Source organism: Pseudarcicella hirudinis, assembly GCF_900115665.1.
In the GTDB taxonomy this organism is placed as follows: Bacteria; Bacteroidota; Bacteroidia; order Cytophagales; family Spirosomataceae; genus Pseudarcicella; species Pseudarcicella hirudinis.
Genome location: NZ_FOXH01000022.1, coordinates 1 through 57,671 on the forward strand (window position 1 = coordinate 1; position 57,671 = coordinate 57,671).

Consider the following 57,671-nt stretch of genomic DNA (forward strand, 5'->3'; position numbering starts at 1 on the left):
ACTTATCAAAAGTGAATTTCTGTTTAAAAATTAAAATACCAAAATCTACGATTCACTTTATTGAGTTTTTCATGATAAAATGAGAGATTTTTTGATTTATGGTAAGAAAATACAGAGATGCTGATAATTGAAGAATAAAAGGGATTACTGCACAATCGCTTGTGCAGTAATCTTAGGTGGGTTCCCTCTGTAGTGTTAAGTGAGTCAGATTGTCCCCTTATCAGGCTAATCCAATTATATGCCTGATATCTATAACTCCGCAAGTTTTTGCGTTGATCTTCGAAAAGGCCTTTTTTTCGACTTAATTTCTTACATCCAATCCCCAGTTTAATTTACTTCGTAAGGTAGAAAGGAAGTTCGTTTCCGGCATTTTGACAAGATGAGCTTTGAAAAGAGCCTGTTTCATTGTGATTTTAACAGTACTATCCACAACCTTAGAGCGGGAATCCAGAGAAATCAGATAGTTTTTACTCCGGCTTTCCACTTCAAAAGTAAGTACCGCATCACTTGATACCACAAGCGGGCGTACATTCAGATTATGCGGGCTCATTGGTGCTATCACAAAAATATCAGAAGTCGGCATTACCAAAGGCCCGCCGACAGACATACAATATCCTGTTGAGCCGGTTGGAGTGGAGATAATCAGACCATCAGCCCAGTAAGCATTCAGGTAATCTCCGTTCAGATAGGCTTTCACTACAATCATGGAAGAAGAATCTGTTTTCATAATCCCAAGCTCATTCAATCCGAAATTGGTTCTTCCAAAAATATCCGTTTCAGACTCAATACTAACCAGTTTCCGCTTCTCAATTTCATAGTTTCCGGTCAGTAATTCCTGAATATTTTCCCGGATTTTATCCGGTGGAATCGTGGCTAAAAAGCCCAGTCTTCCGGTATTAATCCCAACAATTGGTGTTTCATTTTTACCCACATGCGTAACTGCTTCCAGCAAAGTACCGTCTCCGCCAAGGCTGAGCATAAAATCAGCTTCAACAAAACCATCTGTGGGGTCATAAAAAGAAGCATTGGAATAATTGATACCTGATTCGGAGAGAAAATTCTGGTAGGATTCAGAAATCAGCAGATTGACTGATCTTTCGGCCAGTTCGTCAAACATTGATTGTACAAAAGGTTTGGCTGACTCATTAAAAATTCGCCCGTGAATGGCTATTGGCATCATATTCTGGCACGATTTATAAAACCGTGGAAAGTTCTGTTTAATTCTTAGGGCAAAAGAAAAAAGAAGATTGAGAAATATCAAATTTTGGATACTCTTTCTTTCTATTTCTTTTGTAAGAGGTAGCTTCTTTGGATTTTTCCGACACTAATCAGGATTTTACAGACATTAAAAAAGACCACCTTTCGGGTGGTCTCTCTATTTAAATATCAAGATATTTCATTAATAAATCATATCGCTCTTTATCAGGGCTATCTACGGGAGAATGGGCAAAGGCTGATTTCACATCATATCCAAATCTCTCCAGTGTTGCAACAACCCTTGTAATATCTTTACGATTTAGTTTAAGCGTTAATATATTCCTGAAATCATTATCTTCTGAACCTCCTGAATAATAGCTGCTGATTACTTTTGTATCATTTGATTCGATCAGACGGCTGATTTCAGATAAGGAATAACTTCTGTCATCCACTTCAACTTCCAGGATTGCTCCTGCTTCTGAAGTACCAAGGCTTTTGGCAAAAGTATTAAGTACGTCCTTATTTAAGATGGTACCAATAAAGCCATTGTTTTCATCCAATACAGCAATTACATCCAGTTCGTATTGTTGAAGCAATGGTAATACTTCTAATAAATGTTGATGCGGATACGTAAAAACTTCTTCAAACATAGGCTGTAATGCCAGCAACGGAAGTTCCTCATTATTATCCAGCAGCACATCATGACTAATTAACCCCCTATATTCCAAACCATTAGTCAACACTAAGTGATTTACGCGATACTCATCCATCCAGTCTAAAGCTTGTCCGATTGTATCTGTGGGCTTTAGAACAGGTAACATTGGGTTTAATAATTCCTCAGCAATCATATAAGTGGTTTTTAGTTTAACTACCGGAAGCCTCGAAAAAGCGCAGCCCGATTGTTTTTAGCGATTAAGGCTGAATATACAATAATCAGCAAATTTCATTCCTACAACGCTTAAACATTAAACTAAATTACTCTTTTTCAGACAACTTCCAAATAAATCGGATTTTTTTCAAGCCATTCACCTAAAATCTCATTGAACCTTTCCGGACGTTCCATCATAGGAGCGTGTGAACATTTATCAATAAAAAATAATTCTGAATTACTGATTAACCGATTAAACTCGTAACCAACCTGTGGCGGAGTAATGGTATCATTTAATCCCCAGACCAACAAAGTCGGAACTTTAATGTTAACAATATCTTTGGCCATATTGTTCCGCTGAGCCGATTTGGCAATAGCCACAATTCTCATGGCTTTCGGAATGCTGTTTGTTATTTCGAATACCTCATCAATCAATTCCTTGGTTGCAGTCTCCGGTCTGTAAAAAGTATATTCTACCCTTTCCTTAATATACGCATAATTACCTCTCTTTGGATAAGAACCTCCCATGCTGTTCTCAAATAAACCTGAACTTCCGGTAAGAACAAGACGCTTTATCAATTCGGGATGACGAAGGGTAAAAATCAAACCGACATGGCCTCCCAGAGAGTTGCCTAAGACGGTCAGATCATTTAATCCTTTCCACGTTACAAAACCTTCAATAAACTCCGTCAGACCTTCACAACCAGCTTCCCGAATAGGCATTTCATAAATTGGCATCATAGGAATAACAATCCTGTAATGTGATTTGAAATGTTCAATAACAGCTTCCCAGTTGCTCAAAGCCCCGAAAAGTCCGTGCAGCAGTAACAAAGTATCTCCTTGTCCTTCGTCAATGTACTTGTAGCCGTTTCCTTCCCGTATTTGATAGTTCATATTTTTAAGAATTGTTGTTCGATATGCAAAATAATAAAAAAACTATGAATAATATGCTAATTTTTGGGTATGAGTTTTTACAAAAAAACTTTTTTTTAATATTAAAATGACCTTTAAATTACACAAATAACTATAAATCAATAAATTACAACAAAACAATTATTCTCTAACATTGACATTCTTTACAAATTCTTAACAAGCAATTTGATTTACATCATGAAAGTACCACAGATAACGATTCTAAAAATAGTACAATTTTCCTCCATTTCTTCATACTTACTTTTACTTTAAAGGTTTCTCTGAAAATCTGTAATTCAGTAAGTCTTCAGCATATTAAATTCCCGATTACTGTATAACCCGGAAGAATAATTGTAACCTGTAATATCGATTCTGTAATTATTTTACGGTTTATTTATAAAAAAACAAGAAAAAACCAATGATAAAAGTGCTAAATTTGAGCAGTGAATTCTGTAATTTTACGCTTGGATCGAATAACTAACCAAATGAAAAAAAGCCTCATTAATTTTATTTTACTTTCAGTTTCTGTTATTTCTGTAATAAGTTGCAAAAAGAGTAATCCTAACTTTCAGCAGGAAGCTGCTAATCCTGAGTTTTTGAGAAAAACACAGCTTCAGGTTACAGAATCAATCATTCATGATATTTTCGCCCCCCCTGTTTCAAGCAGAATATATGTTTATGCAAGTCTTGCCGCTTACGAAGCAGCTGTTCCGGGTTATCCTAAATACCGTTCAATGGTAGGTCAGCTCAAAGGTTTTTCAAAAGTAGCCACACCTGAAGCCGGAAAAGAATATTGTTATCCGTTGGCATCAACAAGGGCTTTCTTAAAAGTTGGTCAGAAACTTACATTTGCACAGGAATTGTATGAAGACTTTGAAAAGAAATTATGGGAAGAATATAAGACAATAGGAGTGCCTGACGATGTGTATAAACGCTCTATCGCTTTCGGAGATTCGGTAGCAGCTTCAATCATTAAATATTCAGGAAAAGATAATTATAAGCAAACCAGAGGATTCCGTTATACTGTTACAAACAAAGAGGGTACCTGGGTTCCGACGCCTCCGGCTTATTTCGATGCCGCTGAGCCAAACTGGTTTAAAATCAGACCGTTAACCTTAGATACCGCTTCTCAGTTTGCTCCTCCGGCTCCTCATCCTTATGATATGACCAAAGGCTCTCCTTATTATAATCAGGTAATGGAGATTTATAATACGGTTAAAAACCTGACACAGGAACAAAGAAATATTGCCAATTTCTGGGATTGTAATCCTTTTAAAATGAATATTACAGGCCACGCCATGTTTGCTACCAAGAAACTGTCTCCGGGTGGTCATTGGATGGGAATTACCTCGCAGATCAGCCGTCAGGCCAAATCTGATTATATGCAGACTGCTGAAGCTTATTTATTGACTTCTATGTCTGTTTTCGATGGATTTATTTCATGCTGGGATGAAAAATACCGTTCACAGAAAGTTCGTCCTGAGACCGTTATCAATGCTAAAGTTGACAAAGACTGGCTGCCTGTATTACAAACTCCTCCGTTTCCGGAATATACTTCTGGACACTCTGTAATTTCTAATGCTGCCGCCGAAGCATTGACTTCAATGTTTGGTGATAATGTGGCTTTCAGCGATTCTACTGAAATTCCGTATGGCCTGCCTGTGAGAAAATATACTTCTTTCAGACAAGCAGCCCGTGAGGCATCAATCAGCCGCCTTTATGGAGGAATCCACTTTAGACAGGCATTGGATGTTGGTAACGAACAGGGAGAAAACGTTGGAAAATGGATTGTTTCCAGGATAAAAACTAAAAAATAGTTATTCCGTCTCAGAAAATAACAGAACAGCAATAATCTCAAATTCATGGAGTTATTGCTGTTTTTTTATGGATTAATTCTTAACTTACTCTTATACTTCCAACCAAACTACTCTGTAATGCCTGATTTATCAAAAAGACAATTTCTTAAGGTTTTAAGCGGAATCACCGCGTTTTCACAAATCAAAAAAAATCCGTTTGAATCCTTCAAATCAAGTATTTCTCCCTTAAAATTAGCCGAAGCAGAAGACTTCTGGTTACAAATCAGAAAGGGTTATCCGGTTACAAATGATTTTATCCAGCTTGAAAACGGTTATTATTCCCTGACTTCAACCGAGGTACTGGAAAAATATAAGCAGCATCTTGAAAAGATTAATTCCATTTCGTCTTACTATATGCGAACGCAGCAGGTAAACGATAAACTGGAATCCAGAAAACAACTGGCAGAATTGCTCGGATGTTCCTATGAAAATCTGATTATTACCCGAAATACCACAGAATCGCTCGATACTATCATTGCAGGAATAGAATGGCAGAAAGGAGATGAAGCTGTGATGGCAGAACAGGATTATGGTGCAATGCTTGATATGTTCAGCCTTCAGGCAAAAAGACACGGAATGGTTAATAAAATCGTCTCAATTCCAAATCATCCGCAGTCAGATGAAGAAATTGTGGAAATTTATGAAAAAGCCATTACACCTAAAACCAGGTTGCTGATGGTCTGCCATATGATTAATGTTACCGGTCACATTCTGCCAGTAAAGAAAATCGTGGAAATGGCTCATAAACATAATGTGGAAGTCATGGTGGATGGAGCTCATGCATTTGCACAAATTGATTTTAAACTGGCCGATCTTGGAAACTGTGATTACTATGGAAGCAGTTTGCATAAATGGCTGGGAACGCCTCTCGGTGCCGGAATTCTGTATGTCAGAAAAGATAAAATTCAGAAATTATGGCAAATATATGGAGATTTCGGGTTTGAAGACTCAGATATAAGGAAACTCAACCATACAGGCACTCATCCTGTCGCAACGGACCTCGCTATTCGTGATGCGATACAATACTATCGGAAAATCGGCGCTTCTCAAAAAGAAGCCCGATTAAGATATCTTCAGAATTACTGGACCGAAAAAGTCAGAAAAAACCCTAAAATCATTGTCAACACACCTCTGGATCCAAAACGCCATTGCGCCATTGCCAATGTAGGTGTGGAAGGAAAAAGCCCTAAAGACCTGGCTAAGATTTTATTCGACCAGTATAGAATCTTTACCGTTGCCATTGACTTTTCGAATGTTCACGGAGTGAGGGTAACACCTCATATTTTCACTACCACCGCCGAACTTGACCTGTTTGTAAAAGCATTACATGAAATTGCAGGATAACTTTTCAGACATTTTTGCAGAAATATCACAAAAATGGGCCTCCCAGCAGGATGCCCATTTTATAACCACAATCTAACATGACTTAGCAAAATAATGCCAACAAATTATTCCAATATTCAATAAAATCTGCTTCGGCTTTCAGGATTGTCCTTAAACTCAGGAATATTACGACAGAGCCTACTAATATCATTAATGGACGGCGCGGAACTTTATTAATTAAAATTGCGCCAAAAGGTGCCGCAATGATTCCTCCCAATACCAATCCCAGAATAATCTGCCAGCTGTTCACACCTCCAAACCACAAAAACGTGATCCCACTTGAAAGGGTAATTAAAAACTCCGCAGCATTCACCGAACCAATTGTGTATCTCGGATTTCTCCCCTGCCCCAACAAGGTTGAAGTAACGATCGGGCCCCAGCCTCCCCCTCCGATGGCATCCATAAATCCCCCGAAAATTGCCAAAAGACCAACCTTCTTCGTTTTTCTCTTAGGAACATTTTTCTGAATAGCTTTGCGGAGAATCACCAGGCCCAATACAAACATATATATAGAAATAAACGGTTTAATAACATCTCCGTCCAATACTTCTGACAGTAAATAAGCTCCGCTCATTGCCCCTATTACACCGGGAATTAACAAGGTTTTAAACAATTTCTTATTGATATTTTTGAATTTATAATGAGAAACTGCAGAAGCTCCGGTTGTAAACATCTCCGAAACGTGAACACTTGTACTGCTTAACGCCGGAGGTACTCCGATACCCAGTAAAAAGGAAGTAGAGGTTATTCCATAAGCCATTCCTAAAGTGCCGTCAACCAGTTGGGCTGCCAGACCAACTGCGAGATAGGAATAGAAATCTTTGCCCAGCCAGTTTGATGTTTCATGCGCCAGATTAATCAGTCTCTGCTCTCCAAAAAACAGCACTGCAATAACCGAGTAAATTACAATCGCAATGAACCACATTAATTTATCTTCAAAAACATTGATTCTGGCAATGGCTGTTGTGGTTAAACTTTTGTCTATTTGTTGTTCGTTTTCCATATTGGTTATATTTTAATTAATCTGACGGTAGAAAAGAGATTTATTACAGCTGTTTCAGGAATTAAAAACTCCTTTGCCGAAGTCCATAGATATATCGTAAATACTGACGGTTGAGCGTTTGGAAATATAGAACCGTTATTCCGAGAAGACTGGAAATAAAGATTAAATTGATGTAATAAGGGAAAAATACAAACCCGATCAGCATCACTAAAAACCAGCGGATATATTCCAGATAAAAAATCCAGCGTCTTTGTTCCAGAATAGCTCCGCAGTTGACCAGGGTGATCAGAATAACAAGTGAAATCAGCACCTGTGTAATCAACTCAAAGTAATGCTCAAACAAAATGAAGGTAAACAAAAGGATCAGTACAGAAATCATCTGAATGATTACATAATTTCTGAAACGCCTGCTTGAGGAAGATTTTTTCCTTTTAATAATGACAAACTTTTCCTCCAGTTCCCGGCGAAAATCCGGGTTGATGATTTCAGGCTTTCCAAATAACACTTTCAATTTATCACTGAAACTTTCTGCACTTCTGAAAGCATAAATCATTTCAAGCATAAAGTGAAAATGCTGCCACAGAAAACTGTTACTGTGAAGTGGTTTGGTCAGCCCGTAAACCGGTTCTTCCGTTTCCTCCGCAAAAGTTCCGAAAAGCTTGTCCCAGAAAATGAACATATCTCCGTAATTCTTGTCAAGATACTTTTCGTTATTGGCATGGTGAACTCTGTGGTGGGAAGGAGTTACCATGATATATTCCAGAATCCCCAGCTTTCCTACTGTACGGGTGTGAATGAAAAAGGGATACAGTCCGTGAATCAGTAATATGGTAGTTATCATTTCAGCATTGAAACCGATAATAGGTAATGCCGACCAGAAAAATGTACGGGCAACTGCCTGAAACAAAGTAATCCTTGCTGAAACGGTAAAATTAAATTCCTCACTCTGATGATGCACTACGTGAACGCTCCATAACAGATTTACTTCATGCCCAAGCCGATGATACCAGTACCAGAGAAAATCAGTAATCAATAATAAACCTACCCACGACAATATACTGGGTTGTATATGAAAAACAGCAAAATGCTGATAAAGATAATCGTACACAAAATAGAATACTCCTAATGTCAGGGCATCAAGCAAACGCTCGGCAATGCCCACATTTAAATTGGCAATTGTATCATTGAAACTGTAAAATTTTTTGCCCTGTTTTCTGGAAATCAAAAATTCGATTCCTATCAGAATCAGAAAAACCGGAATGGCAAAGGCTATATAATTAATATTCATAGCTTTAATATTTATGGATTCTTCTTTATTTGGAATGTTTTGAAGTATGTAAAATTGATAGTCGTTTCCTATCGGTCCGGCAAAACTAAATGATAAACTATATAAAACCTATAAACTTTATAGGATATTTGAAAATATTTTTCATATTCTGCCATTACAGCCTCTCAGAGCTATCTTTTTGTAATACAGTGTATAATAATTAAGAAATAAGCCTTCTCAAAACTTCTCGGAAGCAATCGAAAATATCTTTTTTGAGAAATTATTTGGATTATTAAAATCCTATAAACAACTTTGCCTATCGAATTAATAGAATTATCAAACTCATCATCGAATCTGTTAACCACTGGCATGATCCGATTTTAAAGAATTTTAGTTTTAAAGTCCAGAAACAAAAACTATGATTTATACAGAATACACCGGTCAATATACTGCGATCGGGGTGGTAAAATATGGTCTTTTCTGTCCTGACCGATGTTGTTCTGAAATTGCAGTCCTTTGAAAAACAAGGATAATAACTTCAGTATCCGGAAAATCAGATCTTATCTCTCCCGACGGTATTTACTCAAATAAAATTCTAACGGTAACGTGTAGTCTCCTGCGACAGCTTTGTCAAATCTCTAAGGAAAGTCGGTGGTTGGCAATTCTTAAAATTTGACGGGCTGTCGCAGAGACTTCTATTACCAGAACCTTTCTTTTCTCATCAGATAATAATCCCGGAAGGGTTAAAATCTCCAATTAAATATCATAAATTTAAAATATTGAATCATTTACTTTTTTGAATATGAAATTAAAATTCATGCCATTGCTGCTTATTCTTGTTTCAGGTTTTGCTTCGCATGCTCAAAAGAAAAAGAAAGATGTCCCGCCTAACATCATCCTGATTATGGTGGATGATATGGGTTATTCTGACCTTGGCTCCTATGGTTCTGAGATTCACACACCGAACCTCGACAAACTGGCTTACGAAGGGATTAGGTTCAGGGAGTTTTATAATAACTCCATCTGTGCTCCTACCAGAGCTTCACTGATTACAGGACAATATCCGCATAAAGCCGGCGTCGGTTATTTTGATATAAATCTTGGCTTACCTCCTTATCAGGGTTATCTGAACAAAGAATCCCTGACTTTCGGGGAAGTTCTCAAACAAGCGGGTTACAGTACATTCCTGTCTGGAAAATGGCATGTTGGAAACGACAAATCCGGCTGGCCGAACCAAAGAGGTTTTGATCAGTTTTATGGCATTATCGGTGGTGCTTCCAATTACTTCAACACCGACTCTATTCCTTTGGGAAGACAATATCCGGTAAATCTTATCGAAAATAATGAAAAACTGCATCCTAAACCGGATTCTTATTATCTCACAGATGAAATAACCAATCATGCCGTAAAGTTCATTGATGATCAGAACAACACCGGCAAACCTTTTTTCCTTTATCTGGCCTATACAGCGCCTCACTGGCCTTTACAGGCTTTACCGGAAGACATAGCAAAATACAAAGGGTTGTATGACAAAGGCTGGGATGAAATCAGAGCCAAACGCCTTGCCCGTCAAAAGGAGTCAGGTCTTTTGGATGCCAGACAATCAGTTGCCGAAAGGGATGCTGATGTTCCGGCCTGGAAACACCTGACTTACGGAGAACAGCAGCTCTGGAAAAGCAAAATGGAAGTATATGCTGCCATGCTAGATCGGGTAGATCAGGGAGTCGGAAAATTACTTGAAACACTGAAAAGACTCAAAAAAGATGAAAATACTTTAATCGTTTTTATTTCAGACAATGGGGCTCCGGCTGAAGATGTAGAGCATTGGGGTGGAAAAGCGGGAATAAATACCGGACCTGTAGGAACTTCAGGATCCTTTGAATCACAAGGGAAAAACTGGTCTTTCGTTTCCAACGCTCCTTTTCGTTCATTCAAGTCATTCGCTTATGAAGGTGGAATCAGTTCTCCTTTTATTGCCTGGTTTCCTAAGAAAATCAAAGCTGGTGGTTTGGTGAAAGGAACGGCCCATCTGATAGACCTTGCTCCTACCTTTTATGAATTAGCTGACACAAAATATCCGGCTGTTTACAATGGTATTCAAACCAATCCATTACCGGGTAAAAGCCTTACAGGTTTACTTTTTGAAGGCAAAGAACTTGAAAGAGAACAGCCAATATTCTGGGAAAGAGCAGGAAACAGGGCCGTAAGAAAAGGTAAATGGAAGTTGGTTTCAATCTTCCCCTCTTATCAATGGCAGTTGTATGACTTAGAAACGGATAGAGGAGAAACCCAAAACCTGGCGACCAGATTTCCATCAGTAGTGGACGATCTTGCTGCACTTTATTTCAAATGGGCCAATGAAAACGGTGTGGTTGACTATGACAAAATAAAACCCGCCACCCCGCTTTTACCAACCAATAAAAAGAATTGATCAGGACATTTGAAGAGAAAAGAGTTTCTTTCCGCAATTACAATGTACTTTTATCTTTTCAGTAACAACTCAGAGAAATAAATCGGGATATCACTTGAAGTTTTTCAACCTTATTCTCAATTTTACTTCTTATTTATCAACTGCCATTATAACAAATTGAAATGAAGTCCGGAAAATTAATTGGGTTATTTGCCAAAACATATCTTTTTTCACAGTTTTTAGCCTGCACTCCCCAGCAAAAAAGCGGAGAGAACACCGCTGTTTCAGAAAATAAAGGCGATAAAAAGGTGAATTGTACTACTTGCAAAGCCCCTTCTTCAAGAAAAGCATTGTTACAATCGGCAGAGGTAATACAGACAACAACAGGTTCCAATGAAGAAATGGTGTGGATTGCCGGAGGAACTTTTCAGATGGGCTCAAATGATTTTCCGGATTCCAGACCAATTCATGCGGTTTCGGTAAATGGATTCTGGATGGATGAGCATGAGGTAACCAATGCCCAGTTTGCAAAGTTTGTCAAAGCTACGGGATTCAAAACAGTTGCAGAACGACCGTTAAGTCCGGCAGATTATCCTGATGTTCCGATAGAAAAATTAGTCTCAGGTTCAGCGGTATTTTCTCCTCCCCGGCAAAAGGTTCCCCTGAATAATCCTCTCCGATGGTGGAAATATGTGGCTGGTGCCAATTGGAGACAGCCCAAAGGCCCCGGAAGTTCGATTAAAGGTAAAGAAAATGAACCCGTTGTACAGGTATGCTATGAAGATGCTGCAGCTTACGCAAAGTGGGCAGGAAAGCGCCTTCCGACTGAAGCAGAATGGGAATTTGCGGCAAGAAACGGAAGCAATACTAAGTATTACTGGGGAAATGAATTAAAACCCAAAGGCAAATGGGTTGCAAACATTTTTCAGGGAAATTTTCCTGATGCAAATGCCGCAGAAGATGGTTTCAGAGAATTGGCCCCGGTAAAGTCCTTTCCCAAAAATGCAAGAGGACTCTATGATATGGATGGAAACGTCTGGGAATGGTGCAGTGATTTATACAGACCCGACTATTATCAAAAAAGTGCTTCTTCTAATCCAAAAGGCCCTGCCGATAGCTACGATCCGGAAGAACCCGGAGCTGTTAAACATGTACAGAGAGGCGGGTCTTTCCTTTGCAGTGACCAATACTGCATTCGTTATAAAGCCGGAAGTCGTGGAAAAGGAGAAGTAAGCAGCGCCAGTAACAACCTGGGGTTCCGCTGTGTTAAAGATGCTCAACCATCTCATCAGGGAAAATTAAAGACCTTATAATTTCAGCTGCCGGCCGGCTTCAGATATTTCTTTGAAAAAGGTTTCTGAAGCCGGAAACATTAGCAATCTCTAATCTGCTTCGTTCTTATTTCTACACAGCGTTTCCGATATTTTTCTCAAATAAAATACATTTTTTCCCTGTCGATAATTTGGATTTATAAAAACATTAAACCATCTTTGTCTATAGAAATTATAGGATTATAAAATCCAACAGAAGTTCCAGGTTAACCACCAGCATGGTACGACTGAATATCTTTTTTCAAATGATTGAGTGCAAAACAATTTGCTCCATGACATTTAACATTCGCAATTCCCAGGAGGTGGTAGTGTACGGCTTTCAATTTTACTGTTGTCCGCAGCAGTCCCCTCCTGTTTACATATAAAAAAACCATATTGGTCTGAAAGGAAACAATCAGTTTTTCAAGCGATAGTACTGTCGAACCGGCCTGAAATGTCGGTGGTTGACGGTTCTCCGGTTTGGCATACTTTCGCTTGAGGAATAAATTATCTGTTCAGATCAATTCTAATTACGTAAATCAAACTCTATGATTCAGGCAATATCATTGTTTCCTGAAAAGAAAATACTGGTCCGATGAAAACAAGATTTTTAACATTTTCCCTCCTGCTTTTAGCTTTGGGAACCTTTGCGCAGCAATCCAGTCATGTGTATCTGAGTGGTACTCGTTTTACTTATCCTTTAATCGAGAAATGGATTGCAGAATACAGCAAAACTTACCCGAATGCTAATATAAGGCTATTAACCAAGACCAATGACAGCGTAAATGTCACCATCATTGCACATTATCCGGAGAAATCAATCCTCGATGAAAATAAGGATTTAGTCACCGTTTCCCGTTTTGCCCTGTTACCTGTTGCCAGTGAGAAAAATCTCCTTGCGCAGAAAACGCTGAAAAAAGGCATTAAAAAGGAAGACCTTCAGAAGGTTTTCTTCGAAGATGCTGAAGATGACCTGGAACAGGATAAATCTCAGGCGCATTTTCAGGTATATACCCGGGCAAGCAAGGTTTGTTCTTCCATTACTTTCGCCAAATATTTTGGGAATGATGCCGATAATATTGTCGGAAAAGGGATTTCAGGAGATGACAAACACCTGCTGGATGCAATCAGGCGGGATTCTCTTGGTATTACATACAATAACCTTGGCTTTATCTACGATTTGCAGACCAGATCACCCCTGAAAGGTTTTTCAGTCATTCCGATAGATCTGAATAGTAACGGGAAACTGGACAAAGATGAACAGATTTATGAAAATCTTGATTTACTGGTAAGTTACCTGGAGAAAAACCCTTCGGCGAAATCCATTCCAACAGAAAAAGTATTTTTCATTACACCCAAAAACAGCAATAATCAGGAACTGAAAAGATTCACTGCATGGGTACAAAGAGAAGGGCAGGCATTTTCAAACAAGCTTGGTTTTATATCGCTGGGTGAAGTAAGCGATAATAAAAGTGCTTACCTGAATATTAAGTCTTCTTCTGAACCTAATAAATAGTACCCCGGCACCTGCGTTTTTGCTGAGCATAAAAAATTATGGTGCCGGTTTTAACACTGAATCTGATTTTAACGAAAATATCAGATTTGCTTAGCTTTTGAGTTTGTTTGACGACGGCCGCTTAGTATATTGAGAATTCGTTAAACAAAGCTTTTTTAAAATGATAAACCATTTTTTAACCATTCCGGGGTTCGGAAGTTCCGGCCCTGCCCACTGGCAAACTATCTGGGAAGATCAGTATAAAGGAAAATTCAGCAGACTGGAGCAAAGAGACTGGGAAAACCCGGAAAAAACCGAATGGGTTGAAAATCTGCAGAATCAGGTACAAAATCTGACAGAGCCTACGATACTGATTGCTCATAGCCTGGGGTGTCTGACAGTAGTGCACTGGGCTGCAAAATATTCATCCGACTTAATAAAGGGAGCTTTCTTAGTTGCTCCGGCAGATGCCGAACAAGATAATTTCCCGGAAGTAATTAAGAATTTCAGCCCTGTCCCAACCCTGAAAATAGCATTCCCGACAATTTTAGTTGCCAGTACCAATGATGAATATTCAAGCATCAAAAGAGCTGAATTCTTTGCTGAAAGCTGGGGAAGCCATTTTATAAACATTGGCGATTTCGGGCACATTAATGCACATTCAGGTCTGGGAGACTGGCAGGCAGGAAAAAATATTTTTACTGAAAATTTTAGTATCAGGTTTTAAAAATTGATGTCAAAGGTCATTCATTTATTGGCAGCATAACATACATTTTTAAGGCATAAGGTCGCTTGGTCGAGTTGGTTTAGGCAGGGGTCTGCAAAACCTCACACGGCGGTTCGAGTCCGCCAGTGACCTCTTCATTTTTTCATCAACTTATGCAAACTAAAAAAATTGAGCCTTCTTCCGGAAATGGCCTGAAAAGCTTTCGTCCCAAAGCATTACAGGCAAGTAATACCGCACCGGATTTTACTATTTTAAAAGCAAACGGAAGCTGGCAGAAATTACCGGAAACACTTGAAAATTTACCCTATTTCAAATTAAGTCAGCTTATCAGATTACGTCCGCTGGTTCTCAGTTTCTATTCTCCTTCCTGGAGCAGTTACGGAGATATTCACCTGGAATTACTTCAAAAAGCGCATAAAAGAATTAAAGACATCGGAGCAGAAATATTGATCCTGACCAATGTGGGTCCTGAGAATCTTTCCAGACTGACACAGAAATACAAACTGAGCATTAATATCTGTTATGATCAGAATAACCAGATAGCCAGGTCTTTCGGGATATTTTCAGAAAACTATCCGATCTGGAAACGAACAACAGGTATCAGTGAACAGGTTCCTCTTCCGGCAACCTATATCATTATGCCAAACAGGCTTATTATTCACGATTTTGTGGACGAAGACTTCGATAACTTCTTTTCAATCCGCGAACTCGAAGCATTTATCAAAGTCTATCTTCGTAATTAAGCCCGGTGCTGAAGATAATTTTAAAATATTAAAAATTAGTCTATAAAATTTATAGGATATATAGTTTTATATTTATACCTTTGTATCAGCAAATTAAAACAACCTCATCTGGTATCAAATAAAACAGTTCGGAAACATGAAGACAAACTACAACACATACCAATCGAACATACTCTGGGATTATAATTTCCCTGTAAAAATATTTAAAGGTGAAATGCCGAAATTATCTCCGCTTAAGACAGGTGCCAGAATAAATTCACTCAGCATTCCTCAGGACTCCGGCATCTGGCAAAATGTCCCGGAACAATTCAATCTTTCAAATCCTACGATCAGACAGATTATTGACAATAAACCACTGACTATCAGCTTTCTTTCCGGTGGCTGGAATGAATATGGTTTAAAACATCTTCAAACGCTTAAACAGTCTTATGCCGAAATTCTGGCTTTGGGCGGTAATTTACTGGTAGTTGTACAGGCTTCATATAAGGATACGCTTGAACTGGCCGGTCATTTTGAATTACCTTTTAACTTACTGGCTGATCCCAACAACTTACTGGCAAAGCAATTCGGTATTTATACAAAAGAAGTAGCCCTTTGGGAAAGAATTGCCGGTATTTCCGAAGATGTCCCTGCACCTGCCACTTACGTGCTGAATCAGCATGGGAAAATCGTTTATCACTCAGTAGATACTGATTTCAGCCGTCCTTTTTCGGCAACAGAAATGCTCGGAGCGGTATTCAGTGCCTGTCACCAGATACCGTATTCTGTAAAATATAGTTTAGCTGCCTGAAATACGGCCTGAATTTAAAAATCGTTTAGATTACCTTGCCTTGAATATTTAATCAAAGTTTATATATAAAGAGTATAGGCCTTGCCTTTACTCTTTTTCATTTTACAGTCCTTCCGTTTTCTTCCTGTTTTATGTAAAATGAAAATAGCCGAAAAGCTTCGGCTATTTTAACATCAAAACCCAATTTATCTAACACAAAACATACTTTCGTATGTTTGTTATCTTTGAGCCTTTAACAGGCTGACATTCGTTGTATAAAAGAGGACAAATTTAACAAATCGGCAATATATTCCATAATATACTGACTACTAATTACATAACAAATTATTTCCTCTGATATCCTTTGGTCTCCGGGAAAAGGTGTTCTCAATTCTATCCCAAATCACAAAAATATTCTTATAAATCACAAATTAAATCATATTTAAGGTAAATACCATCCTGCTTCGTATGGGTATTTAACACAATTTATTCTTCGAAAGATACATCAATTTCCATACCCCGGTTATAAAAACAGAGAATTAATCCCATTTTGACAAAGTATTTTCATAAAAAAAGGATTTCTATCATCGGTCTGGAAAAATATTTCAGAAAAATGCTTCTCAATAATAAAAAAGATGTCAGAATCTATTGGAAAAAGACAAAGCTTCTAAATATAAATTGAACTATTCTAAGAAAATACTGTACTAACAGGATGACACATGACGGTTTAGGTGAACCCTTCATTTAATTTTGGTACATAAAAAAATCTGTTAACCAATTCCTGTAAATATAACCCCCGATCCGGCCGAAGTTTTGGCAGCATGCTTTTAGAAATCTAAAAAAACAAATCAAGATCAATTCCCGAAAAGGTTTATCCTTTATCATTTTGGTCATTTCGCAAGAAATGTCCGCTGTTACTTTATTGAGTTTTTTTCAAAAAATCAAACATTTTCAATCCATTAATATGTATGCACTTCTTTACTAATTTTCGCAAACTCTTACTATCAGCCTGCATTTTCCTCTGCATATCGGCGGGTGATGAATTTCGGGTACTGGCGGAAGGTAATCATCTTTCCCACAGAAACCAGACGGCGGAACTGATCGTTACCGGAACGATTGTTTCCACAGAGAACAATGAGCCGATTCCCGGGGTAAACATTCTTGTAAAAGGAACAAAATCAGGGGCTTCCAGCAAAGCTGATGGTTCCTTCAGCATCAAAGTCCCCAATGAAAAGTCTGTACTGATCTTCTCTTCTATCGGTTATATCACACAGGAAATTGTTGTTGGTAATCAGAAAAACCTGAAGGTTGTTCTCAGCGCTGATACCAAATCCCTCGAAGAAGTGGTGGTAGTTGGTTATGGAGAGGTAAAACGCAATAACCTCACTGGTGCAACTGCCAGTATAGGAGCTAAGGATATCGAAGATCGTCCTGTTGCAAGGCTCGAAAATGCACTGGCGGGTCAGCTTCCCGGCGTGGATGTGCGTACAACTTCGGGAGAACCCGGCTCCGATATTCAGATCAGAATCAGGGGAACAGGTTCTATTAATTCTTCAAATGACCCGCTTTATGTGGTAGATGGCGTCCCGGTAGATGACATAAAAGGTTTAAATCCGGGAGATATCAAAACACTTGATGTTCTGAAAGATGCTGCCTCCGCTGCCATTTATGGTTCAAGAGGTTCTAACGGTGTTGTTTTAATTACTACCAAAAGAGGCGGGCAAGGTAAACTTAGCATTCAGTTCAATGCTTCAAAGAGTCTTTCAAGGGTAGAAGGCAGGCTCAATATGATGAATCCGCAGCAATGGATTGAATTCAGAAAAGCCGATATCGATAAGAAATGGGTTGATAAAGGAAAAACAGACAAAAAGGATTATAAAGCAAGTGATTCTCAGGAATTCAGAGCTGCAGAATTAAAAATTACAGGGCCGATTTCTTCTGCCAATGCCAATGCAACCTATATGTATGACCCGCGTTGGGCTTATGGTACCGACAGCCTGGATTATGTGGACTGGAATGATGCTTTCTTTGGAAATACCGGTTCTTTGGATAACTACCAGATTACTCTTTCAGGAGGAAAAGACAATACAAACTACAGTGTTTCGGGAAGTTATCTTACCCAAAAAGGAATTGTCGTAAATACAGGTTATGACAGAGCTACTTTGAGAGCGAATTTTGATTCTAAAGTAAACCGGGTTTTAAAATTCGGTATGACTCTGGCACCATCTATAGAATGGAGAACAGGTTCCGGACAAACGGATGGGAAAGACCGTGCCGGTATGCAAGCCATTGGCGAACCTCCTATCAGTGACAAAGGTGTAGGCGCTTATGCAGGACTCGGAGGACTTCCTACTTACAAATGGTCCGGCCGGTATGCCAGCCCGATTGGTTATCTGGAAAAAGTCATTGCTAACCGGACCCGTAATAAACTGAATGCAAACGTATATCTGGACTTTAATCTTACCAATAACCTTGTTTTCAAAATTGTCGGCGGAGCAGATATATACTCAAACATTGACGACACATGGGTTCCGTCAACTGCCCTGCGTGCCGATCTTGCCGGAACAGCCTATTCAGACCGTTCTCAGGGGTCAACATATCATTATCTCGGACAAGGAACTTTGAATTATAATAAAAAAATCGGGAAAGAACATGATCTCTCGGTATTACTGGGTTATGCCGTTGAGACTACGAAATTTAACTCAAGTCAGCAAAGAGCCAACAACTTTCCAAATGACTGGTCGAATCTCTTTGATATCAGCGTAGCAACGACGACGATCAATACAATTTACAGTGGTAAAAATGCTTTGATTTCTTATTTCGGAAGAGTTCAATACGATTTCAAAGACAAATACCTGTTGTCAGCCAGTATTCGCCGTGATGGTTCTTCCAAATTCGGAAATACCAATCAGTGGGGCATTTTCCCGGCCGCCGCAGCTGCCTGGAAAGTGAGTCGCGAGAATTTCATGAAAAATGTAAATTTTATCAGTGATCTGAAACTCAGAGCCAGTTATGGTGTTTCAGGAAACAACCGGATTCCTGATAATGCCCAATTTGCGCTGCTTGGAAACTACAACTATAACCTTGGCGGAGCAGCGGCAGTTATCAAAGGTTATGCTCCTACTTCATTCGAAAACTCTTATTTGGGTTGGGAAACTAATAAAAGCTATAACCTGGGGCTTGATTTCGGGATTCTCAGCAACAGCATCCAGGCAAGTGTAGATTATTACAGCCGAACCACCTCAGACCTGCTTTTAAATGCTCCGGTTTCTTCCCTTACCGGATTTACCAATAGCTGGCAAAATGTAGGAGACATTCTTAACCGGGGACTCGAGCTCAGCCTTTCCACTCAGAAAAGAATTGGCAAATTCAGATGGAATACTACCGTTAATGTTTCTTACAATACCAACGAAGTACTAAAACTGGGCAATGACAACACCCCTATTCCGACCGGTTTCAGCGGACTTACTTCAATTATTCAGGTCGGGCAGCCAATCGGTTCATTCAAGTTATATGACGTAATTGGTGTGTACAAAGATCAGGCAGATGTAGATTCCAGTCCGCACATGGCTAAAACACTTCCCGGAGATTCCAAATACCGTGATGTTAACAATGATGGTAAAATTGACGACAATGACCGAACCATTGTAGGAAATCCGCAAGCTCCATTCTATTATGGTTTAAAAACAGATGTTACTTACCAGAATTTCAATTTATCCATCCTGATGAATGCTCAGACAGGAGGGAAAATCTATTCGATGATCGGCAGAAGCATTGACAGATCTACTTCAGAATCGCTGTACAACAGACTGGCAACCTGGGCAGATCGCTGGCAATCACCTGAACAGCCGGGAAATGGCATCATTCCAGGTAACTATGCTACCACAGGTTCTTACTATGACACCCGCTGGCTTTACAGCTCAGATTACCTGAGAGTAAAAAATATCACATTGTCTTACATGGTACCTCCAATGAAATGGTTCAGCTATGCCCGTGTATATGTTTCGGTGGAAAACCCATTTATCTGGCATAAATATACTGGTGGATATACGCCGGAAGCCCAGTCTCCTGTTGCAACTGACGGTGGTGATTACGGTGGATATCCACAATCAAAAACCTATTCTCTCGGGATTAATCTAACATTCTAAGGCAGGTTTCGAAATGAAACGCTTTCTATTAAATCATTAATGCAATGAATATCAGAAAAATACTTTTATACATTCTTTTAACAGGAACAACCTCTCTTACTTTTTCCTGTAAAGAAGACCTGATAGATATCAGTCCGCTTACCAACAATACGGCGAACGATTTCTATGCAGATGAAAATCAAATGAATCAGGCCGTTATGGCAGTGTATAATGCCTATATGATTATTCCGGTAAGTTCCAACTGGTACTTGTCGGAAGTTCGATCAGACAATACCCTTGAAATAAATGGCGGAGGTGCCCAACGAGACTGGGCAGATATTGGCTTCTTTACGGCCACTTCTCAAACCGGAGCTTTTGCTTCTGCCTGGACAAACCTTTATGCTGTTGCATACCGGGCCAATATGGTCATTAACAATGCCGTAAAATTCAATTCTGCCAAAGTAACAGCTTATCAGGCTGAAGCACGTTTTCTGAGAGCACTCGCTTATTTTGATCTGGTACGATTCTGGGGAGATGTTCCTTTGGTTTTAAAACCTTTGAGCATTGATGAAGCAAAGAAAACACCAAGAACTTCCAAAGAAGAGGTTTACAAGGTAATAATTGAGGATTTGAAATTTGCAGTCGATAATTTACCGGAAACTTATGCAGCGGCAGACAAAGGCCGTTCTACCAAATATGCAGCCAAATCTGTCCTGGGAAGAGTTTATCTGACCATGTCCGGATACCCTTTAAAACAGACAGACAAACTAAGTCTGGCTAAAAAGGAACTGGCAGATGTTATGGCACAGGAATCAAGGTTTTTTGCATTCCCTGCCACTTACAGAGATTTGTTTACAGTTGCCGGAGAAAATAAATCAAATCCTTTTGAGGTACAATATTTATCAGGCGGGCTTGGATTGGGGAGTCAGGTCCCGGCCGTTCAGGCGTTCCAATATCCTGTGCAATGGTCAACGCAACAGCCGACAGACGGCTTTGATGGCCAGCCAGACGGTGAGTTACTCCGTTCATATACCATTAATGATACTCGTTTCAAGGCTTCAATTGATTCCGGATATTCAGATGCTGCAGGGAAAAGGCTTTCAGAAAGAATCCAATTCACCAAGTTTTTAGAAAAAGGGGCAGCCATCAGTAATAACAGAGATTATCCGACTAATTTTCCGGTTGTGCGATACAATGATGTGCTGCTTATGTATGCGGAAATTCTAAATGAGGAAAGTGGTCCGACTGCTGAAGCCGTTGCCATTTTGAACCGGATCAGGACTTTTGCAAAAGCTCCAGTCATCAAACCTGCTACCAAAGAAGATTTCAGACTGGCGATAGAAAGTGAACGCCGCATCGAATTTGTGGCGGAAGGACTTCGCTGGCATGATTTGGTCCGTACCGGAAGAGCGATTACAGTGATGAATGCTTTTGCCCAAAGAAACCTTTACAAAATGGCCAGACCAATCAGTGAATCTGATTTATATTATCCGATTCCTCAAAAAGAGATGTTGATAAATCCCGGATTCTGGCAGCAAAATCCCGGATACTAACAGATACTGTTTAACCTCACGCCCCTTTAAACTTCGAATATCTTTTCTTGTCAAAAATGAGTTACAGTTTCAACCCAAATCTCTGAAAGGAGTTTTCCGGCGTTGAAACTGTAATCTGCAATGATGGGAAATTACTCATCGTTCTCAGGTTATGCTTTCAGGCGATTTCCCCAAAGGTTTTCGCCTTATTGTTCAGCCTATAGATACCTAGTTTCTTAACTGTTCAATTGATTTGCCGTTTGAAAAACTATACGGATCCTGACATTGATTTTTTAGAAAATACAACAACAAAAGTTTTTTTTGATCCGAATTACAAACTACATTCTACAAAGCATGCTCCTTGAGCTCAATTGAATAAAAAAGCCCGTTAATCTTTAAAACAGGATAAACCTTATTTTTCAGCACAACTTTAACAGTCATGAAAAACACTAAACTTATTTTAATTCTTGCGGGCATTCTTCTTTTAACAGGGAAAAGTCAGCTTTCCGCACAGCGTCTGATGGAAAAACTCAACCGTGGTATGATAGCAGTCAGAACCAATGATTCACAGGTTTATATCGGTTGGCGCTTATTGGGTAATGATCCCTCCGGCATTAGTTTTAACCTCTATCGCGGAAATATTAAAATCAACTCCACTCCGATTATCAATACTACCAATTTTATTGATAATACTTCTTCCAGCAATGTTTATACTCTGAAACCTGTCATTAACGGGGTAGAATTAACCCTTTCCGAGTCTGCGACAATCTGGAATCAGCAATACCTGGAAATTCCACTGCAAATCCCGGCCGGAGGTACCACACCTGACGGAGTTGCTTATACTTATAATGCTAATGATTGCAGTGTGGGCGATCTGGATGGAGATGGTGAATATGAGATTATCCTAAAATGGGATCCTTCCAATTCCAAAGACAATTCTCAAAGCGGATATACCGGAAATGTTTACCTGGATGCCTATAAGATGAATGGCTCACAACTCTGGAGAATAGATTTAGGAAAAAATATCAGAGCAGGAGCACATTATACACAGTTTATGGTCTATGATTTTGATTCTGACGGAAAAGCTGAAATTGCCTGTAAAACAGCTGATGGTACAAAAGACGGCATTGGAACAATGATCGGAGATTCAGCAGCAGATTACAGAACTACGGCAGGATATGTTTTATCAGGCCCTGAATTTCTTACCGTTTTCAACGGACAGACAGGTGCGGCCATGGCAACTGCCAACTTTCTTCCGGCAAGAGGTACTGTGGCTTCCTGGGGAGATAATTATGGCAACCGGGTGGACAGGTTCATTGCCGCTGTAGCGTATCTGGATGGTCACAGACCAAGTCTGGTAATGGGTCGCGGGTACTACACCCGACTGGTAAGGGTGGCCTGGGATTGGAGAAACGGTCAACTGACCAACCGCTGGATATTTGACAGCAATACCCCGGGGAACGGTGCTTACGCTTCGATGGGAAATCATCAGATGACTATTGGTGATGTGGATAATGACGGAAAAGATGAGGTTTTCAACGGAGCGAGTGCCATTGATGACAATGGCTCAGGGTTATACTCCAATGGTCTCGGACATGGAGACGCACTTCATATGACAGATATGGATCCTGATGTACCGGGTCAGGAAATATGGCAATGTCATGAAGAACCTGCTAAATACGGCATTTATGGACTGGAATTCAGAAATGCCCTTACCGGCGTTCCTGTCTGGGGTGTTTCAGGAGGTGGCAAAGATGTAGGAAGATGCCTTGCCATTGATATAGATCCTCGTCATAAAGGATATGAATGCTGGGGGGCTGTTGGCAATTTATATGATTGCAAAGGCAATCAGATTTCTAACGTCAAGCCAGGCTCAACTAATTTTGCAGTCTGGTGGGATGCCGATCTCAGCAGAGAATTACTGGATGGCAACCATATCGATAAGTGGGATTATAACAACAATACTACCAACAGAATTTTTACGGCCACAGATTGTTCTTCAAATAACGGAACCAAATCTAATCCGGCACTGAGTGCAGATATTCTCGGCGACTGGAGAGAGGAAGTGATTCTGAGAAAAACAGATAATTCTGCATTAAGAATCTTCACCACTACCCTGCCAGCCAATAATCGTTTTTACACCCTCATGCACGATCCGCAATACAGAGCAGCCATAGCCTGGCAGAATTCTGCTTACAATCAACCTCCTCACCCGGGTTTTTATTTGGGAGATGGCATGTCAGCTCCTCCTCAGCCAGTTATTCAGATTGCGGGAAAAGCTTCACAAAATCAGGGAAATTCAACATCAAATATCCCTGAAAGTGATTTTTCTCTGGTTTTTCCAAATCCCGGTAATCATTCCTTTACCATTAAAACAGAAGGGCATTTTTCCTACACAATTGTTAATGAGCTTGGCAAAAATGTAGAAACCGGAGAAGCAGAAGAGCAATATGAAGCCGGAGCTAAATTAAAACCGGGGATATATCTCGTAAAAGTAAATAGCAAAAAAGGCACAAAAACCGTAAAAATTGTAAAAAACTAGTTCCGGGTGCAAATCAGAAGTAAATTCAGGGGCATTAATTATCGGAAATAAAATACCTTTTTATAAAGAATGAATGAGTATTTCCGGTTGTTCAGATTCTTTTATCGGAATAAGCATTTAATTCTATTTAACCTGAAAAATAATTTAAATTTTCATGAAACTACTAAACACAGCAGTTTTCCTGTTTATCTCAACTTTTGTATTTGCCCAGAATGATTTCAAAGTTTGGTACAAGCAGCCTGCAAGGAACTGGAATGAAGCACTTCCTATCGGAAACGGAAGAATCGGTGCCATGATTTTCGGAAAAGTTGACGAAGAACTGATTCAACTTAATGAAGAAACACTTTGGTCAGGCGGGCCGGCCAACCTTAACCCTAACCCCGGAGTTTCAAAATATCTGCCTCAGGTCAGAGAGGCCTTATTTAATGAAGATTATCAAAAAGCTCATGACCTTACCACGAAAATTCAGGGATTGTACACCGAGTCTTTTGAACCGCTTGGAGATTTGCTCTTAAAACAAAAGTTTTCAGGCAATCCAACTGATTATTATCGTGATATTGATATTCAGAATGCTACTTCTACCACCAGATTTAAGATTGGAGAGGTACTTTTTTCCAGAGAAATGTTTGTCTCTGCTCCTGGTCAGGTAATTGCTATTCGTCTGAAAGCCAGTCAAAAGGGTGCCTTAAACGTCTTCCTCTCTACAAAAAGTCCTTTGCATTTCCAAAACAGTAAATTGTCTGCCAATGAAATCCTGATGAAAGGAAAAGCTCCTGTTCATACTGATCCGAATTATGTAGGTTACAATAAAGAACCGATCATTTATGAAGATCCTACAGGATGTAAGGGAACGCGCTTTGCTCTGATTATTAAAGTACAGTCAACCGATGGCAAAACCAATAGTTCAGAGGCAGGAATTAACATTTCAGATGCGTCGGAAGCCGTAATTCTGGTTTCAGCGGCAACGAGTTTTAATGGCTTTGACAAATGCCCCGACAGCGAAGGAAAAGATGAATTAAAATTAGCAAAAGGCTATCTTTCATCTGCTTCTAAATTCAATTTTGAAACGTTGAAAACGGCTCATATTGCTGATTATAAGAAATATTTCAATAGAGTTTCACTGAATCTCAACAACAATCCTGCGGTTAATCTGCCAACTGACGAGAGACTGGCAAAATACACAGATGGCGCTGAAGATTCAGGACTGGAGGCATTATACTTTCAATTCGGCCGTTATTTGCTGATTTCTTCTTCCAGACCGGGAGGTGTTCCGGCTAACCTGCAAGGTATCTGGAATGCGAGTGTTCGACCGCCGTGGAGCTCAAACTTTACCACCAACATTAATGCAGAGATGAATTACTGGATGGCAGAGATGTGTAATCTTTCAGAAATGCATCAGCCTTTCCTGGAATTAATCAAGAATATCGCAAAAACCGGAAAGGCTACTGCGAAGAATTTTTACAACATGAGAGGCTGGACGGTTCATCATAACTCAGATATCTGGGCAACATCCAATCCGGTCGGAGACCTGGGAAAAGGCTCTCCAAGCTGGGCAAACTGGGCTGTAGGCGGTGCATGGATCTCACAACATCTCTGGGAACATTACCAGTTTACAGGAAATAAAAAATATCTTTCAGAAACAGCTTATCCGATTATGAAAGATGCCGCTTTATTTTGTTCTGACTGGTTAGTGAAGGATAAAAACGGCTATTGGGTTACTGCTCCTGCCACTACTCCTGAAAATATTTTTGTCACAGAAAAAGGGTATGCAGGAGATGTTTCAGTAGCTACAACAATGGATATGGCTTTAATCTGGGATTTGTTTACGAATGTCATTGAAGCTTCAGAAAAACTGAATATTGATCAGGAATTCAGAAATGAGCTGATTGCCAAGAAAGCACAGCTTTTCCCGCTGCAAATCGGTAAAAAAGGAAACTTACAGGAATGGTATAAAGATTGGGAAGACAGAGAACCACAACATCGCCATGTTTCTCACCTTTTTGCCTTACATCCTGGAAGAGAGATTTCTCCGCTTAATACGCCAAAATTTGCAGAAGCAGCCAAACGTACACTCGAACTCAGAGGAGATGACGGAACCGGATGGAGTAAAGCATGGAAAATTAATTTCTGGGCAAGACTTCATGATGGAAATCATGCTTACAAACTGGTAAGAGACTTATTAAAACTTACCGGGATGGAAGGTACAAATTACTCCACCGGAGGAGGAACTTATCCGAACCTTTTCTGTGCCCACCCACCTTTCCAGATTGACGGAAATTTCGGAGGTACTTCCGGAATCGGAGAAATGTTATTACAAAGTCATGACGGTGTGATTAATCTTTTGCCATCTATTCCGGATGTTTGGAAAGACGGTTCCGTAAAAGGCTTAAAAGCGAGAGGTGGGTTTGAACTGGACATTACCTGGAAAAACAAGAAAATCACCAGTCTGAAAGTAAAGTCACTTTATGGCGGAAATTGCAGAATCAGATTACAGAACAGTCTTGAAAAATCAAACCCTGGTAAATTAAATATTGCCAAAGGCAAAAACACCAATTCTTTCTATCAAATCCCTGAAAACCAATTCAAATCAACGGGTTCAAAATCAGAAGCATTTGAGTATGATCTTAATACAGAAGCCGGCAAAACGTATTTGATTTCTTCAAAATAACCTCTAACCATTGCAATCACATAGGCATAGAGGGAACATAGATAAATAAATGATGTTTTTTTTAAGAAGTCTCATAGGTAAAAGTGTTTCGTATGAGTAATCAGTATTAAAATCTCATTCATACGCTGTAACATACAGATAAAAGCAAATAGAGAGACACTGGATTAGTGTCTCTCTATTTGCTTTTTATGAATAATTAGTACTAAAATCTTACTCTTTGGCAAGCCCAAAATGTCGTGGTGAATACTATTTGGCGGACTGGTTTCAAAGAGTTATTTTTGAGTATGAAAATTGACGAACCTAAAATAGAAAAGATTCAGGAACTTTGTAAGGCAAATAGCGTTAAATCTCTATTTGCCTTTGGTTCTGTGATAAGAGATGATTTTAATGAGTCATCAGACATAGACTTAGTAGTTGACTTTGACGAGAAAGACCCTTTCAAATACACCGATCTATACTTCAATTTAAAATCTAAACTTGAGGAAATACTTAAAAGACAGGTTGACTTACTTGAAGAAAGGGCTATCAAAAACAGAATATTCAGACAGCATCTGGAAAATACCAAAGTGAAAATTTATGGATATTAAAATCAAAACATGGCTACTGGATATTCAACAAAGTATTGAAGAAATATTTCTGTTTCTTGGAGACAAAAGAGATTTCATCGCTTACAAAGAGGATTTAAAAACAAAGAAAGCGGTTGAACGAAATTTGGAAATAATAGGCGAAGCGGTTAATCGGATATTGAAAGTAGATAGTAACTTTCAACTAAAAGATACTAAAAATATTATTGGAACAAGAAATCGAATTATTCACAGTTACGACAATATTTCAGATGAAGTAATATGGACAATTGTTTGCCGGGAATTACCAGAACTGAAAATCCAAGTCGGGGAGTTTCTAAAAGAAAAATAAAGTACTGTCCATAACAGCGACTTTCTCCATCCATACTCTGTAGCATAAATAGTAAAAGCAAATAGAGAGACACTGAATTAGTGTCGCTCTATTTGTTTGATATTTCAGTTTATTTAACCAAAGCATATTCGATTACCGGTTTTCCTCTTTCTCCTCCATCACTTCCAATACCCATGCTCACGAATCTTAATTTATAAATATTCCCCTGTGGATCTTTCACCACATAAAAACGATCACGTCTGATCCCTAAAGTTGCACCACTGGTAACTCTCCATTTGCTGCCAATCGCATCGCGGCTTTTTGAAAATGTCTGAGCAGCTACGTTCGCTTTGGCAAAAGCATCATAAGTTACCGAACTTTCCAATACTTCCGCCGCCTCAGCACCACCAACACTATTCAGCAACACAAAATCCTGGAACCAGTAAGGCGTCGGAGGGGTAGTTCCTGCATTAGAAGTACTGTATCCCCAGGCAATATCCCAGCTCGTTTTTCTTGGTTCTACAGCTACTGTTGCCGCATTTTCCAAAGAAAGGAAACTAAAATTCATATCAGCATTTTTAGCAATTTCGATTGTTTTTATTGCTGTTTCACCAATTCTTGCATATTGAACTTTATATCCTCCTGCTGTACTGCGTGAAACTTTTACTTTAAACCATTTATCTTTGGTTTTACTTCCTTCAAAACTTACCAGATACACTTTGTTTTCCGATTCTGTTGCAGAAACTTCTGCAAAAACCGTTTTAGTAAGATCCCCGTCCCAATAGTCAACCAAAGCTAATGTTCCGTCTCCACCCGGACTAAAATCAAGATTTGCTACTGTTTCAGCATCTGCTAAAGTAACGGCTGCAATATCAGTTTTGGTAGTCGGTACCGCTGAAGACTGATAACCAGGGTTCAGAATAACTCTGAATGCAGAGCCATTATAAAAACCAAGATTCCAGCTTTTTCTGTTAACAGGTGTTTGAGCATTTGCACTCAAATCTGCAAAAACCGTGTTTGTATAATTTGATTCAGCTGTTTTTCCTTCCAATGTCAATTTACTTCCCGTTGAAGTAATCGCAGCAAAGCTCAGTTTTAAGTCAGTATTCAAACCTTTCAGTACCGGAGTACCTACGGTCTGAATTTTAAACTGGATGCTTTCATCACCGTTTAAAAATACGTTTGCCGCTTTCTTTACTTTAAAAGACACGCTCGACTGGCCGGCAGGAACTGTTACTGTTAATGTATTACTTACCGCAGCCGGTTCAGTAGTAAACTCTTTTCCATATGTAAGGATTGCAGGAGTCAATGAAATTGTAACTGGTACAGCAGCGTCTGCATTTCTGCTTAAAGATAGTTTAATAGTGGTTTCTTCTCCGTCGAAGCCTTGTGTAGCAGCACCAAAAGCCAATAAATTATCCGGTAAAGCTGGTTCATCTTTTTTACATGCTGCGATAGCAACTACGCAGAATACAAGAAAAATTCTGTTGATCAATCTGTTCATTTTATGAATTATGTTTATTTTAAAATTTATTTTCTTTCTACTCAAATCTCTGGAAGCAGCCCCGTTTCATACAAAATCAGGTATTTCTTTAGTTTGGGGGCAATAGCCTTCCTGTTCCTGATTTTACAGGAGATTATTAATGTCGTTTTTAATATGGATTATCTTATTTCTGGTTCTTAGAAAACTGCGCAGTCAATCCAAAAAAGAATGATCTTCCGTATGACATCGGAATTGCACCGATGCCTGAACTGTGGGCACCTCCGGTATCAACCGCCGTATTGTTGACACGAGTAACATCGAAGAGGTTTCTTACCCCTCCTACTATTGAAATATATTTATTGACTGTTTTATTGATTGTGACATCAGAGGTATGAAATCCTGAAGTCTCAGCCAAACGGGTCTGAACACCTGCATCTGTGGTAACTGACTGATAACTCGGGTATTTTCCTGTGTATTTGTAATAAACACTCAGACTGGTTCCGATTTCAGGAAATACGTACCGTAAATTGGTATTGATTTCATTCGACCATACAAATTCCGGTAAACTTTCTGTAGCTGAAAACTGGTTATATCTTCCGATATGAGAAACACCGACCGTTGCCTGCAGGTTGTTCCAGAAAATCGTGTTGTTCCAGGTAAGTCCGGCCGTTTTGTTTTTATCGACATTGAGGTAGGTTGATACTTTAGGATCATTAGGATCGGTTCCTATCGTAATCAAATTGTTGAAAACATTATAATAAACGCCTAAAACAGTATTGATTTTTAAAGTAGCCGATTCTTTTACCTGATATGAAAGGAAGGCATTTGTACTGTTTGAACTTTCAGCTTTGAGATTAGTATTTCCTTTGATTGAATGATTGCTATCGAAGAAAGTAAAATACAATTCACGCAAGGCCGGCGAACGAAATCCCCGTGCATAAGCTATGCGTAAATCAAGTCCTTTTGCCAGTACGAATTTCGTATTGATGGAAGGAATAATCGGTGGCGCATCGTAAACTGAGTTTTTCAGGATTCTGAAACCGGGACGAATATTAATTCCCGGTGAAAACTTTATCTCTGTTGAAGCAAAGTAGGCATATTCATTGATGGTAGGGGAACCCTCAATTCTTGCACCTGAACTTCCGTTGAGATTCACATCAATACCATGTTGCAGAAAAACCGCTGAACTAAATTTATGCTGGGCTGTAATCCGCACAAAAGTGGTATTAAAAATTGATTTATCCTGAGTTCCCTGATTGAGAGAAAGAGTTCTCCTACCCGTAATCAAATCAATATCAGTCGTTTGCGTTTCTCTGCTATAATCTGTATAAGAAGCTGCACCAGTCAGGCTCAATTTATCATTTACGGTGTATTCTCCCTGAAATTGGTGGAACCAGCGATTTGTAATATAAAACTGATCAGTCGCAGCGAAGTTTCCTGTCTGAGTATTCGTGTAAGTATTTCCAAAACTTTTCAGGGTTTCATCAGCACCATTAAAACGATACCATCCATAAAATTTCGCTGTTTTATAACTGAATCCTGCTGTACTAAGCCATTGTTCTTTAGGCATCCATTCTTTAACCCTGCCTGTACTTAACCCCTGCCAGCCGCCGAAAAAATTTCTGGTCAGATTTCCTGATACCTGCCATCTGTTTTTCTGCCAGGAACTACCGATATTTTCAATATGTGTTCCATTATTCTGAAATGCATTATATTCCGAGCCGGCCGTTTCTTCCTGAACTCTGGCATTAAGCGTCCAGTTAGCACCGCTTTCTCCCTTTTTTGTAATAATGTTAATTACTCCGGCTAATGCATCTGACCCATAATTTACAGACATCGGGCCCTCAACAATTTCTATCCTGTCTATCGTATTGATATCTATTTGTCCGATACTCTCTCTGGTTGAACCCCGGTCCACCATTGGAACACCATCTAAAAGTACCTTTACATTTTGTCCGGACATCCCCATTAACTGTACATCGCTCGTTCCTAACGTCAGGTCATTTGAAAAACGCATTCCCAATTCAGTATTCAGAATCGTCTGTACATTGGTTGCACCACGCAAACGGATTTGTTCATGACTGATCGTTCTAACCTGATAAACTGAATTTTTTACAGATTGCGGGGTAAATTGCCCTGTCACAACTACATCATCCAATGATTCGGATTTTTCCTGAATAACAATTGCTCCGACAAACGTCGTTTGGTTACTTTTTACAGTTACCGGAACTGATATCTGCTGATAACCAACCCCTTGCACTAATAAAGTGTAAGTCCCGGCCGGAGCCGTCATGGAAAAATCACCCCCTTCTTTCGTCGACTGCCCCCAGGGAGTATTTTTGATCAGCACAGATATTCCGACCGCTGGTTTACCTTCTGCTGATAAAACTTTTCCACTAAGTTTTCCTTTGTCGTCCTGCCCTGATGCTGAATAAATGCTGCAAAATGCCAGTACACAAAGTATGTATAAATATCTCATTCCTATATATTGCTATTTTATTATTATTTAGACTAAATATAAATTATAAACAAAGATAGTGTATAATTTAGAACGATTACAAATAATAGTGTAAAAATTTAATTGCTTGAAAACAGAGAAAGCAAATTGGTCTTAGTCATAATAGCCTGAAAAGCAATTTATTAACAAAAAAAGCCGCCCTAAGAAAGCAGAAAATTTCAGCTTTGCTTATGAGCGGCTCTGAGAAAACGGGGTTCCGTTACTTAAGAATATACTTTCTGAGTCCGGAAGAGGTATTTTTTATTCCTTCAACTACAGATTCGGCGTTTAATTTTGCCCCCTCATAGTTGGGATGTGTATGATCTTTCGGGAAAAAAGCTCTGACCTTTTCTTCACCAAGTTTTTCATATTTCTGTGCTACAATTTCATTCAGATCAATAAACAATGCCTTGGAAGCAAGTGCGGATTCAGCAGCCCATTTGCCGTAATCCTCATTTCCTCTCTGGACTTTTCCTTCTTTCCAGACATTTCTGGGCACAAGTGAGAAAACAATAGGAATAGCTCCTTTGCTTTGGGCTTCACTGATGTATTTTTTCATATACCATCCGTAAGAATGTACAGTTTCATGCTTTTTTGTCAGCAAATTATCAATTTCAACCATCTCTTCTCCAACTCCTTTAATTGACCCTCTTGCTCTTGAGGTATCATTTATTGCGCCACCATCATTATGTCCGAATTGCATCAGAACATAATCACCTTCTTTAAGATTAGCTAAAATCTTCTCCCATCTGCCTTCGGTAAGAAAAGTACGGCTGCTCCTGCCACCGATGGCGTGATTTTCAATATGAATTCTGGTTGTATCAAAATAATCCTGAATAATACTTCCCCAACCCCATAAGCCATCACCTCCTTTGCCGGTTCCGTTTCTTACAGTTGAATCTCCGATAATATACATGACTGGTTTGGGCTTTGTCAGAAAAGCAGAAGCTGTTACGCCGATACAGAGTATCAGAAACAGAAAGAATCTTTGATTATTTTTTTGCAGATGACTCATCATTTTAAATTTATCAACAGGATGCTCTTGCCGGAAGCAGGAAATTCCATGTTTATTCAAAAACTTATTTCTTCAATTTTATTAACTCGGTCCCTGCAAGAAGGAAACAGCCTAAACCATAATCCTCAAAATCAGGAATCTTGTCATAGGAAAGTGGTTGTCCATCTTTGGGTTCTTTTCCTGTTCCCTGGACCCAGCCAAGAAAACCATTGGTATGTACACAATCTTTTACCAGAGCATTCCAGGCTTTGGAGACAACCGGACGGTAAGTTTTTGCATTCAGGTACCCATTATTAATTCCCCAGGCCATACCATAAGTAAAGAGAGCCGTTCCTGTCAATTCTTTCCCACCGAAATCTGAAGCATCGTGCAGACTTACATTCCAAAATCCATCTTCCCGCTGAACAGGTAATAAAGCTTTTGCCATAGTCAGGTACATTTGCTCATATTCCGAACGATGTGGTGCATTTTTGGGCATAATTTCCAGTACTCTTACCAAAGCAGCGAATACCCAGCCATTTCCTCTCGACCAATAGCAATCCTGTCCGTTCGGTTCTTTGTAAGGAGCAACAAAGTCTTTATCTCTCCACCAAAGTCCATCCGCCGGATTAAACAGACCTTTTCCTCCTTCCACTGTTTTGGTATGATTATACATCAGGTACATCTTCTCAAAATACCTGTCATCTTTATAAATTGTACCAAGTTTGGCAAAAACCGGCATTGCCATCTGCAAAGCATCTACCCAGGTCCAGTCACTGCATTTAGGGCTTAGCACAAGGCTGTCCATCGAAGCTTTTATATCATGGATTCTTTCCTCTTTTTTGTCGATAAGATACAGATCAATGTAAGTCTGCCCGCAACATTGATCATCTGCATTTCTGGTTTTGATTCCATTTCTTAAACCCCATTTATGATTTTCAGCCCAGGAAACGGCATAGTCATAATATTGTTTTTGCGGATCTGTATGATACAGCGCCATTAATCCTTCATAATAAACGCCTCTTGTCCAGATATTACTTGGCCGGGTTTTATTAGTAGTAATCGGCATTCCTGTATCCGGCCATTTCTGCATGAAATAACTGTTCGCTAAAGTCATAGCAGAAAGGATTTCTTTTCTGGCAGGAAGTTTTTGGGCAAAAGACCCTGTTCCTGTCAGGGAAACGGCAAGGGTCAAAATCAGACACAGAATCTGTTTTCTTTCTCGTATCATATTCATTAGATTTTTTGCAGTGTTTTATCAATTTCCATCAGGTTTTGTCACATTTACCAATGGGCTGTGGGGAAAATCCCAAAATTCAACTGCGTCAGGGCAAGAAGGGCCAAATTCCGGTAAATCTTTCAATAAATAGTCTGAAAGACCGGATCTGTTGTTTTTCAAACCTTGCACAATACATTTTGCCAATTGGTAAGCTCCGTAATTGCTAAAATGTGTATCATCTTTAAGCTCTTTTTCCTGACCGGGAAAACTTCCTGAGGGATAGTGAACAAAAGCCCTGGCAGACTTTTCCGGTCCTAATGCTTCAAAAAGCGTCTTACTCATGACATTCAGGTCAATCATTTCCACATTTTCCTCTCTGGCTGTTTCACGCATGGCAGCGGGAAAATCGCCCAGCGTGTTCACCAGATACCCTTTTTCATCAAAATTAATACCGTTTTTTGGGCAAAAAGAGGGGCATTGATGGTGGCCGAAGCCACCATCATTAATATAAATCTAGGGAATTTCATGCTTTTAAATATCGCTGAGACAGGAAAACAGTAAGAAGAAAAGATTTACTGTTTTTTCAATTGAACAGAACTGTCATTTATTTCAAACTGACTGTTTTTCAACAAATTAATTATTTCAGAACCTGCAAGAATAACCGGGCCATAACCATGTGCTGCGAATGGACTAATCGGACGGTGATAATAAAATGCAGGGTCAAAACCCATTCCTGTTCCAACACAAGTACCTTCCACCTGTCCCTCGTCATTTACTTTGGTAGAAACAGCATTCCATGCCAGTAAAGCAGCAGGTCCATAAGCAAGCGGATCGAGCCAGCCTTTATTGATAGCTTTGGCAAAACAATAAGCATAAATAGCCGTTGCTGAGGTTTCAAGATAAGAATCATTTTTATCCAGCAACTGATGCCAGAAACCTGAACCGGACTGATATGAAGCCAGTCCTTTGGCATGTGCTTTCAGCAAGGCCAGAATTTTAGGTCTCCCCGGGTGGTTTTCAGGTAAAACATCCAGAAGTTCTACTTTGGTGAGAATTCCCCAGCCATTAGCTCTTGCCCAGTGAAACTGAGGGTGTTCGCTCATTCCTTCTACCCAGCCATGCATGTAAACGCCTTTCTCTTTGTTAAACATTCTGGCAGAAAACTGCAAAACCTGCTTAACTGCTTCATCATAATATTTAGTATCGCCGGTAAGTTTTCCCATTTGTGCAAGGGCGGGAATACCCATGAACAAATCATCCAGCCATAAGGTATTTTTCTGCGGGCGATTACGGGCTAATGTTCCATCTTTTAGCCTGAATTCTTTATGCAGAATATAATCTATGTGGCTATCGATGAGCGGGCGGTAGTTATTTTTACTTCCCTCTCTGCTTGCTTTAATCATTGCAGCACACATGGCACCACAATCATCCAGCGCATGAGGAGTTAATAATCCTTTCAGAGGGCCTTTTGTACCCCAATCGGCATGTTCTTCTGTTGTCTTTTTGAAATACGGAATGGCATCTGCGATGAATTTCAGTCTTTTCTCAGTGTATTCCTTAAACTTAGGATCGCCGGTAGCTTTTGAAGCCTGCAACATGGCTCCGTAAGTAACACCCCATTCATAACTTACCAGTCTGAAATCACCTTTCTTCAAGGCCGTATTTTCATCAATTTTAGATAAATCGGATACAACTTCCCCCGTTTTAACATTTACAAATTCAGTGGGGGTTACTCCGTTCAGATAAGTATGTATTCTGCTCAATACCTTACTCACATCCTCCGCTTTCACTACACCGTAAGGAACAGGATAATCCGGCTGAATCAGGTGCAGCGGGGTATTGGAGTCATTCGACTTTGTAACATTTTTCTGGGCAAAAGCAGCCGTGGAACTGCCAAGCATCAGGGTTGACAAAAATGCGGCATACTTTACTTTCCGGAAAATGCTTCGTACTGGTTTCATTGGTATTTATAATTGATAAGGGGTTTCTGAAAATACTGCAAATAAGTTTTGTACAATTTTGTCAAAGATAAATATCATAAACAGTAAGTCCGTCCTGTACCGTCCGCACCTGCCTAAAATTTCAGGTATTTATTTTTGGAAAGCGTTATTTCCTGATTTTTTACTCAAACCGTCTCCTATTTAGCCTGTAAACAAAAAGGAGACCTGGGCGGGTCTCCTTTTTCATAAAACTTATCTCTGAAAGACAACATTCTAGACTGCCATTAAATCTTTCTCTTTTAGTTTCATTGCAACATGTTTGTTGATAAAATACATCAGGATCGCACAGATAATCATGACGAAAATCCCAATATAACCTAAGATATTATAATGCAGTAATTTTCCGCCATCTTCTTGTACTACGATTAATCCGGCGATTACAGAAGCAATTCCTCCTGCTATCTGTTGTAATGAAGAGTTGATTGACATAAATGCACCACGGTCTTTCAACTCTGGCATAGCACTCATCAGGGCAGTTGAAGGAACCATTCTGGACATAATACCAACCAGCATAAGCGAATTGATTAAAACTACCAGCCAAAGCGGTGATTCCTGCAAATTGGTGAATATAATGATCGTAATCATGGCCAATACTGATCCACCGACGAAAATTTTATATTTCCCGATTTTATCACTCATTTTACCGATTATCGGAAGTACAATCATTGTACAGATTCCACCAACCATATAAATTACAGGCAATTCAGTCTGTAATATTCTGACGTTATTCACGAGATATGCTGTTCCGAAAGGCATCAGCAAAAATCCTCCGATTGAAAGCAGACCTGTAGTGAGGAATGCCTTCAGGTAATCTTTCCGGGAAATAGTGGTTTTCAGGTGCAAAAAAGCGTTTGAAGTATGTTTCTCCAAAAGGTGCTTATTGACAGGTTTCAGCAATTTTACAATCGCTAATCCTAAAACCAGGCTTATTGCCACAATCATCAGAAACGGAAAATGCCATCCGAATTTTGTTGCAAAAAATAATCCGATCGGAATACCTAAAACCTGACTTCCGGCGAATGACATCTGAATGAATCCCATTACTCTCCCTCTTTGGTGAATAGAGAATAAATCCGCCACAATTGCCATACTTACGGAAGACATAACGCCTCCAAATAAGCCGGTGATTAATCTGGCAAATAAAAGCATGTGATAATTCGGTGCAATTCCGCAAAGTAATGTTCCGAGAACAAAACCTGTATAGAAGAACAATAACAAATTTTTACGATCGTACTTATCAGCAAAACCTGCCGCAAGAAGCCCTGAAACACCTGCACTGAAAGCATAAACAGACACAACAAGTCCGAATTGCTTTGGAACAATTTTAAGAGATTTCATCAGAATATCCCCCAGCGGAGACATTACCATAAAGTCAAGTATGACAGTAAATTGAACGATAGCAAGGAGTGCGATAACAGTAACCTGATATTTTGTAAATCCTTGATTAGCCGGCGATTGTTCGCCTGATTTTTTTTCCATTTTTTATTAGTCGGTTAATTCTTCACAGAAAAAACCTAAAAGGTTTATGTTTTGGATAATTTCATGGGCTCTGATTTTCATGGCTTCCACCCTGAGAACCAAATCCTTGTCTTCGAGGTCAATATTCCATTTCAGCACTGAAGGATGGGTATTGAGCCAGTTACCAACCATTTTCACTTCTTTCTTAAAGCGGATGTTGGTTTTAAATACGAGTATTTCTAAGTAAGAGGTCATAGCATAATTTCATTTTGTTGTTTTTCAAGAGATTCTAATCAGGAATTCAGTCATGGTTTATGGTTTCAATGCTTTCAATACCAGAGCAAACATTTCCCACATATCCTTTTCCGAAAAAGTATATGGCCTGCCGCCCACACTGCGGCCATCGTTATGAAATCGGATAAGATTATGTAAAGGTGCAAAAGCGATCGACCAATAAACTTCCAAAGTTAAAGGAATAAGTTCCTCTTTTTGTATAGCATTTCTGACGAACTGCCCCATAATGGCTCTAAACTCCACATTTATTGCCGCAAAAATTTTTTCCCGATAAGTAGAATTTCGGAGAAGCTCAAAAAGATCGTACGATTGCTTGTTTTCCAGCCAAAACCCCGAACGGTTTATCCATTGGATTTTCAGGCCATCGGCAAAACTCATTTCCGGAGAAAAATTCTTTAAAGTTGCCTCGGATAGTCGTTTTCCCTCCTGAATACCCAATTTCAAAATCAAATCTTCTTTATCCTGATAATAGATGTAAAGTGTTGCCGGACTAACTCCGGCAGCTTTTGCAAGTTTTTGCATGCTGAAACCATCCAGCCCTTGTAATACCAGCATTTCAAGGGCTTTTTCTCTGACAATCAATTCTTTATTTTCGTCTCTTGTTCTCATATTTAGCACAAATATAAATGAACGTTTGTTTATTTTACAAACATTAAGGTTATTTTATTGAAAGAATCTGTTAAATAAAAAACCGTGATGCCATCAGATTTTCATTCTGACAACACCACGGTAGCTATAGAAAGGTTAATTATTTATTCCAGAGGGGATTATTTTCAGGCATATCTTTCCCGATCAACTCGAGTAATTCTATGGCATTCAGACACCATTGCGCAGTATTATTGGTTGAGATTGCAGGAATTTCCTGAATGGGGTTCAAAACCTGCGATCCTTCAATTTTTTTAGTTTCAAACTGCTTTACAGAACCTTTTAAAAATTGGTTCCAGGCTTTTTCCGCCAGTTTTTTATCTTTTTTAACATAGGAAGCATATGCGGGTAAACGGGAAAAATGTGTTCCGGGCGTTTCAAGCTGTTGTTCTTTTCCAAACACCCGTTTCACTTCTTCTTTAGGTGCACCATATAGTTCACAGTATTGCAGCCACAATTTCTGCCAGTCCGGATTGTCGATACTTTTACTCAGCTCAAATCCGATTTCGGCTCCTCCCATCAGGGTTGTAAGATGAGAAACTCCAAGATCTCCCGGATTCAGCTGATACATTTTACTATCTTTCGGATCATATCCAAAAGCTCCTGCCACACCCGAATAAAAACCATAAGGCATTGTGGCAAAGCTGCCGATGCCTGCATTAATTTTATCCAGCCATTTTTTTTCTCCGGTTCTCTCCCACTGTGTCATCCAGTTGCCGACCAATGCAATCCAGTCAGGACCAACACGGGCATGTGTCGGATATTTTGAAGGGGGTAAAATCAACCTCAGCGGATCTGTTTTCTCCAGAGCATCATCTGCATTGGCAACTTCCTCCATCAAATCTCCTGTTCTTTCGTCTGTAGTAAGGTAATAATAGAATCGCTTCAGTGCGGCCTGACTGATTCTTACTTCCTTTGACCCACATCCCCAGTGCCTCACATTATGTCTTGAACCTAATCCGGCAAATTTACCCAGGTGGTAAACATCAACTTCAGATGTATGGCGAGTCATTGCTTCCGCCATTCTGAAAATATCAGCGTCTCCGGATCTGAGATAGGAATACCATAGCCACATATCAGGTACTAATTCTGTATTTGCCCAGGCAAATCCTCCTACGTCATACCTCCAGGTATGCCTGACGCTGTCATAAGTATGCATTACATCCCCATAATTCCAGAATCCATACCAATGCCGTTGCTCCACTTCTTTCTGATAAAAAGAAATCGCTTTATCCAATTCACCTTCGATCCATCGTTTGCCGGCAGTTGAGCGATCCGGTAAACTCCAGATGCCAAAGGCGGAAACACTGTGCAAATACTCCGGGGTACAGGCAAGCAGAGGGGGCTGATTACTAAACTGAGCTTGCTGAGCTAATAATTCATGAGACGGAACCTCTCTTGAAGGAAATAACATTAATTCTGAAGTTCTGGCTACGCCATTGGCAGTACTAAAACCCTTTTGTACATCTTCATAACTTGCTTCGAGTCCGTGAGCAGTAGTATCGTAATGTCTCAGATCCATTGCCTCAGCGTATGGCGACCAAAGCCAGGCTCTTAATTCAGCATTTGAGGAAGTTGCATTTCTGATTTCCAAAGCTGCGGGATATGATTTCCAGAAATTTTTGACCGCTATTCCCAATCCTCCTGAAATATCTCCGACGAATCCCAGACCAGAAGCTCTTTTCCCGCCTCCTGCATCAATCCAGGCACTTTTTGAATTAGTTCTTTTCTGGATTGTAAAACCATCCGCAGAATTCTGCATCAGTTTGTAATCGTTCCAGTTTGCCCAGTCTTTGATAAGATTCTGACCTTTTTCATCAAATTCTTCCTGATTTGGCAAAGGTTTGCCTAAAAACTGGTCTTCATAAACTGGCCTGTCTCCTTTCTTCAAAACCCTTCTGCCTGTCAGTACTTTTACAGGTTCTGCCCAAATCCCATCTTCCTGTCCTGAAAAACGCACATGCCTGTTATGCATCTGTTCTTTCATAGGTACATTAAAAAAGACCCCTAAACCTCTTATAAAATCTTTCTGATCGTCTCCGTCAAAAATAAAACTGTGAACCATTCTGATATGCTCCTGTCCGGCATAAAAATACAAACGAACATGAAAAGGAAGCCAGCTTTTGTTTCCTGTTTCTGTTCTGTGCATTCCCTCTATATGCACGACTGCTCTCACCGGACCGGACTGTTCTATTTTAACGCTGGTTATTTCACTCTGACTCAACTGCTTTACCGGAGAATTAAAATCTTCCGCATCAGGACCATCCTGAGAAATTACCGTAAGTCTCCCTGCATTGGCAACCAGTTTTCCGTTAAGTTTAAGAGAATCTAAAATGAAAGTGCCTTTTTTCGGAATCTGGCAGGTAAGTATTCCGGTATTTATTTCAAAAATGTTCTTTTTCTCTGCAATTTTAAGTGTCCCGTCTACAGATTTTTTCAAATTGTCCGAAGATAATTGTAAAGTCTTAGCAGATTCACCCCCAGCTACAGTTGCCAGTCCGAGCCATTTCACAGAACCATCCGGCCAGTAGGCAAGAGTCCAGGACTGCAAAGGCAGTTTCTCTCCTTTTAAATTGCTCAGCGTCAGGGATTGTCCGGGTTTTACCTGGCCTTTCCCGAAAGGAACTCCCCAGCTAACCCCGATAGGATTCTGAGGTGCTTTCCCGCCTAACCATTTAAGCGTTATCGGTTCGATTTTTTGGGCCTCAGCAGATTTTACTGTTATGCTCATACACAAAACAATACTCAGAATGCTATGTTTTGCCCTTTGGAAAATTGAAGTTTCAGACATAAAATCATGAAAATAAAAAGGGCAGACTTCAAATCCACCCTAAGATTGATACAATTTCCTCAAAGATAATTCTCATTTATAATCACAGCGTCCTGCACCATCCGGTAGGTAAAAGGGAGGAATAAAATTTTAATTTATAATGAATTCCGTAAAGTTACTTCGAATCGGTTTTCAACATGTTTTTTGACATTTTGCTGAATCAATTGTGCTGCCATTGTTCCCATTTCGCAAAAATTAGTGGAAATGGTGGTAATACCATCAAGTATAATTTCTTTAAGCGGAGTTTCATTGTAAGAAATCACCCCAACCTCCTGCCCTACTTTCAGGTTCTGAGAAAGAATACTTTTCATTAAGACAACCAGGTCATCTTCCATAAGGCTGATATACACTTCTCCAGGTTTGATTTCCTCACAATTTATATCATGAACTACTTTGTATTCAAAAGCATAATCATTGCAGAAATTGAGAAAACCATTCAGTATTTCTTCAGGGTAATAACTGTTTTTCGGAAACAGAATTTTTAAGGTATTGTAATTACAAAGCCGTTCCAGTACCTGACAAAGTGCCTCATAAATATCTTTTTCAAAATTTTCATATACTGCGGCATATTCCCCTTTTACGCCCTGAACAAGCTTATCCAGCAACACCAGCTTGTCTTTAGGAATAGCGCTTATCACTTCATTCACTTTTCCCCCATCATTCAGGAAATGAGGTATAATGACAAAATGAGAATAATCTTCTTCTTTTTTGCTGTGAATAAGCTTCTTGAAAAGCCCGAAATCATTGTTATAAATATAAAAATCAATTACCACCTGTTCTCCCAGCTGCGAAACAAAAGAATCGTAAATAATCTTCTTATGTACAGACAGTTTATTAAAGAGCAGAAAAACTTTCAGCGGCTTTTCAAATTCAGTATTCTTGATAAAATAGCCTTTACTTGGTACCGACTCCAGTATTCCGATATGCTTCAGGTGTTTGTAGGATTTCTCAACCGTATCTCTGGACACATCCAGTTCAAAACTTACCTCATTGATAGAAGGAAGTCTGTCATTTAATTTAATTTGTCCCCTTTCAATGCCTTTAAGCGTGGAATGGATAAGTTGAAGATATTTTGGGGTAACAGATATTTCATCAACTTTGATAACGTCCCATATTGCAGATCTTTTCATTTCCTTAATTAGACAACTTTGATAATGGGGTATTGAATATTATTTTTCTTAAACTTTCAATACGATAACCTTGTTTCAGCCAGCATAAATAAACGTAATCAACTATACGTAAAAATCCGGAAAACGGGTACTCATTTCCACCGAATTTCTCATTACTCCCCTGACTGAGTTTTTTTTCAGTCTTTACAACAGATAAACTACCCCGGTTTCTCATGATAAGAAACACAGAATCTCTCTGTTATTTGCCGTAAATCCCGCTGTCAGAATATGCTTTTTCCAAGAAACAGAAAAAATACTGATAAAAACACTAAGGTCTCAGGCTGAACAAGGTTAAAAATCCGGACTTAATAAATCAAACATTGAATTGCATTTATTTATGCAATCGTTATCGGGAACGTTGCCAAAATAAACAAAACATAGAAAAAGTTAATTTTATCCAAGACAAATGTTCCAGTAAAATAAAAAGCGGTTCTTTTTTCTCTGATGAAAAGCCTATCTGAAATTGTAAAAAACCACTTTTTAACCGGAGAAGCTACTTTCTTCCAAAACATTCTGCCGGAGATCCTGTCAGAGAAATGCCGGTTCTTGAAAACCGGAAGGTCCGGCGGGCTTTTTAGTTGGCAAACATGTTCATGAAATGTTAAACTTTTTTCTTAATTTTCGAGTCAGTAATTATTAATTGTAAGTAAAAATTACTTCAAAATTTTCCCATTAACCATGTTGAAAAAACTAATTACAATCTCATTCCTGCTTTTATCTCACAGTTGTTTACTTTTTGCACAGGAAGAATGGACCGTAACCGCCAACAACATCAACCCCGGTAATTATTATGGGGTAACCGTTGCAAATGGCATGATCGGAATCGTTTCATCTGCCGAGCCTCTGAAAGTAAAAGACGTGGTATTAAACGGTGCTTTTGATACTTACGGACGCGGAAGGGTATCCAATATTCTTAAGACATTCGACTTTGCGAATATGGACCTGGACGTTGATGGCAGAAGGTTATCAAGGGCCGAAATTTCCAATTATGTTCAGGTGCTGAACATGAAAAATGCTTCTCTTACCACAACACTTGATTACAAAGACAAACTGTCTGTAAAGTACACGGTCAGAGCCTTAAGACATTTGCCTTTTACAGCCATGATAGATGTGGAACTGACTGCCAAAAAAGATTGCGAGGTTACTCCGCACAGCATTATGTCTGCCCCGGATATGCTGAGAGATGTCAAGAATTTTTATCACCTCATTGACAGGCCTCATGCTCTGATTCCGCTCTTGACCTCTGTCGCAAAATCTCCTACCGGAAAACTGACCCTGGCAGCTTCAAACTCTTTTATTTTTGAAGAGCCAAGAGGAAAAGAACCTCAGCTGATTCATGAGGAATGGGATTATGGCCTTCATCGTCTGAAGTTTACCAAAAAACTTTCAGCCGGAGAAAAATACACTTTTACCATTGTAGGCTCTACCATCTCTTCAGAGCATGTAGCTGATCCGCAAAATGAAGCTGAACGTCTGACCATTTTTGCAGCTCTGGAGAAAAAAGACAGACTTTTAAAACGTCATCAGGAAGCATGGGATAAACTCTGGGAGTCAGATATCAAAATTGAAGGAGATGATGAAGCTCAGAAAGCCTCTCATTTTGCCCTTTATCATTTATACTCATTTTGCAGAGAAGGCCAGGCTTACAGCCTTTCACCGATGGGTTTATCAGGTTTAGGATATAACGGACACGTTTTCTGGGATACAGAAATCTGGATGTACCCTCCGATTCTGATATTGCACCCTGAAATGGCCAGATCTCTTCTGGAATATCGTTTTGAAAGACTCGAAGCGGCAAAAGCCAATGCAAAATCACATGGTTATAAAGGAGCAATGTTCCCCTGGGAATCTGATGACGAAGGACAGGAAGCCACTCCGGTCTGGGCGCTTACCGGCCCGTTCCAGCATCATATCACTGCAGATGTAGGTTTTGCCTTCTGGAAATATTATGCGGTCACCAAAGACAAAGAATGGCTGCGAACACGAGGGTATCCTTTATTGAAAGAAGTGGCAGATTTCTGGGCCAGCAGAGTAGAAAAAGGAGCTGATGGCAAATATCATATTATCAATGTAGTATGTGCTGATGAATGGGCTGAGAATGTGGATGATAATGCCTATACAAACGGTATTGTTAAAGAAGTGTTACAATATGCTACCGATGCGGCGGATGATCTGAAAATGAAGGCTGATCCTAAATGGGAAGATATCATGGATAACCTGGTCATCTGGAAAAACAGTGAGGGCGTCACAAAAGAGCATGCCACTTACAACGGAGAAACCATTAAACAGGCGGATGTTAATTTGCTGGCCTACCCATTGCATGTAATCACAGACCCGGCTGCTATCAAAAAAGACCTTGATTATTATGAAAGCAGATATTCACCGGATGGCCCTGCGATGTCTCTGGCAATTCTGAGTATTTTGAATACCCGTCTGGGAAATCCGGAAAAAGGCTATGAATGGTTTGTGAAAAGCTATAAACCGAATCAGGTACCACCGTTTGGCGTTTTGGCTGAAACAGCCGGAGGTACCAATCCTTATTTTGCTACGGGTGCAGGAGGTTTTCTTCAGACCTTATTAAATGGTTTCGGAGGATTAGAAATTGACGAAAATGGCATCGAACAACGTAAAACCAAGCTTCCGTCTAAATGGAAATCCCTGACAATCACAGGAGTAGGCCCTGAAAAGAAAACTTATACGGTTAAAAACAAGTAACTAAAATGAACCCTTAGAAGTCAGATGTCTTACTTCTAAGGGTTTTCTTCTTTTTCTGAAATGTTATTTCTTCCTTTTTCTTCTCCAATATTCCTGCTGGTATTGTAAAGGCGTTTTTTGAGTAATGGCCTTAAAATGCCGGTTAAAGTTTGAAGAATTATTAAAACCACTGTCAAAACAAATCTGACTGACACTCAGATTTCCATCAATCAATAGTTTGCAGGCATGTCCGACCCTGACTTCCAGAAGAAGCTGAGAATAGGTTTTATTGGTTCTTGACTTGAAATACCTGCAAAACGAAGTCGGGCTCATATTGGCAACTTCTGCTACTTCTTCCAGGGAAATCTTCTTTTCAAAATTGATCAGTGTATAGTTATAAATCTGGTTAAGCCTCTGGTTATCCAGATCATCAAGCGAAAATTCAAAGTTGGTCGGAGAAATCAAGCTGATATCATCAGAAGAGGCAAGGATTTTCAGAATTTTCAGCAAATGAATAATTCTGTCCAGTCCATCCATTCCAATCATTTCTTCCATCAGAACCCTTACTTTTTCCTTTGTTTCTCCTTCCACATGCAAACCTGACTTTGCGCTTTCCAAAAGGTTATAAATCGCCTTTAATTCCGGAAGATTGCCAAAACGTTCTCCCCACAAATCAGGCAAAAAATGAATCACTTTTGATTCGGCAAACAGACCTGCCCGACCCTGATGATATTTTTCTTCACATCTCCACATATGAGGCAGATTTGAACCTACCATTACCATATGATCTTCAGAGAAATTTTCAATGCTTTCCCCGATAAACTGGGTTCCGGATCCTTTTTCGATATGCAACAATTCTATCTCAGGATGATAATGCCAGTGATTATAAAAAAATGGCACAACATCCCGGCGAATACTGAAAGAAAGCTCTGGTTTTAAAGGAACCTTCAGAAATTGTGGTTTCATTGTTCAATTTTGATGAAATTCAACATAAATATACAATAATTAACCTCCCTTTTTAATATTTATGATAAAATAGTACGAAAATAAGCTAATTGCTTGAAAGTTTTATTGCTCGAATCAGTTCTATCTTTGTATCGAAAGTACAAAACAATATTTGTTAAATACAATATAACCCAGAGATTCATTGTGGCCATGAAAACGACCCGTTCTTCCAAATCAATTCTTGCATTGCCTGATGTTGAGCTCTGGGATTGTCTTCGTCAGGGAGACAAAGAGGTGTTCAACTTCATCTATCAGCAGTATAACAGACCGCTGTACAGATATGGATCTCAGTTTACGTATGACCGTGCTTTACTTGAAGACTCAATTCATGATTTGTTTCTTGAAATCTGGGAAAAACATGACAGACTGAGTCCGGTTGACTCGATTAAATTTTATTTATTCAGGTCTATCAAAAACAATTTGGTAAGAAGGTTGGTGAAGGCTAAAAACTTCAGTCCAATCTATGAAACGGAGGTTTATGAACATTTCTCACAAGAATGTTCACACGAGCACAGGCTTATTGAAAATGAGCACAACCAGGAGAAATTAAGAAAATTACAGGAATCGACCGCTTTATTGCCGAAAAGCCAGCGTGAGATTCTATACATGAAATACTTTACGAGAATGAGCTATGATGAAATTGCAGAAAAGAAGGCCATTAACCGGCAATCTGTCGCCAATTCATTATTCAGATCATTACAAAGGTTAAGAGAACAATTCTAGGGTAAATAGTTGATTTTGGTTAATGTAATGACAAAAAATCCTGGATCATTGTCCAGGATTTTTCTTTTTCATACATTCCGCTGCGAATACAATCAGAAGTTTTTATCCAGCAGATAAATCAGAGATGCCATAGAAGCTGCACCAAGTTCCAATTCCCTCTGATTTACGTTTTCAAAACGGTCAATCGGTGTATGGTGATACTCAAAATATCTTTGAGAGTCAGGTTTAAAACCGATCAGAATCGTTCCTAAAGGTGCTAAAGGACCAATATCAGTTCCGCCGCCGCCTTTTCCGATTTCATGTAATCCGTAAGGATCCAGTAAATCTTTAAATGTAAGAATTTTTGTCAGGTCATTAGCAGAACCTCCCTGAATCCCGAAACCACGGGGTGTAAAACCTCCCGCATCCGATTCAATGGCAAACAAATGTTTCTCATTGTTTTGTTTAGCTAGTTCTGCATATTTCTGACCGCCTTTTACACCATTCTCCTCATTCATAAATAATACCGCACGAACAGTTCTCCTTGGCTTAATGCCCAGGTTTTTCATCAAACGCAATACTTCTATTGACTGTACGCAACCTGTTCCGTCATCATGAGCTCCTTCAGCCAGATCCCAGGAATCCAGGTGGCCTCCTACTACAATAAACTCATCAGGTTTTTCTGTTCCTTTTATTTCTCCAACCACATTATAAGAAAGTACATCCGGTAATGTCTCACAATTCTGTTTAAAATAAAACTGTAAAGAAGGGTTCTCCTTTAAACTTTTACTCAGTAACTCCGCAGCATTAGTACTGATCGCCGCCGCAGGAATTAATGGAACGCCCGTTGCATAAACCATTGAGCCCGTATGAGGATGGTCATTCAGCGTACTGCTCAAGGAGCGGACAATCATCCCGATTGCGCCTACCTTTGCCGCCTCATTAGCACCGCTTCTGCGCTGATCTCCGGCTCCGCCGTAAGCTTCAAAAGTGCTGATTTTTTTAGCATCCATCGGGCGGTTGAAAAATACAATTTTACCTTTGCATTTGTCTTCTCCTAAAGCTCTGAGCTCCTGAAAATTATGTACTTCCACTACTTCAGCGGTAATCCCTTTGGCAGGGGTAGCTACCGACCCACCCAATGCAACCAGAGGCACAGCAACTTTTTGTTTGTTATTAAGGATAAAAGCTTCTTCCTTTTTTCCACGGACCCAATGAGGAACCATTACTTCCTGCAAAAAGACTCTGTCGAATCCTTGTTTTTCAAGCAGGTCTTTTGCCCATATCACAGCCTTTTCAGCTCCTTTGGAACCACTTAATCTCGGTCCGACTTCAGATGTAAGCTGACGAAGCCATTCGTATGACTTTCCATGTTCCAATACCTCATCATAAATTTTGCGGATGGTAAGAGAATCTTCTTTTTGTGCATGAGCCGTTCCTAAAGACAAACTCAAAAGTGTGGTAACCAGTAAAAAATGTTTTTTCATAAAATGTAAATAAATGGTAGTTAGAATTTGATAAAGTTTTGCATAAATGCCAATTCCCGGAATTTTTCCTGAAATTTGCCCTTAGTAACAAAGATATTCTATTGTCATTAAAATACATTAAAAAATCCAATGCAAAACCCCTTATCATATCAGATACCTAAGATTTTTACAAATTTCCAGAATTTGATTGCAGCCCAGAGTACCCGTCTCGGCGGGGTAAGTAAAGAACCTTACAGCTCTTTGAATCTTGGTAAATCCACTGCCGATAATCCTGAGCATGTACTTCGGAACCGCGAGCTGTTTTTTGGCGGACTCGGCATTTCATCTGACAGAATTGTACTCTCTCATCAGGTGCATGAAGACAAAGTTCTGGTGGCTGACCGGCCGGGTAATTTTGAAGGATATGATGCAATCATCACAAATACCAAAAATCTATTTCCTGCGGTATCAGTTGCTGACTGTACACCTGTATTAATTTATGATTCCGGGAAAAAAGCAGTGGCGTCTGTACATGCAGGCTGGCGGGGTACGGTAAAAGAAATCGTAATGAAAACACTTCAGACTATGGAAAGTCATTTCGGGACAACAGCTTCCGACTGTTTTGCCTTTATTGGTACCTGTATTGACGAATGTTCCTTTGAAGTCGGGCAGGAAGTTGCCGATGAATTTCCTGAAATTTTCAAGAGATTTGATAAAAACAAACAAAAATATTTCGTAGATCTGAAAGCAGCCAATAAAGCTCAGCTAATGGCTTTCGGGATTCCGGAAAGCAATATTGAAATCTCAGATTTATCCACAATTCTTCATAATGACCGCTTCTTCTCACATCGTCTGGAAAAAGGTATTACCGGAAGAATGATGGCAGTAATCGGCTTAAAATAAGGTTATTCCTGTTTTCAGGTAAAAAATGCCCCGTTTCAATATGCTTACAATCAAAAAGGGAATCGATCCGAAGTGGATCGATTCCCTTTTTGATTGTACAGATGCTGGTTTTAGTTACCGGAACCTTTTACTCTGTTTTTCTCGTCTTCCAAACCTGTAGCTCTCTGACGTGCAGCAGCAACTTTGTTATTACCAAAACGGTAAGTGAAAGTCAAACGGGCTACACGGCTTTCCCAACGGTTACTTACTTTAACATCTATATCGTTGAATACAAATGATCCGCGGAACTGATTCAACCAGAAAACGTCATTTACATTAAGTTTCAAAGTTGCTTTATTGTTCATCAGTTTCTTTTGCACACCCCATGAAATAGCTCCCATGCTGCGACCAGCCAGCTGACCTTCAATAAATGGTGCCTGATACCATCCGCTCAATTCCATTGAATAGCCGTTAGGCAATGTAAACTGGTGAGAAGAGTTAAAAGTATATGACACAGTTGAAGCATCCAATGGTTTGTAAGTAGTTGTTGTTGAACCATCCGAACCAAATACCACGTTAGGAATATCTCCTACATAGTGATTATAATAAACATTCAGGTAAGAGTTACTTGTCCACCATTTTGCAATTGGCACCGGAGCAGAAAAGGCGATTCCGATATTATCTACATGACCAATGTTTACTTTAGTCTGGTTTGTTGTTTTACGGGCATTGTCCTGTTCAAGGATATCTGTCATCACGTCATTGGTACGGCTAAAATTTAAAGTCGTCGTAAATGCATTCTTGTAAGTATGAGAGACTTCGATCGCATCAGTATATTGTGGCAATAAGAACTCATTACCTCTCTGGAATGTATATGGATCCAGGAAGAAAAGGAATGGATTCAAATCTTCATAGCTCGGGCGGTCAATTCTGCGGCTGTAAGAATAACCTAGCTGATTGTTTTCTGATAACTTCTGACGGAAGAAGATACTCGGGAAGACGTTGGTATAATTTCTTTTCAACAAATCTTTCCCTCCTAAAGTACCCTGTCCATTGGTATTCTCAACCCTGAAACCTATCTGTACCGATAATTTTTTAAACTCTTTTGAATAGTTCACGTAAGCTGCATTGATATTTTCATTGTAAACAAATACCCTTGTTCTCAATGGATCAGGAACAATTGTTTCATTATTTTCACCTTTCAGAAAGACAAAAGCCATGTCATTATCAGATTTCACAAAACTTGTTTTTGCCCCGGCTTCAAATTTTGCTTTGTTTTTCAAAGGCATTGTAAAGTCAAATTTTCCTGAATAAATATTAATTCCTGAGAGTGTCGTACCATTTTCATTTCTCACCTGTCTCAGAATGTTTTCACGGTCAAACTTGTTGGTGCGATATTTCTGATCCGTAGAATTATTATAATGTGCATAATCAAGATCGGCAGAAAATTCTTTTCCGGTAGAATCGTAAGTATGTTTGAAGTTAAGATTGGTAGAATAATTACTCCAGTCACTTGCAAAATCGCTCTTGGTAATTGAGGTAGTATCCAAAACAGCAGCAGCATTTTTAATCTGCGTATTATTGTCTCCAATTTGTCCCCAATGCCCGGTCATGCCATTAAAGAGTACCCCGATTGTATTTTTCTTATCTATGAAGAAATCCGCTCCTGCTTTATACGAAACTGAATTACTTTTCTGGAGATTGTTACCAACCTGGTCAAAACCAGAGGTTTGAACCCCATTTTCAAAGAATTTCCGACTGATATTCTGAGTTTGGAAACCATCACGGCCATTGGCAGAAACGTTTCCAAAAATGTTTACTTTTCCCTGGCGATAATTAAGGTTGATTCCGGCATTTTCCTTTGGAAACCAACGATCAAGTCCATAACCTATTCCGGCGTTAAGTGATCCGTTCAGACCCATATTCTGGTTTTTCTTTAACCTGATATTGATAATCCCGGCATTTCCGGCTGCATCATATTTTGCAGGAGGATTTGTCATGATCTCAATTTTATCCAGCTGGCTCGACTGCATATTTCTCAACATGTTTGCCAAATCACTGGCCGACATATAGGTTGGTTTGCCGTCCAGCATTACCATAACTGATTGCTTTCCTTTTAAAGAGATGTTTCCATCCTTATCAACTGTCACGCCCGGTGCTTTTTCAAGTACTTCTATCGCACTGCTTCCGGCAGAAACGATTGAGTTTTCTACATTTACAACTGTTCTGTCTATTTGTTGTTCAATAAATGGTTTCTTGGCAACAACCTGAACTTCACCTAATTGCTTTGCATCTTCATTTAAAACAATATTCGGGAATTTGATTACTCTGTTTCCTTCTCCGATTGTGAAAGCCGGTGTAAAATATTTTTTGTATCCGACCTGGGAAACACTTAGTAAATAGTTTCCATCTGCAACGCTTTCTATTTCAAATTGTCCGTTTACGTCTGTTAAAGCCCCTTTTGCCAGGGTAGAATCTTTTGCTTTCAAAAGCATGATACTGGCAAATTCAACAATCTTTTTATTGTTGTCCACGATCTGACCGGTAATATTTCCTCTGGTTTGTGCTTGAGCAGTAAATCCTGCGTTAATTGATAGGATTGAGAGGAGTGTTAAAAAGTAAAATAAACGTTTCATCTGGTTGAGATATAAGGTATTTGTTTTATTCATGCCCAAAGTTCTTTATTTCACTAGTACCTTGCAATACAAACTACCTTTATAGGATGTATAAAATGATAAATGGTAGATTAGTCTTATGAAAGTTTTGGGAGCGTTTTCAGGGATATGATGCAGATGCCCCAAAAAAGGTTGCAGGCTGGACGGAAAAAAAATTACAAATTGCAGTATAAATACCAGAACTAAACTGAAATACTCAGCATGAAACCGGCAAATATCTATCAAAACACCAACTTTATCCATTTAAAAATCAACCACTTACCTCTAAACAAAAAATATAACTGAAAGTCATGAATCTCAGGGAAGCAATTTTAGCTCAGCACTCAAAAGAGCAGGTAAACAAAATTGTAAGCTTTATAAATGGTGATCCGGAAAAATTTGCGGAATTAATGCATCTCTTTTTTGAGGGTGAATATCGGGTTACGCAACGGGCAGCATGGTCTATGAGTGACTGTGTACGCAAATGGCCGTATCTGCTAAACCCCTATTTTAAACAAATTCTGGAAAATCTGCTGAAACCGGATTTACATGATGCTATCAAAAGAAATAGCACCAGAATTTTGCAGGAGGTCGCCATCCCGGAAGATTTACATGGTCTTGCTGCTGAAATTTGCTTCGGTTACCTCGAAAAAAAGAGTGAGGCTGTGGCTATCAGAGCATTTGCCATGAAGATTTTATATAACCTTAGTTTGATTTATCCTGAATTGCAAAATGATTTAATTGTTCTTATCGAAGAACAATTACCTTATGAGTCTCCGGCCTTTACTAACAGAGGAAAGAAAATTCTGGCGGGTTTTAAAAAGCGTGCAACTACGTAGGCATGTAACCACATAGGAGCATAGGACACATAGAGACATACCTGTCACCACATAGGAGCATAGGGCACATAGAGACATACCTGTCACCACATAGGAGCATAAGGACACATAGAGACAATGCTTTTTGTTTGAAATCTTACTTTTCAAATCAAATTTATCTGACAACAAAAATCCCGCGTGAAATCACGCGGGAGGCTTTTCCAGAATCATTGAGCCTTTCGGTTCATCGATTATCAGAAAGTATAATCTATTGTCCGTTAATTTCTCTTTTCTGTTCCCTTAAAAACTTGTCTCTCGAAATATTTTCTAAAGGTGGTAGTTCATATGCTTTTTTCCAGTCGTCTCTTTTCAAATCACCATTTTTGATTGATTTGATAAAGTTCATCCAGGCAAAAGGGTTCGTTAATGCCAGTAATGGGCTCTGAAAACCATTTCTGTTAGCATTGGCAAAAACCATTTGCTGGGAGAAGTTCCTGAAGTTGGCCGAGGTACCCATACCCGCCTGCAAAGCCAGGACATTCAGTTTTGACTGTTCAAGGTTTTCGGCCAAAGCTTTACGCTGACGCTCATCAGCCAGCTTCATGTCCATAAATGCCTTTTTGAAATCTTCTTCCGTACTGTAAGGATAAACTTTTACTTCTGCCAGAACTTTAGTGTCTTCCTGCATGAAAATCGTTGCAGAATGCACCTGCTCTGTTTCCCTTGGAATGATATAATATCTCTTTCTGAATCCTACGTAACTAAATACGATACTATCCCCCGGATAAACCAATAACTTAAAAAAACCAAAGTTATCGGAAAGTGTTCCTCTTCCGGAGTGGGGGTTAAAAACATAGGCATTTGGCAAAAATTCCGAATTCCGGTCAGTTACAACTCTTCCGGAAAACTGAACTGTTTTGTCTTCACCTTGTGCAAATAATTTCACTGTGCTTGTTAAAAAGCATAGAACAATAACGAAAAATATGCGCTTGATTTTCAAATCCATAAAATATTTATCAGCTACAAAGTTATTTATTTAACGTTTCCTCGTTTGCTTCTATTTGTCTTTTTAACAGTTTTTAACGTTTTTCTTTCCTAAGGGAATTTACGAAAACAATTTTAAAAATGTAATAATAAATGGTACGGAAAGTAATAAACCATCAAATCTGTCCAGAAATCCTCCATGCCCCGGGATTGTTGAGGCGGAATCTTTGATTTTAATGCTTCGTTTGAACAATGATTCCACAAGGTCACCATACGTTCCGGCCACTACAATAATTCCCCCGACGCCAAACCACTGCCATGCTTTCAGGTCATGGAAATACAGGGATAATATATAAGCTACGATCATAGAAGCAGCAAAACCGCCGAGGCTTCCCTCCCATGATTTTTTAGGCGAAACTCTTTCAAATAATTTGGTCCTACCGAATTTAGTTCCTGCAAAATACGCACCGGTATCACTTGCCCAAAGTAAAAACAAACAGCCTAACACTTTTTGCCAGCTGTATTCATAATTAGTCATGAAAGCCAGTACAGTTACCAGGGCAAATGGCAAAGCCACGTAAATAATTCCCAAAAAGGTATAAGCGATATTCTTAAATGGTTTTTCGTCTTTACCTTTATATAATTTAATAAAGAAAATGCTGGCCAAAAGCGGAGAAAGTATATAATAATTCTGATAAGGAATCATCCCTTTTTCAATCAGAAAAGTAAGAGAATGAAGTACAACCCCGCAAAAAGTTCCGTAATAAGTAAGGGGAAGATTACCATCCAAACCCAGTAACTTATAAAATTCCAATTGCGCTAAAATCCCGATGATTAAAAATAAACCTAAAAAAGTCCAGTCGCTGTAATAAATACAAAAAATCAAAAAAGGCACAGCAATAATTGCAGCAATGACCCGCTGTTGCAGGTTTGACATATTGTTTAGTTTTTCGTTCATTTAATCCTGGTTTATTTCTAAATCGCTGATGAAATATTTTAAAGTATGAATTTTATAATTTTATGTAAAAACTGAATCCTCTGTTTTTGGGGTCATCAATTCAGGACATCTGAAATCCTGCCTTCATTTTCAAGCAGGAATTTTGCCAGAACGGCCTTGGATACATGTACATACAACTCCGATAATCCAAAAAGGTTGTTATAGGAACTGGCCTGTTTGTTCAAAACCACCACTTCAATCTGATGTTCATCTACCAGATAAGCTTTTGCTAATTCTACTTTGATTGTATTTTCTGACTCAAAAATTTTAATCCAACCAGTCATAATTTTGCATTTTGAACATTTGAAAGAAGCAGAATTGTTTACTCAGATTTCCCTCATTTTGTTTCTGTCAGAAACTCTTCCCTGATAAAACCAGTAAATAATGGCAGATGTTATAGCCACTGAAACCAAAACCCAGATAAAAGAGGGACTTTCCATCTTTTCTATATCCGTTTCGGTAACCTTAATTTGGTAAAGATATATCATCAGAATGGTAAATCCATTATTGACAAAATGTGCCACCACCGGAATCCAGAGGTTTTTTGTCCAGTAATACAAATATCCAAACAAAGCTCCCAACATCATTCTTGGTACAAAACCATAAAACTGGGCATGTATTGCGCTGAAAATGATAGCAGAAATCCAGATAGATAAATGCGGATTACGGGTATGTCTGATCAGTAAATTCTGAATAACGCCCCTGAAAGTAATTTCTTCTCCCAACGCTGCCAAACCTGCAATAACAGCCATTGCAATCACAAACTGTTCAAAAGTATGAAAACTGGTCAGGAATCTGGTCATTTCTGCCAATTGGTCTTCGCTTTCCCGCATCCAGGTCTCAACACCCTTGAGTGTCTCCGGCAGCACCATGCTTTTGTTCAGATTATAAATAAAATCATTGAAAGGTATTGCTGCGACAATAAGTACAATAATCGCAATCCAGATTAAAGGATTGGCAACTCTTGTGGAACTAAAATCACTTATACGGCGTCTTTCTATAAATCGCCAGTAAAAGCATGAGGCTCCCACGAAGCTGAACAAGGCAGAAAACCATTGCAAAGCCATAAGTGCATACCAGCCATTTGGGAAACTTTCGGGGTGGGTAATTAACGCCTGAATCTGGCTTTGAAGTTGTGTCGCATTGGAAGTATGGGTCATTCCCGTCATAAACATGACGATAATTAATCCAAAAATCTGACCAATGAAAGAACCAACAAAGAATAAACCTCCTAAAATCAATAACTTAGCAATTAAAGGACGTTCAGTAATTGGGGAAATTTTGCCATTTTCTAACATAATGGTTGTAAATTTACAGCAAAAAAATCAGTTATTCGTTTTTGAGGATTGGTTATTAGAGATTTTGTTTAATCTTTGAAATCATCCTGAGCTTAAATATAAGTCATTTTTGCCCGGAGAACTGAAAAACGTAAAGAGTAATCTGTCACAAATTAAGAGTCAATGGTTAAAATAGGGAACATAGAGTTAGAGGATTTTCCATTATTACTGGCACCTATGGAGGATGTTTCAGATCCTCCGTTCAGAGCGGTATGCAAAGAAAACGGAGCAGATCTGATGTACACAGAGTTTATTTCGTCTGAAGGTCTGATCCGCGATGCTGCCAAAAGTGTTCAAAAACTGGATATTTTCGAATATGAACACCCGATTGGTATTCAATTATTTGGTTCTGATATAGAAACAATGAGAACCTGCGGTGAAATCGCGACCAATGCCAAACCGGATCTGATTGATATTAATTACGGTTGCCCTGTAAAACAGGTTGCCTGCAGGGGTGCAGGAGCCGCTTTATTACAGGACATCCCAAAGATGGTTGCTATGACCAGGGCTGTTATTGAATCAACACATCTCCCTGTCACGGTTAAAACACGTTTAGGATGGGATGAAAGCACTAAAAATATCGAAGATGTTGCTGAAAGACTTCAGGATATCGGAATTAAGGCCCTTACCGTTCATGGCCGCACACGTGTGCAGATGTATAAAGGAGATGCCGACTGGCGTTTGATCGCAAAAATAAAGGAAAATCCAAGGATTAATATTCCCATTTTCGGAAATGGAGATATTGATTCTCCGGAAAAAGCACTGGAATATAAGGAAAGGTACGGGGTAGATGGCATTATGATCGGAAGAGCCTCAATCGGTTATCCCTGGATTTTTAACGAAATCAAGCATTTCTTAAAAACCGGAGAGCATTTACCGGAACCAACCATTGAAGACCGGATTAATGTTTGCAGGAAACACCTGGATTTTTCAATCAGATGGAAAGGAAATCATTCCGGTATTGTTGAAATGCGACGTCATTATTCCAATTATTTTAAGGGTCTTGACCATTTCAAGCCATTTCGTATGAAACTGGTAACATCTCCTGACTATCAGGAAATTACAGATATATTACAAGAAGTAGCAGTTTTTTATTCTCAGGAAGTTCTTGTTTGAAAAAGGCAGGAAACGGCTTAGTAAATCCCTGCAGGCTTCAAACCTTGCAGGGATTTTCATTTTTATCCTCATCTCAAACCAACCGCTTGCCGGAAGATATTCCGGCATATTACTAAACTATATTTTATCATGAGTCAGACTAATACGGCTTCGGCTTCTATCATCGAACAGCCTTCTAAAACCGCTTCATCTAATCTTGCCAACTGGATTTTACTGGGAGTTCTTGCTCTCATCTGGGGAAGTTCTTTCATTTTAGTAAAGAAAAGCCTCGTATTGTTTGATGTGCTGCAGGTTGGGTCATTAAGAATTTTTTCGGCGTTTCTTTTCTTTGTGCCTGTATTCATTTATCGTTTTTCGAAAATCCCGCGAGAGAAATGGGGTTATTTCCTGCTTTCAGGACTACTCGGGAATTTATTCCCGGCTCTGTTATTTTCTTATGCCGGAAAACACATGGATAGTGCCGTTTCAGGAGCCTTAAACTCGCTTACCCCGCTTTTTACCCTGCTTATCGGAGCAACTGTATTTGGAAGTATCATCACCCGCCGGCAAACACTTGGTATTATACTGGGCTTTATGGGTTCATTATTCCTGATCTTTGTAGGAGCCAAAAATAGTGTGAGCCTTAACGGATATGCCGTTTTTGTAGTGCTTGCTACGATCATGTATGGTATTAACCTCAATGTCATCAAGAAAAACCTGGGAGGCTATGACCCTATCATGATAA

Annotated in this window: 43 protein-coding genes and 1 tRNA gene (1 of these 44 running past the window's edge); 21 read left to right on the plus strand and 23 right to left on the minus strand. The window is 39.3% G+C overall.

Annotated features, from left to right (window positions below):
• Positions 1-301: 301 nt before the first annotated feature.
• From BM179_RS24030 to BM179_RS24040, 3 genes are all read right to left on the minus strand, one after another.
• Positions 302-1,177: an NAD kinase gene (locus BM179_RS24030; RefSeq protein WP_092019703.1), complete on the minus strand. Its 876-nt coding sequence runs from the start codon at positions 1,175-1,177 to the stop codon at positions 302-304.
• 202 nt (positions 1,178-1,379) lie between these two features.
• A complete protein-coding gene (locus BM179_RS24035; protein ID WP_229633028.1) occupies positions 1,380-2,018 on the minus strand; it encodes a CBS domain-containing protein in 639 nt (212 codons plus the stop codon).
• A gap of 164 nt (positions 2,019-2,182) precedes the next feature.
• A complete protein-coding gene (locus BM179_RS24040; RefSeq protein WP_092019705.1) occupies positions 2,183-2,959 on the minus strand; it encodes an alpha/beta fold hydrolase in 777 nt (258 codons plus the stop codon).
• 503 nt (positions 2,960-3,462) lie between these two features.
• On the opposite strand from BM179_RS24040, the gene BM179_RS24045 reads away from it, so the two are divergent.
• Positions 3,463-4,794 (plus strand): vanadium-dependent haloperoxidase, encoded by a 1,332-nt coding sequence (locus BM179_RS24045; RefSeq protein WP_092019706.1) that lies wholly within the window; start codon positions 3,463-3,465, stop codon positions 4,792-4,794.
• 117 nt (positions 4,795-4,911) lie between these two features.
• Entirely contained in the window at positions 4,912-6,177 is a 1,266-nt protein-coding gene (locus BM179_RS24050) for an aminotransferase class V-fold PLP-dependent enzyme (RefSeq protein ID WP_092019707.1), read from the plus strand.
• Between the two features lie 82 nt (positions 6,178-6,259).
• Here BM179_RS24050 and BM179_RS24055 read toward each other — a convergent pair whose 3' ends face one another.
• Together BM179_RS24055 and BM179_RS24060 are read right to left on the minus strand one after the other, a co-directional pair.
• Positions 6,260-7,219 (minus strand): sulfite exporter TauE/SafE family protein, encoded by a 960-nt coding sequence (locus BM179_RS24055; RefSeq protein ID WP_092019708.1) that lies wholly within the window; start codon positions 7,217-7,219, stop codon positions 6,260-6,262.
• 61 nt (positions 7,220-7,280) lie between these two features.
• Entirely contained in the window at positions 7,281-8,507 is a 1,227-nt protein-coding gene (locus BM179_RS24060; protein WP_092019709.1) for a sterol desaturase family protein, read from the minus strand.
• Between the two features lie 781 nt (positions 8,508-9,288).
• Here BM179_RS24060 and BM179_RS24065 point away from each other — a divergent pair.
• The 13 genes from BM179_RS24065 to BM179_RS24125 all read left to right on the plus strand — a co-directional run bounded on the left by BM179_RS24065 (position 9,289) and on the right by BM179_RS24125 (position 27,724).
• Positions 9,289-10,917, plus strand: a complete 1,629-nt coding sequence (locus BM179_RS24065) for an arylsulfatase (protein WP_092019710.1) — start codon at positions 9,289-9,291, stop codon at positions 10,915-10,917.
• A 161-nt stretch (positions 10,918-11,078) separates the two neighbouring features.
• Positions 11,079-12,209: a formylglycine-generating enzyme family protein gene (locus BM179_RS24070; RefSeq protein WP_092019711.1), complete on the plus strand. Its 1,131-nt coding sequence runs from the start codon at positions 11,079-11,081 to the stop codon at positions 12,207-12,209.
• Between the two features lie 592 nt (positions 12,210-12,801).
• Positions 12,802-13,722 (plus strand): hypothetical protein, encoded by a 921-nt coding sequence (locus BM179_RS24075; protein WP_092019712.1) that lies wholly within the window; start codon positions 12,802-12,804, stop codon positions 13,720-13,722.
• A 160-nt stretch (positions 13,723-13,882) separates the two neighbouring features.
• Entirely contained in the window at positions 13,883-14,428 is a 546-nt protein-coding gene (locus tag BM179_RS24080; protein WP_092019713.1) for an RBBP9/YdeN family alpha/beta hydrolase, read from the plus strand.
• Between the two features lie 59 nt (positions 14,429-14,487).
• Positions 14,488-14,560 (plus strand) — tRNA-Cys (locus BM179_RS24085).
• A 20-nt stretch (positions 14,561-14,580) separates the two neighbouring features.
• Positions 14,581-15,171, plus strand: coding sequence for a redoxin domain-containing protein (locus tag BM179_RS24090; RefSeq protein WP_092019714.1), 591 nt, complete (start codon positions 14,581-14,583; stop codon positions 15,169-15,171).
• 136 nt (positions 15,172-15,307) lie between these two features.
• Positions 15,308-15,961, plus strand: a complete 654-nt coding sequence (locus tag BM179_RS24095) for a redoxin domain-containing protein (RefSeq protein WP_092019715.1) — start codon at positions 15,308-15,310, stop codon at positions 15,959-15,961.
• A 947-nt stretch (positions 15,962-16,908) separates the two neighbouring features.
• Positions 16,909-20,088: a SusC/RagA family TonB-linked outer membrane protein gene (locus BM179_RS24100; RefSeq protein WP_092019716.1), complete on the plus strand. Its 3,180-nt coding sequence runs from the start codon at positions 16,909-16,911 to the stop codon at positions 20,086-20,088.
• 44 nt (positions 20,089-20,132) lie between these two features.
• Complete coding sequence (locus BM179_RS24105) at positions 20,133-21,620, plus strand: RagB/SusD family nutrient uptake outer membrane protein (protein ID WP_092019717.1); 1,488 nt, start codon at positions 20,133-20,135, stop codon at positions 21,618-21,620.
• A gap of 418 nt (positions 21,621-22,038) precedes the next feature.
• Positions 22,039-24,141 carry a rhamnogalacturonan lyase family protein gene (locus tag BM179_RS24110; RefSeq protein WP_092019718.1) on the plus strand — a complete coding sequence of 701 codons (2,103 nt, stop codon included), beginning with the start codon at positions 22,039-22,041 and terminating at the stop codon, positions 24,139-24,141.
• Positions 24,142-24,295: 154 nt separating this feature from the next.
• Positions 24,296-26,809 carry a glycoside hydrolase family 95 protein gene (locus tag BM179_RS24115; RefSeq protein WP_092019719.1) on the plus strand — a complete coding sequence of 838 codons (2,514 nt, stop codon included), beginning with the start codon at positions 24,296-24,298 and terminating at the stop codon, positions 26,807-26,809.
• 284 nt (positions 26,810-27,093) lie between these two features.
• Complete coding sequence (locus BM179_RS24120) at positions 27,094-27,396, plus strand: nucleotidyltransferase family protein (protein ID WP_092019720.1); 303 nt, start codon at positions 27,094-27,096, stop codon at positions 27,394-27,396.
• Complete coding sequence (locus tag BM179_RS24125) at positions 27,386-27,724, plus strand: HepT-like ribonuclease domain-containing protein (protein ID WP_092019721.1); 339 nt, start codon at positions 27,386-27,388, stop codon at positions 27,722-27,724. Before BM179_RS24120 ends, BM179_RS24125 begins: the two co-directional genes overlap by 11 nt.
• A 109-nt stretch (positions 27,725-27,833) precedes the next feature.
• On the opposite strand, the gene BM179_RS24130 is transcribed toward BM179_RS24125, so the two are convergent.
• The 11 genes from BM179_RS24130 to BM179_RS24180 form a co-directional block, all read right to left on the minus strand.
• Positions 27,834-29,207, minus strand: coding sequence for an HmuY family protein (locus BM179_RS24130; RefSeq protein WP_092019722.1), 1,374 nt, complete (start codon positions 29,205-29,207; stop codon positions 27,834-27,836).
• A 163-nt stretch (positions 29,208-29,370) separates the two neighbouring features.
• Complete coding sequence (locus BM179_RS24135; protein WP_092019723.1) at positions 29,371-31,665, minus strand: TonB-dependent receptor; 2,295 nt, start codon at positions 31,663-31,665, stop codon at positions 29,371-29,373.
• A 238-nt stretch (positions 31,666-31,903) separates the two neighbouring features.
• Positions 31,904-32,701, minus strand: coding sequence for a rhamnogalacturonan acetylesterase (locus tag BM179_RS24140; RefSeq protein ID WP_092019773.1), 798 nt, complete (start codon positions 32,699-32,701; stop codon positions 31,904-31,906).
• A gap of 61 nt (positions 32,702-32,762) precedes the next feature.
• Positions 32,763-33,908, minus strand: coding sequence for a glycoside hydrolase family 88/105 protein (locus tag BM179_RS24145; protein ID WP_092019774.1), 1,146 nt, complete (start codon positions 33,906-33,908; stop codon positions 32,763-32,765).
• A gap of 27 nt (positions 33,909-33,935) precedes the next feature.
• A complete protein-coding gene (locus BM179_RS24150) occupies positions 33,936-34,319 on the minus strand; it encodes an SGNH/GDSL hydrolase family protein (protein ID WP_143095315.1) in 384 nt (127 codons plus the stop codon).
• Between the two features lie 149 nt (positions 34,320-34,468).
• Entirely contained in the window at positions 34,469-35,857 is a 1,389-nt protein-coding gene (locus tag BM179_RS24155; protein ID WP_092019725.1) for a glycoside hydrolase family 88/105 protein, read from the minus strand.
• Positions 35,858-36,109: 252 nt separating this feature from the next.
• On the minus strand, positions 36,110-37,375 hold the full coding sequence (locus BM179_RS24160) for an MFS transporter (RefSeq protein ID WP_092019726.1): 1,266 nt from the start codon (positions 37,373-37,375) through the stop codon (positions 36,110-36,112).
• 6 nt (positions 37,376-37,381) lie between these two features.
• Positions 37,382-37,609: a hypothetical protein gene (locus BM179_RS24165; RefSeq protein WP_092019727.1), complete on the minus strand. Its 228-nt coding sequence runs from the start codon at positions 37,607-37,609 to the stop codon at positions 37,382-37,384.
• A 57-nt stretch (positions 37,610-37,666) separates the two neighbouring features.
• Positions 37,667-38,257, minus strand: a complete 591-nt coding sequence (locus BM179_RS24170) for a TetR/AcrR family transcriptional regulator (protein WP_092019728.1) — start codon at positions 38,255-38,257, stop codon at positions 37,667-37,669.
• Between the two features lie 139 nt (positions 38,258-38,396).
• Positions 38,397-41,024: an exo-rhamnogalacturonan lyase family protein gene (locus BM179_RS24175; RefSeq protein ID WP_143095316.1), complete on the minus strand. Its 2,628-nt coding sequence runs from the start codon at positions 41,022-41,024 to the stop codon at positions 38,397-38,399.
• 194 nt (positions 41,025-41,218) lie between these two features.
• Positions 41,219-42,253, minus strand: coding sequence for a GntR family transcriptional regulator (locus BM179_RS24180; RefSeq protein ID WP_092019730.1), 1,035 nt, complete (start codon positions 42,251-42,253; stop codon positions 41,219-41,221).
• A gap of 717 nt (positions 42,254-42,970) precedes the next feature.
• Here BM179_RS24180 and BM179_RS24190 point away from each other — a divergent pair.
• A complete protein-coding gene (locus tag BM179_RS24190; protein WP_092019732.1) occupies positions 42,971-45,007 on the plus strand; it encodes a kojibiose hydrolase in 2,037 nt (678 codons plus the stop codon).
• A gap of 63 nt (positions 45,008-45,070) precedes the next feature.
• On the opposite strand, the gene BM179_RS24195 is transcribed toward BM179_RS24190, so the two are convergent.
• Positions 45,071-45,952: an AraC family transcriptional regulator gene (locus BM179_RS24195; RefSeq protein ID WP_092019733.1), complete on the minus strand. Its 882-nt coding sequence runs from the start codon at positions 45,950-45,952 to the stop codon at positions 45,071-45,073.
• 189 nt (positions 45,953-46,141) lie between these two features.
• On the opposite strand from BM179_RS24195, the gene BM179_RS24200 reads away from it, so the two are divergent.
• Positions 46,142-46,714 carry an RNA polymerase sigma factor gene (locus BM179_RS24200; protein ID WP_092019734.1) on the plus strand — a complete coding sequence of 191 codons (573 nt, stop codon included), beginning with the start codon at positions 46,142-46,144 and terminating at the stop codon, positions 46,712-46,714.
• A gap of 92 nt (positions 46,715-46,806) precedes the next feature.
• Here the strand turns inward: BM179_RS24200 and BM179_RS24205 are convergent, their stop codons facing one another.
• The gene (locus BM179_RS24205) at positions 46,807-48,180 is read right to left on the minus strand and encodes a M28 family peptidase (RefSeq protein ID WP_092019735.1); all 1,374 of its coding nucleotides are present in this window, start codon (positions 48,178-48,180) and stop codon (positions 46,807-46,809) included.
• A 129-nt stretch (positions 48,181-48,309) separates the two neighbouring features.
• On the opposite strand from BM179_RS24205, the gene pgeF reads away from it, so the two are divergent.
• Entirely contained in the window at positions 48,310-49,062 is a 753-nt protein-coding gene (gene pgeF, locus BM179_RS24210) for a peptidoglycan editing factor PgeF (RefSeq protein WP_092019736.1), read from the plus strand.
• Positions 49,063-49,172: 110 nt separating this feature from the next.
• Here the strand turns inward: pgeF and BM179_RS24215 are convergent, their stop codons facing one another.
• Positions 49,173-51,677 carry a TonB-dependent receptor gene (locus BM179_RS24215; RefSeq protein WP_177219504.1) on the minus strand — a complete coding sequence of 835 codons (2,505 nt, stop codon included), beginning with the start codon at positions 51,675-51,677 and terminating at the stop codon, positions 49,173-49,175.
• 329 nt (positions 51,678-52,006) lie between these two features.
• Here BM179_RS24215 and BM179_RS24220 point away from each other — a divergent pair, with 329 nt between their 5' ends.
• On the plus strand, positions 52,007-52,534 hold the full coding sequence (locus BM179_RS24220; RefSeq protein WP_092019738.1) for a HEAT-like fold family protein: 528 nt from the start codon (positions 52,007-52,009) through the stop codon (positions 52,532-52,534).
• Positions 52,535-52,781: 247 nt separating this feature from the next.
• On the opposite strand, the gene BM179_RS24225 is transcribed toward BM179_RS24220, so the two are convergent.
• The 4 genes from BM179_RS24225 to BM179_RS24240 form a co-directional block, all read right to left on the minus strand.
• Positions 52,782-53,459: a carboxypeptidase-like regulatory domain-containing protein gene (locus BM179_RS24225; protein WP_177219505.1), complete on the minus strand. Its 678-nt coding sequence runs from the start codon at positions 53,457-53,459 to the stop codon at positions 52,782-52,784.
• A 159-nt stretch (positions 53,460-53,618) separates the two neighbouring features.
• Positions 53,619-54,455 carry a phosphatidate cytidylyltransferase gene (locus BM179_RS24230; RefSeq protein WP_092019740.1) on the minus strand — a complete coding sequence of 279 codons (837 nt, stop codon included), beginning with the start codon at positions 54,453-54,455 and terminating at the stop codon, positions 53,619-53,621.
• A gap of 95 nt (positions 54,456-54,550) precedes the next feature.
• Entirely contained in the window at positions 54,551-54,778 is a 228-nt protein-coding gene (locus tag BM179_RS24235; RefSeq protein WP_092019741.1) for a hypothetical protein, read from the minus strand.
• Between the two features lie 42 nt (positions 54,779-54,820).
• Complete coding sequence (locus tag BM179_RS24240) at positions 54,821-55,792, minus strand: CPBP family intramembrane glutamic endopeptidase (protein WP_092019742.1); 972 nt, start codon at positions 55,790-55,792, stop codon at positions 54,821-54,823.
• A 162-nt stretch (positions 55,793-55,954) separates the two neighbouring features.
• On the opposite strand from BM179_RS24240, the gene dusB reads away from it, so the two are divergent.
• Both dusB and BM179_RS24250 read left to right on the plus strand, forming a co-directional pair.
• Positions 55,955-56,947, plus strand: coding sequence for a tRNA dihydrouridine synthase DusB (gene dusB, locus BM179_RS24245; RefSeq protein WP_092019743.1), 993 nt, complete (start codon positions 55,955-55,957; stop codon positions 56,945-56,947).
• Positions 56,948-57,076: 129 nt separating this feature from the next.
• On the plus strand, positions 57,077-57,671 hold the 5' portion of the coding sequence (locus BM179_RS24250; RefSeq protein ID WP_092019744.1) for a DMT family transporter. 323 nt of this gene lie beyond the right edge of the window; only the first 595 of its 918 coding nucleotides appear in the window; it begins with the start codon at positions 57,077-57,079; the stop codon falls past the right edge of the window.

Excerpts from the sequence above, each read along its gene's own strand:
- BM179_RS24040 (WP_092019705.1), bottom strand. The coding sequence starts at position 2,959 with ATGAACTATCAAATACGGGAAGGAAACGGCTACAAGTACATTGACGAA.
- BM179_RS24080 (WP_092019713.1), top strand. The coding sequence starts at position 13,883 with ATGATAAACCATTTTTTAACCATTCCGGGGTTCGGAAGTTCCGGCCCT.
- BM179_RS24155 (WP_092019725.1), bottom strand. The coding sequence starts at position 35,857 with ATGAAACCAGTACGAAGCATTTTCCGGAAAGTAAAGTATGCCGCATTT.
- BM179_RS24175 (WP_143095316.1), bottom strand. The coding sequence starts at position 41,024 with ATGAGCATAACAGTAAAATCTGCTGAGGCCCAAAAAATCGAACCGATA.
- BM179_RS24140 (WP_092019773.1), bottom strand. The coding sequence starts at position 32,701 with ATGATGAGTCATCTGCAAAAAAATAATCAAAGATTCTTTCTGTTTCTG.
- pgeF (WP_092019736.1), top strand. The coding sequence starts at position 48,310 with ATGCAAAACCCCTTATCATATCAGATACCTAAGATTTTTACAAATTTC.
- BM179_RS24050 (WP_092019707.1), top strand. The coding sequence starts at position 4,912 with ATGCCTGATTTATCAAAAAGACAATTTCTTAAGGTTTTAAGCGGAATC.
- BM179_RS24170 (WP_092019728.1), bottom strand. The coding sequence starts at position 38,257 with ATGAGAACAAGAGACGAAAATAAAGAATTGATTGTCAGAGAAAAAGCC.
- BM179_RS24215 (WP_177219504.1), bottom strand. The coding sequence starts at position 51,677 with ATGAAACGTTTATTTTACTTTTTAACACTCCTCTCAATCCTATCAATT.
- BM179_RS24145 (WP_092019774.1), bottom strand. The coding sequence starts at position 33,908 with ATGATACGAGAAAGAAAACAGATTCTGTGTCTGATTTTGACCCTTGCC.
- BM179_RS24055 (WP_092019708.1), bottom strand. The coding sequence starts at position 7,219 with ATGGAAAACGAACAACAAATAGACAAAAGTTTAACCACAACAGCCATT.
- BM179_RS24035 (WP_229633028.1), bottom strand. The coding sequence starts at position 2,018 with ATGTTACCTGTTCTAAAGCCCACAGATACAATCGGACAAGCTTTAGAC.
- BM179_RS24110 (WP_092019718.1), top strand. The coding sequence starts at position 22,039 with ATGAAAAACACTAAACTTATTTTAATTCTTGCGGGCATTCTTCTTTTA.
- BM179_RS24240 (WP_092019742.1), bottom strand. The coding sequence starts at position 55,792 with ATGTTAGAAAATGGCAAAATTTCCCCAATTACTGAACGTCCTTTAATT.
- BM179_RS24030 (WP_092019703.1), bottom strand. The coding sequence starts at position 1,177 with ATGCCAATAGCCATTCACGGGCGAATTTTTAATGAGTCAGCCAAACCT.
- BM179_RS24125 (WP_092019721.1), top strand. The coding sequence starts at position 27,386 with ATGGATATTAAAATCAAAACATGGCTACTGGATATTCAACAAAGTATT.
- BM179_RS24235 (WP_092019741.1), bottom strand. The coding sequence starts at position 54,778 with ATGACTGGTTGGATTAAAATTTTTGAGTCAGAAAATACAATCAAAGTA.
- BM179_RS24205 (WP_092019735.1), bottom strand. The coding sequence starts at position 48,180 with ATGAAAAAACATTTTTTACTGGTTACCACACTTTTGAGTTTGTCTTTA.
- BM179_RS24070 (WP_092019711.1), top strand. The coding sequence starts at position 11,079 with ATGAAGTCCGGAAAATTAATTGGGTTATTTGCCAAAACATATCTTTTT.
- BM179_RS24230 (WP_092019740.1), bottom strand. The coding sequence starts at position 54,455 with ATGAACGAAAAACTAAACAATATGTCAAACCTGCAACAGCGGGTCATT.
- dusB (WP_092019743.1), top strand. The coding sequence starts at position 55,955 with ATGGTTAAAATAGGGAACATAGAGTTAGAGGATTTTCCATTATTACTG.
- BM179_RS24195 (WP_092019733.1), bottom strand. The coding sequence starts at position 45,952 with ATGAAACCACAATTTCTGAAGGTTCCTTTAAAACCAGAGCTTTCTTTC.
- BM179_RS24160 (WP_092019726.1), bottom strand. The coding sequence starts at position 37,375 with ATGGAAAAAAAATCAGGCGAACAATCGCCGGCTAATCAAGGATTTACA.
- BM179_RS24090 (WP_092019714.1), top strand. The coding sequence starts at position 14,581 with ATGCAAACTAAAAAAATTGAGCCTTCTTCCGGAAATGGCCTGAAAAGC.
- BM179_RS24120 (WP_092019720.1), top strand. The coding sequence starts at position 27,094 with ATGAAAATTGACGAACCTAAAATAGAAAAGATTCAGGAACTTTGTAAG.
- BM179_RS24190 (WP_092019732.1), top strand. The coding sequence starts at position 42,971 with ATGTTGAAAAAACTAATTACAATCTCATTCCTGCTTTTATCTCACAGT.
- BM179_RS24180 (WP_092019730.1), bottom strand. The coding sequence starts at position 42,253 with ATGAAAAGATCTGCAATATGGGACGTTATCAAAGTTGATGAAATATCT.
- BM179_RS24105 (WP_092019717.1), top strand. The coding sequence starts at position 20,133 with ATGAATATCAGAAAAATACTTTTATACATTCTTTTAACAGGAACAACC.
- BM179_RS24200 (WP_092019734.1), top strand. The coding sequence starts at position 46,142 with ATGAAAACGACCCGTTCTTCCAAATCAATTCTTGCATTGCCTGATGTT.
- BM179_RS24100 (WP_092019716.1), top strand. The coding sequence starts at position 16,909 with ATGCACTTCTTTACTAATTTTCGCAAACTCTTACTATCAGCCTGCATT.
- BM179_RS24075 (WP_092019712.1), top strand. The coding sequence starts at position 12,802 with ATGAAAACAAGATTTTTAACATTTTCCCTCCTGCTTTTAGCTTTGGGA.
- BM179_RS24115 (WP_092019719.1), top strand. The coding sequence starts at position 24,296 with ATGAAACTACTAAACACAGCAGTTTTCCTGTTTATCTCAACTTTTGTA.
- BM179_RS24045 (WP_092019706.1), top strand. The coding sequence starts at position 3,463 with ATGAAAAAAAGCCTCATTAATTTTATTTTACTTTCAGTTTCTGTTATT.
- BM179_RS24130 (WP_092019722.1), bottom strand. The coding sequence starts at position 29,207 with ATGAACAGATTGATCAACAGAATTTTTCTTGTATTCTGCGTAGTTGCT.
- BM179_RS24135 (WP_092019723.1), bottom strand. The coding sequence starts at position 31,665 with ATGAGATATTTATACATACTTTGTGTACTGGCATTTTGCAGCATTTAT.
- BM179_RS24165 (WP_092019727.1), bottom strand. The coding sequence starts at position 37,609 with ATGACCTCTTACTTAGAAATACTCGTATTTAAAACCAACATCCGCTTT.
- BM179_RS24060 (WP_092019709.1), bottom strand. The coding sequence starts at position 8,507 with ATGAATATTAATTATATAGCCTTTGCCATTCCGGTTTTTCTGATTCTG.
- BM179_RS24065 (WP_092019710.1), top strand. The coding sequence starts at position 9,289 with ATGAAATTAAAATTCATGCCATTGCTGCTTATTCTTGTTTCAGGTTTT.
- BM179_RS24220 (WP_092019738.1), top strand. The coding sequence starts at position 52,007 with ATGAATCTCAGGGAAGCAATTTTAGCTCAGCACTCAAAAGAGCAGGTA.
- BM179_RS24095 (WP_092019715.1), top strand. The coding sequence starts at position 15,308 with ATGAAGACAAACTACAACACATACCAATCGAACATACTCTGGGATTAT.